This is a genomic window from Candidatus Enterovibrio escicola (assembly GCF_002464935.1).
Lineage (GTDB): Bacteria > Pseudomonadota > Gammaproteobacteria > Enterobacterales > Vibrionaceae > Enterovibrio > Enterovibrio escicola.
On sequence record NZ_NBYY01000025.1, the window covers coordinates 1 to 57,671 of the forward strand.

The 57,671-nt window shown below is 41.3% G+C and carries 56 protein-coding genes and 10 pseudogenes (1 of these 66 running past the window's edge); 12 read left to right on the top strand and 54 right to left on the bottom strand.

Annotated features, from left to right (window positions below):
• Positions 1–234, bottom strand: a 234-nt coding sequence (locus BTN49_RS08360) for a hypothetical protein (RefSeq protein WP_199399503.1), incomplete at its 3' end; no start/stop codon positions are given.
• Positions 235–956: 722 nt separating this feature from the next.
• Here BTN49_RS08360 and folA point away from each other — a divergent pair.
• Positions 957–1,451 (top strand): type 3 dihydrofolate reductase, encoded by a 495-nt coding sequence (gene folA, locus BTN49_RS08365; protein WP_097356804.1) that lies wholly within the window; start codon positions 957–959, stop codon positions 1,449–1,451.
• Here the strand turns inward: folA and BTN49_RS08370 are convergent.
• The 6 genes and pseudogenes from BTN49_RS08370 to lptD form a co-directional block, all read right to left on the bottom strand.
• Entirely contained in the window at positions 1,448–2,284 is an 837-nt protein-coding gene (locus tag BTN49_RS08370; protein ID WP_097356805.1) for a symmetrical bis(5'-nucleosyl)-tetraphosphatase, read from the bottom strand. The two genes, folA and BTN49_RS08370, sit on opposite strands and share 4 nt — an antisense overlap.
• A gap of 713 nt (positions 2,285–2,997) precedes the next feature.
• Positions 2,998–3,300 (bottom strand): annotated as a pseudogene (locus BTN49_RS08375) (transposase); the annotation flags it as partial.
• Positions 3,301–4,175: 875 nt separating this feature from the next.
• Positions 4,176–5,012: a 16S rRNA (adenine(1518)-N(6)/adenine(1519)-N(6))-dimethyltransferase RsmA gene (rsmA, locus tag BTN49_RS08385; RefSeq protein WP_097356808.1), complete on the bottom strand. Its 837-nt coding sequence runs from the start codon at positions 5,010–5,012 to the stop codon at positions 4,176–4,178.
• On the bottom strand, positions 5,009–6,004 hold the full coding sequence (gene pdxA, locus BTN49_RS08390) for a 4-hydroxythreonine-4-phosphate dehydrogenase PdxA (protein ID WP_097356809.1): 996 nt from the start codon (positions 6,002–6,004) through the stop codon (positions 5,009–5,011). The genes rsmA and pdxA overlap by 4 nt, the downstream gene beginning before the upstream one ends.
• The gene (surA, locus tag BTN49_RS08395; protein ID WP_097356863.1) at positions 5,991–7,310 is read right to left on the bottom strand and encodes a peptidylprolyl isomerase SurA; all 1,320 of its coding nucleotides are present in this window, start codon (positions 7,308–7,310) and stop codon (positions 5,991–5,993) included. The genes pdxA and surA overlap by 14 nt, the downstream gene beginning before the upstream one ends.
• Before the next feature lie 2 nt (positions 7,311–7,312).
• The gene (gene lptD / locus BTN49_RS08400) at positions 7,313–9,670 is read right to left on the bottom strand and encodes an LPS assembly protein LptD (protein WP_097356810.1); all 2,358 of its coding nucleotides are present in this window, start codon (positions 9,668–9,670) and stop codon (positions 7,313–7,315) included.
• A 173-nt stretch (positions 9,671–9,843) separates the two neighbouring features.
• Between lptD and djlA the strand changes: the two genes are divergently transcribed.
• Entirely contained in the window at positions 9,844–10,668 is an 825-nt protein-coding gene (gene djlA, locus BTN49_RS08405) for a co-chaperone DjlA (RefSeq protein WP_097356811.1), read from the top strand.
• 727 nt (positions 10,669–11,395) lie between these two features.
• Here the strand turns inward: djlA and BTN49_RS08410 are convergent.
• The gene (locus BTN49_RS08410; protein ID WP_097356812.1) at positions 11,396–11,770 is read right to left on the bottom strand and encodes a transposase; all 375 of its coding nucleotides are present in this window, start codon (positions 11,768–11,770) and stop codon (positions 11,396–11,398) included.
• Positions 11,771–11,934: 164 nt separating this feature from the next.
• Positions 11,935–12,978, bottom strand: a complete 1,044-nt coding sequence (locus BTN49_RS08415) for a phage portal protein (protein WP_097356864.1) — start codon at positions 12,976–12,978, stop codon at positions 11,935–11,937.
• Positions 12,979–13,683: 705 nt separating this feature from the next.
• On the opposite strand from BTN49_RS08415, the pseudogene BTN49_RS22405 reads away from it, so the two are divergent.
• The 6 genes and pseudogenes from BTN49_RS22405 to cysC all read left to right on the top strand — a co-directional run.
• Positions 13,684–13,926: pseudogene (locus BTN49_RS22405) on the top strand (IS982 family transposase); the annotation flags it as partial.
• A gap of 407 nt (positions 13,927–14,333) precedes the next feature.
• Complete coding sequence (gene cysG / locus BTN49_RS08420; RefSeq protein WP_097356813.1) at positions 14,334–15,755, top strand: siroheme synthase CysG; 1,422 nt, start codon at positions 14,334–14,336, stop codon at positions 15,753–15,755.
• 13 nt (positions 15,756–15,768) lie between these two features.
• A complete protein-coding gene (gene cysD, locus BTN49_RS08425) occupies positions 15,769–16,677 on the top strand; it encodes a sulfate adenylyltransferase subunit CysD (RefSeq protein ID WP_097356814.1) in 909 nt (302 codons plus the stop codon).
• Positions 16,678–16,687: 10 nt separating this feature from the next.
• A complete protein-coding gene (gene cysN, locus BTN49_RS08430) occupies positions 16,688–18,121 on the top strand; it encodes a sulfate adenylyltransferase subunit CysN (protein ID WP_097356815.1) in 1,434 nt (477 codons plus the stop codon).
• 6 nt (positions 18,122–18,127) lie between these two features.
• Positions 18,128–19,876, top strand: a complete 1,749-nt coding sequence (locus BTN49_RS08435; protein ID WP_097356816.1) for an SLC13 family permease — start codon at positions 18,128–18,130, stop codon at positions 19,874–19,876.
• Positions 19,873–20,499: an adenylyl-sulfate kinase gene (gene cysC, locus BTN49_RS08440; RefSeq protein ID WP_097356817.1), complete on the top strand. Its 627-nt coding sequence runs from the start codon at positions 19,873–19,875 to the stop codon at positions 20,497–20,499. Before BTN49_RS08435 ends, cysC begins: the two co-directional genes overlap by 4 nt.
• A gap of 578 nt (positions 20,500–21,077) precedes the next feature.
• Here the strand turns inward: cysC and BTN49_RS22410 are convergent.
• From BTN49_RS22410 to BTN49_RS08460, 3 genes and pseudogenes are all read right to left on the bottom strand, one after another.
• A pseudogene (locus BTN49_RS22410) lies at positions 21,078–21,947 on the bottom strand (IS982 family transposase).
• A gap of 112 nt (positions 21,948–22,059) precedes the next feature.
• On the bottom strand, positions 22,060–22,488 hold the full coding sequence (gene ruvX, locus BTN49_RS08455) for a Holliday junction resolvase RuvX (RefSeq protein WP_097356819.1): 429 nt from the start codon (positions 22,486–22,488) through the stop codon (positions 22,060–22,062).
• A gap of 267 nt (positions 22,489–22,755) precedes the next feature.
• Positions 22,756–23,670 (bottom strand): annotated as a pseudogene (locus BTN49_RS08460) (IS5 family transposase).
• A gap of 1,239 nt (positions 23,671–24,909) precedes the next feature.
• Between BTN49_RS08460 and BTN49_RS22415 the strand changes: the two are divergent.
• Positions 24,910–25,749: pseudogene (locus BTN49_RS22415) on the top strand (IS982 family transposase).
• A gap of 196 nt (positions 25,750–25,945) precedes the next feature.
• Here BTN49_RS22415 and rplQ read toward each other — a convergent pair.
• The 30 genes and pseudogenes from rplQ to BTN49_RS21005 form a co-directional block, all read right to left on the bottom strand.
• Positions 25,946–26,329, bottom strand: a complete 384-nt coding sequence (rplQ, locus tag BTN49_RS08475) for a 50S ribosomal protein L17 (RefSeq protein WP_097356820.1) — start codon at positions 26,327–26,329, stop codon at positions 25,946–25,948.
• A gap of 35 nt (positions 26,330–26,364) precedes the next feature.
• Complete coding sequence (locus BTN49_RS08480; RefSeq protein ID WP_097356821.1) at positions 26,365–27,354, bottom strand: DNA-directed RNA polymerase subunit alpha; 990 nt, start codon at positions 27,352–27,354, stop codon at positions 26,365–26,367.
• Between the two features lie 23 nt (positions 27,355–27,377).
• The gene (gene rpsD / locus BTN49_RS08485; RefSeq protein ID WP_097356822.1) at positions 27,378–27,998 is read right to left on the bottom strand and encodes a 30S ribosomal protein S4; all 621 of its coding nucleotides are present in this window, start codon (positions 27,996–27,998) and stop codon (positions 27,378–27,380) included.
• Positions 27,999–28,028: 30 nt separating this feature from the next.
• Entirely contained in the window at positions 28,029–28,427 is a 399-nt protein-coding gene (gene rpsK / locus BTN49_RS08490; protein ID WP_097356823.1) for a 30S ribosomal protein S11, read from the bottom strand.
• Positions 28,428–28,443: 16 nt separating this feature from the next.
• Positions 28,444–28,800, bottom strand: coding sequence for a 30S ribosomal protein S13 (rpsM, locus tag BTN49_RS08495; protein WP_097356824.1), 357 nt, complete (start codon positions 28,798–28,800; stop codon positions 28,444–28,446).
• A 148-nt stretch (positions 28,801–28,948) separates the two neighbouring features.
• Complete coding sequence (rpmJ, locus tag BTN49_RS08500) at positions 28,949–29,062, bottom strand: 50S ribosomal protein L36 (RefSeq protein ID WP_097356825.1); 114 nt, start codon at positions 29,060–29,062, stop codon at positions 28,949–28,951.
• Positions 29,063–29,089: 27 nt separating this feature from the next.
• Complete coding sequence (gene secY, locus BTN49_RS08505; RefSeq protein ID WP_097356826.1) at positions 29,090–30,415, bottom strand: preprotein translocase subunit SecY; 1,326 nt, start codon at positions 30,413–30,415, stop codon at positions 29,090–29,092.
• Positions 30,416–30,437: 22 nt separating this feature from the next.
• On the bottom strand, positions 30,438–30,878 hold the full coding sequence (gene rplO / locus BTN49_RS08510) for a 50S ribosomal protein L15 (RefSeq protein ID WP_097356827.1): 441 nt from the start codon (positions 30,876–30,878) through the stop codon (positions 30,438–30,440).
• Between the two features lie 5 nt (positions 30,879–30,883).
• Entirely contained in the window at positions 30,884–31,063 is a 180-nt protein-coding gene (gene rpmD / locus BTN49_RS08515; protein WP_097356828.1) for a 50S ribosomal protein L30, read from the bottom strand.
• 6 nt (positions 31,064–31,069) lie between these two features.
• Positions 31,070–31,567 carry a 30S ribosomal protein S5 gene (rpsE, locus tag BTN49_RS08520; protein WP_097356829.1) on the bottom strand — a complete coding sequence of 166 codons (498 nt, stop codon included), beginning with the start codon at positions 31,565–31,567 and terminating at the stop codon, positions 31,070–31,072.
• A gap of 14 nt (positions 31,568–31,581) precedes the next feature.
• Positions 31,582–31,935, bottom strand: a complete 354-nt coding sequence (rplR, locus tag BTN49_RS08525) for a 50S ribosomal protein L18 (RefSeq protein ID WP_097356830.1) — start codon at positions 31,933–31,935, stop codon at positions 31,582–31,584.
• Between the two features lie 9 nt (positions 31,936–31,944).
• Positions 31,945–32,478, bottom strand: a complete 534-nt coding sequence (rplF, locus tag BTN49_RS08530) for a 50S ribosomal protein L6 (RefSeq protein WP_097356831.1) — start codon at positions 32,476–32,478, stop codon at positions 31,945–31,947.
• A gap of 15 nt (positions 32,479–32,493) precedes the next feature.
• Positions 32,494–32,886: a 30S ribosomal protein S8 gene (rpsH, locus tag BTN49_RS08535; RefSeq protein ID WP_097356832.1), complete on the bottom strand. Its 393-nt coding sequence runs from the start codon at positions 32,884–32,886 to the stop codon at positions 32,494–32,496.
• A 23-nt stretch (positions 32,887–32,909) separates the two neighbouring features.
• Positions 32,910–33,215: a 30S ribosomal protein S14 gene (gene rpsN / locus BTN49_RS08540; protein WP_097356833.1), complete on the bottom strand. Its 306-nt coding sequence runs from the start codon at positions 33,213–33,215 to the stop codon at positions 32,910–32,912.
• A 17-nt stretch (positions 33,216–33,232) separates the two neighbouring features.
• Positions 33,233–33,772, bottom strand: a complete 540-nt coding sequence (gene rplE / locus BTN49_RS08545; protein WP_097356834.1) for a 50S ribosomal protein L5 — start codon at positions 33,770–33,772, stop codon at positions 33,233–33,235.
• Positions 33,773–33,787: 15 nt separating this feature from the next.
• Positions 33,788–34,102, bottom strand: coding sequence for a 50S ribosomal protein L24 (gene rplX / locus BTN49_RS08550; protein WP_097356835.1), 315 nt, complete (start codon positions 34,100–34,102; stop codon positions 33,788–33,790).
• Between the two features lie 13 nt (positions 34,103–34,115).
• Positions 34,116–34,487, bottom strand: coding sequence for a 50S ribosomal protein L14 (gene rplN / locus BTN49_RS08555; RefSeq protein ID WP_097356836.1), 372 nt, complete (start codon positions 34,485–34,487; stop codon positions 34,116–34,118).
• Between the two features lie 156 nt (positions 34,488–34,643).
• Positions 34,644–34,898 (bottom strand): 30S ribosomal protein S17, encoded by a 255-nt coding sequence (rpsQ, locus tag BTN49_RS08560; RefSeq protein WP_097356837.1) that lies wholly within the window; start codon positions 34,896–34,898, stop codon positions 34,644–34,646.
• Positions 34,898–35,089, bottom strand: coding sequence for a 50S ribosomal protein L29 (gene rpmC, locus BTN49_RS08565; protein ID WP_097356838.1), 192 nt, complete (start codon positions 35,087–35,089; stop codon positions 34,898–34,900). Before rpmC ends, rpsQ begins: the two co-directional genes overlap by 1 nt.
• Entirely contained in the window at positions 35,089–35,499 is a 411-nt protein-coding gene (gene rplP, locus BTN49_RS08570; protein WP_097356839.1) for a 50S ribosomal protein L16, read from the bottom strand. Before rplP ends, rpmC begins: the two co-directional genes overlap by 1 nt.
• 11 nt (positions 35,500–35,510) lie before the next feature.
• Positions 35,511–36,200, bottom strand: coding sequence for a 30S ribosomal protein S3 (gene rpsC, locus BTN49_RS08575; protein ID WP_097356840.1), 690 nt, complete (start codon positions 36,198–36,200; stop codon positions 35,511–35,513).
• A gap of 19 nt (positions 36,201–36,219) precedes the next feature.
• Complete coding sequence (rplV, locus tag BTN49_RS08580) at positions 36,220–36,552, bottom strand: 50S ribosomal protein L22 (protein WP_097356841.1); 333 nt, start codon at positions 36,550–36,552, stop codon at positions 36,220–36,222.
• An 11-nt stretch (positions 36,553–36,563) separates the two neighbouring features.
• On the bottom strand, positions 36,564–36,842 hold the full coding sequence (rpsS, locus tag BTN49_RS08585) for a 30S ribosomal protein S19 (protein WP_097356842.1): 279 nt from the start codon (positions 36,840–36,842) through the stop codon (positions 36,564–36,566).
• 19 nt (positions 36,843–36,861) lie between these two features.
• A complete protein-coding gene (gene rplB / locus BTN49_RS08590) occupies positions 36,862–37,686 on the bottom strand; it encodes a 50S ribosomal protein L2 (protein WP_097356843.1) in 825 nt (274 codons plus the stop codon).
• 19 nt (positions 37,687–37,705) lie between these two features.
• Positions 37,706–38,032 carry a 50S ribosomal protein L23 gene (rplW, locus tag BTN49_RS08595; protein WP_097356844.1) on the bottom strand — a complete coding sequence of 109 codons (327 nt, stop codon included), beginning with the start codon at positions 38,030–38,032 and terminating at the stop codon, positions 37,706–37,708.
• Complete coding sequence (gene rplD / locus BTN49_RS08600) at positions 38,029–38,631, bottom strand: 50S ribosomal protein L4 (RefSeq protein ID WP_097356845.1); 603 nt, start codon at positions 38,629–38,631, stop codon at positions 38,029–38,031. The genes rplW and rplD overlap by 4 nt, the downstream gene beginning before the upstream one ends.
• Positions 38,632–38,647: 16 nt before the next feature.
• Positions 38,648–39,277: a 50S ribosomal protein L3 gene (gene rplC / locus BTN49_RS08605; RefSeq protein ID WP_097356846.1), complete on the bottom strand. Its 630-nt coding sequence runs from the start codon at positions 39,275–39,277 to the stop codon at positions 38,648–38,650.
• A 13-nt stretch (positions 39,278–39,290) separates the two neighbouring features.
• Complete coding sequence (gene rpsJ / locus BTN49_RS08610) at positions 39,291–39,602, bottom strand: 30S ribosomal protein S10 (protein ID WP_005501283.1); 312 nt, start codon at positions 39,600–39,602, stop codon at positions 39,291–39,293.
• Between the two features lie 490 nt (positions 39,603–40,092).
• Positions 40,093–40,974 (bottom strand): annotated as a pseudogene (locus BTN49_RS22420) (IS982 family transposase).
• A gap of 132 nt (positions 40,975–41,106) precedes the next feature.
• Positions 41,107–41,697, bottom strand: a pseudogene (locus BTN49_RS21005) (IS5 family transposase); the annotation flags it as partial.
• 269 nt (positions 41,698–41,966) lie between these two features.
• On the opposite strand from BTN49_RS21005, the gene BTN49_RS08625 reads away from it, so the two are divergent.
• Positions 41,967–42,263 (top strand): DUF406 family protein, encoded by a 297-nt coding sequence (locus tag BTN49_RS08625; protein ID WP_097356848.1) that lies wholly within the window; start codon positions 41,967–41,969, stop codon positions 42,261–42,263.
• A 214-nt stretch (positions 42,264–42,477) separates the two neighbouring features.
• On the opposite strand, the pseudogene BTN49_RS22425 reads toward BTN49_RS08625, so the two are convergent.
• From BTN49_RS22425 to BTN49_RS08690, 12 genes and pseudogenes are all read right to left on the bottom strand, one after another.
• Positions 42,478–43,180 (bottom strand): annotated as a pseudogene (locus BTN49_RS22425) (IS982 family transposase); the annotation flags it as partial.
• Positions 43,181–43,802: 622 nt separating this feature from the next.
• Positions 43,803–44,987 (bottom strand): elongation factor Tu, encoded by a 1,185-nt coding sequence (gene tuf, locus BTN49_RS08640; RefSeq protein WP_097356851.1) that lies wholly within the window; start codon positions 44,985–44,987, stop codon positions 43,803–43,805.
• 100 nt (positions 44,988–45,087) lie between these two features.
• Entirely contained in the window at positions 45,088–47,184 is a 2,097-nt protein-coding gene (fusA, locus tag BTN49_RS08645; RefSeq protein WP_097356852.1) for an elongation factor G, read from the bottom strand.
• A gap of 72 nt (positions 47,185–47,256) precedes the next feature.
• Positions 47,257–47,727, bottom strand: a complete 471-nt coding sequence (gene rpsG, locus BTN49_RS08650; RefSeq protein WP_097356853.1) for a 30S ribosomal protein S7 — start codon at positions 47,725–47,727, stop codon at positions 47,257–47,259.
• A gap of 98 nt (positions 47,728–47,825) precedes the next feature.
• The gene (rpsL, locus tag BTN49_RS08655; RefSeq protein ID WP_097356854.1) at positions 47,826–48,200 is read right to left on the bottom strand and encodes a 30S ribosomal protein S12; all 375 of its coding nucleotides are present in this window, start codon (positions 48,198–48,200) and stop codon (positions 47,826–47,828) included.
• Positions 48,201–48,380: 180 nt separating this feature from the next.
• Positions 48,381–48,671, bottom strand: a complete 291-nt coding sequence (tusB, locus tag BTN49_RS08660; protein WP_097356855.1) for a sulfurtransferase complex subunit TusB — start codon at positions 48,669–48,671, stop codon at positions 48,381–48,383.
• Between the two features lie 9 nt (positions 48,672–48,680).
• Complete coding sequence (tusC, locus tag BTN49_RS08665; RefSeq protein ID WP_097356856.1) at positions 48,681–49,037, bottom strand: sulfurtransferase complex subunit TusC; 357 nt, start codon at positions 49,035–49,037, stop codon at positions 48,681–48,683.
• 7 nt (positions 49,038–49,044) lie between these two features.
• Positions 49,045–49,437 carry a sulfurtransferase complex subunit TusD gene (tusD, locus tag BTN49_RS08670; protein ID WP_097356865.1) on the bottom strand — a complete coding sequence of 131 codons (393 nt, stop codon included), beginning with the start codon at positions 49,435–49,437 and terminating at the stop codon, positions 49,045–49,047.
• 654 nt (positions 49,438–50,091) lie between these two features.
• Positions 50,092–50,883 carry an FKBP-type peptidyl-prolyl cis-trans isomerase gene (fkpA, locus tag BTN49_RS08675; protein WP_097356857.1) on the bottom strand — a complete coding sequence of 264 codons (792 nt, stop codon included), beginning with the start codon at positions 50,881–50,883 and terminating at the stop codon, positions 50,092–50,094.
• 380 nt (positions 50,884–51,263) lie between these two features.
• A pseudogene (locus BTN49_RS08680) lies at positions 51,264–52,173 on the bottom strand (IS5 family transposase).
• A pseudogene (locus BTN49_RS08685) lies at positions 52,145–52,891 on the bottom strand (transposase). The pseudogenes BTN49_RS08680 and BTN49_RS08685 overlap by 29 nt, the downstream one beginning before the upstream one ends.
• 105 nt (positions 52,892–52,996) lie before the next feature.
• On the bottom strand, positions 52,997–55,507 hold the full coding sequence (locus BTN49_RS08690) for a penicillin-binding protein 1A (RefSeq protein ID WP_097356858.1): 2,511 nt from the start codon (positions 55,505–55,507) through the stop codon (positions 52,997–52,999).
• A 1,336-nt stretch (positions 55,508–56,843) separates the two neighbouring features.
• Between BTN49_RS08690 and aroK the strand changes: the two genes are divergently transcribed.
• Positions 56,844–57,362, top strand: coding sequence for a shikimate kinase AroK (aroK, locus tag BTN49_RS08695; RefSeq protein ID WP_097356859.1), 519 nt, complete (start codon positions 56,844–56,846; stop codon positions 57,360–57,362).
• A 33-nt stretch (positions 57,363–57,395) separates the two neighbouring features.
• On the top strand, positions 57,396–57,671 hold the beginning of the coding sequence (gene aroB, locus BTN49_RS08700) for a 3-dehydroquinate synthase (protein WP_097356860.1). It continues 828 nt past the right edge of the window; the window shows 276 of its 1,104 coding nt (coding positions 1–276); its start codon is at positions 57,396–57,398; its stop codon lies off the right edge, out of view.

Here is a 57,671-nt window from a genome sequence, read left to right on the forward strand (position 1 = left end):
GCATTCGTCGTAGTTAAAGCCTTCGGTGTAAGTAATTTTGATACCATCTAAGGTTGAGGTTTTAGAAGCCAAACCAAAAACGTGAGGAATATCGTTCAGATCAAAAGATTCGTTTTCTTCGTTCCACTCTTCAACCTGACGATCAAGACGCTCTAAAACTTCGCAATCTTGTTCTCGCTGCCAGTCGTTGCGAGCTACCAGAGTTTCAAATTCAGCAATAGAGATAGTTTTCATGGTTAAATTCTTGTCTTCTCAGAGTCGCCGCTGAGTTCGGCTGTGAATGTCTCCACGTTCTTAATACAAGTGTATTTGGTTTATTATGTCAATCATTAAATCCGATTTAAACCAATTAATACATCCTGTGAAAATCAATCACTAAATCCGCATACCCAAATAAAGAACCGTGTTATCATTGAAAAAGCTTTCTAATTCTACAAAGTGGGAGTTCAAAAACACCTTTCACCATCAGTGCCGTTTCAATCGAGGTATCCAAAAAGTCACTGAGCCACAGTTTAATAATGCTTGATTATATTGTTTCCAGTTGCTGATCTTGTGCTTGGTCTTTCCCATCATAACCTCCCGCTTGATTCCATGATGATCTGATCGTAGGAATTGCGATTAGTTCAGATATTTAAGAAACACCGGCAGAAAGTATTAATCATCGATCTAAGAAATATTTAGGATTTAAGCAGTTTGCCCTTATTTTTAAAGAAATGGTATTGGCTGCTTAATTGGGAAATGTAGCACTTCCGACTCCATTCAACGGAAATTAATGGTGGATTATAGCACTTATCAGTGTCTAACTATAATAAGCAATGTGATTAAGGCGTTATATCTCACTGTGCATTGGTACTAGCATTGACCCTACTTGCTATGACTGATATTTTACTCAATAGATATAATACTGAAATGTAGGATGGTACTGCATTCGTAACGAAAAAGGAAAAAAGGTGACGATGAAGGTTAGTATGATTGCTGCCATGGCAAAAGGACGAGTGATAGGAAAAGAAGGTGGAATACCTTGGCATCTGCCAGCTGATTTCGGTTGGTTCAGACACAATACGTTAGGAAAGCCTGTGATCATAGGTCGTAAAACTTATGAATCTATCGGTCACCGATTACAGGGAAGACACAATATTGTGATCAGCAGGAATCCACAATGGTCAGCAGAAGGTGTGGATAACGTGACTACCGTTGGGGAAGCGCTAGCATTAGTCCAAGGTGTTCAAGAAGCGGTAGTCATAGGTGGTAGCTCAATTTACGCTTTGTGCCTACCTCTCTCAGATCGTTTATATCTTACCCACATTAATGCCGATATTGACGGGGATACTAGGTTTCCTGAATGGGGAGATGATTGGGTAAATAGCTATTTAGAGTATTATAACGCTGACGAAAAAAATCAATATAGCATGGAGTTTATAGTGCTGGATCGCAGATTTAATACACACTAATTTGCATGGATCTCGCAAGGAAGACTGAAGCTCTTCCCGTCTTCCCATCGAACAATTGTCATTGATCCACCCCATACACATCCGGTATCAAGTCCAAGTAAATTATCGTCTTGGATACCTCCTAATGTCGCCCAATGACCAAACACTAACGTTTCTAACATTGGTTTATTACGTTTAACATAAAACCAAGGGAAAAGATGTTGATTTGTGATCTTTTCTGGTGCTAATTTACACACCATATCTAAGCCACCAGACATATCTAAATAACGCATCCGAGTCAATGCATTGATAATGTAGCGATAACGTTCTATGCTCTGAAGGCTGTCTAGCCAATGAGTGGGATGGTCTGAGTACATGTTTCGTAACAACCACACATAACGATTACTTATCAAGATATCTTCTACTTCACTAGCACATTTCTTAGCGTGGTGTAAATCCCATACGGGTGGGATACCGGCGTGTGTGATGACAAAACCTGGTGCAGTATTATTGCCAATGTTTCGATGGATAAGTAATGGTTGATGACGCAACCAATACAGTAATTCATCACAATCAGGCGCTTCAAGAATAGGTAGAATCTTATCTTTGTCTTTTGCTTTTATGATCCCTTCCGCTACCGCGAGGAGGTGGAGATCATGATTGCCAAGTACAGTATGTGCATGCTCACCAAGATCGCGAACATAACGCAACACTGCTAAAGAATCTGGCCCTCTGGCGATGAGATCACCAACAATGTAAAGGTGATCATGCGAAGATGAAAAGTGAACCGTATCCAGCAAGTGGCGAAGGTCGAGATAGCAGCCTTGAATATCACCTACAAGGTACGTAGCCATTGAGACTCCTTAGTGAAAAACACTGGATAGAGGAAGGGAAAAGGCAAGACCTTAATATAAAATGGAGACACATTATCATATTTCATAGAGTATGAACTCTACATAACGCTAACAGGCGTCTTGATAACTATCCACTAGTGTAGGTATATTGCTTAACGACATCGATGAAGGGCTATTCACCCATACACCCCTAGGAGATATAGTTAAATCTGGTATACAGCCTCCAGAACAGTATCTTGATGATTAACGTTTGTTTTACGAATGCCATCTCTAAATTTCACGCCTTTGATGATATCCGAGAGTAATTTAAAGCCTCGCAGGCTACACCAGTTAACCTAAGGAGTTCGCATCAGTTTCTAGGTCATTGCCAGTGTCGTTTTTTGACTTCTATAATTCTTGATTGTACAGATTTTGTGACTTTGTTTAATATATTGGCCGTTTTTTATACCCTGCAGCACTAATGAGACGTCGTTGGCCAATGCTTTGTAACTGCATTCTAAAAATCGAAAGCACCATTACCAATGGCGAGTTAAGGATCGATACTGATACCTTAATACGTTAGCTGTGACAGAACCTCAAGCTAACTGACCTCTGACTCCCTTGTACCCATCGACAACGGCTAGAACTTCCTTGTGGCCGGCATCATCGACGTTGATGACAACAAGCAGGCAAAGTTTGTCATCCATCCAAACTTTGCAGTAAATACCATCGGCCTAAATGTAGGCATACAACCGTTTATTGAGGTCGCGTTTATGCCACTGGTCGTATTCTGCTTCCCACTTTTGCTTGAGTCGAGAAACACTGTTTGCTGACAACCATTTGTCTTGCTTACCTAAGAGTGATTCCAAGGCTAGTTGCATATCGCCCGTGAAGATCCCACGCAGATAGAGCCAAGGAATAAGCTCTTCTATGTTTTTGGTTCGCTTGAGATAAGGCGGAACCAGTGTGCTGTTGAACTTGATCACGCTCCCTGTTTTATCTCGAACCGTTGGAACTTTGACGGTAATGTCGTCGAACCCAGTTTGTAGATGTCACTCAGGCAAATGGCCATTGCGAACCACTACCTGCTTTCCGTTAGCTTGGAGTGATGTAAAATTATCTGGCAAGGATTGAACATCGTCTTCTATAGCTTGAGCCAACAACTGCTGTGCTTAGCAATTCATTAACCTAGTTTTCTAGTTTATGAAGCTCAGTAATATTATGATTATTGTCCATGCAGTGTATTCCTTGTTAGTTGTTGATCTAGCAAGATTAATCAGTAGGTTACACCACATTATTTCCAACCCATACACCAGAAATAACTATAGATCTTACCCCTAGCATGCAATACAAAACCAGTAAATGATGCTCTCACTAAGTATCACATCGTACTTTAGAGCCTATTCGACGCACATCACATCTCGTGACGTATGCATACTGAGACGCTCATGAATGAATATCTTTGTTCTCTCTGAAATCTTACCACAAGCCAGCCGTTCGTAGCGGGTTTCTTTAGCCTCTGTTGATGTAAGGCAATAACAGTATACACCGAAAAAATCATTTGGAATATGGCGCTTTATTTCTCGACTGATAGTGGAGTTGGCACAGCCAAGTATTCAAAGCAATATGGTTACAGTAATCACCCTCAGCCAATCGTTACTTAATATAAAATCAGTCATTATCATTGAACTGTTTATGAGTCATTTACATCTCTAAGCCAAAAGAGGATGCGAGAGTATACTTTAGTCTGTTTAACTCTCCTCCAGGTTGTGTATTTCATCTGACGGTGAGTGTCACCCTTGTTCTCAATTGTGATCGTGTACAAGAATACATAACGTTCTTTATAGAGTTCAGAGTGCTCTTCAACGTAACTGCTCACAACCTAAATTATAACAGTAGTCAACGACTATCCCTAAATAAGGTCCTTGTTATTATTTTCTAGATTATTAGCATCCATCCAGTTTGCGAGCAAAACAAATTGTGCCAGCGTGAGGTTTTCTGGACGTGCAGTAGGGTCAATCTCCAGCGAAGTGAGTGTCTCTAAATCAATCATTTTTTTAAAACAGTTACGCACAGTTTTACGACGCTGATTGAAACCTTCACGACATACCCGTTCGAGCCATTTTAGGTTAGTTGCTGGATGTGGAAGCTCTAGCTCATTATGTGGAATTAAACGTACAAAAGTTGAGTCCACTTTTGGTGCAGGTGTGAAGGAGCTCGGTGATACTTCTATAACAGGTACCACTTTGCAGTAATACTGTGCCATAACGGTCAAACGACCATAGGCTTTGCTACCAGGATCCGCAGCTAAGCGATTAACCATTTCTTTTTGCATCATAAAGTGCATATCTTTCACCGCACCCGTAAAAGTAAATAGGTGGAACAGCAGCGGTGTAGATATGTTATAAGGAAGATTGCCGAAAATCCGCAACGGATTCTTCAGTGTCGAGAGAGATCTGAAATCGAATTTTATTACATCAGCTTCATAAATAGTAAGTTTACTCGCCATTTCAGGGTAGTTACGCATTCGTTCTGCAAGATCACGATCAAGTTCTACCACGATCAGTTTATCTACTTTATCTAAAATGGGTTTAGTCAAGGCGCCTAAACCTGGGCCAATTTCTACCAGATTCTCGCCAGTTATGGGGTTGATGGTTGATACGATTTCGTCAATGACATATGGGTCGGTAAGAAAGTTTTGCCCAAAGCGTCTACGAACGCGGTGACCTAGGTACACTTTATCGCTCATGCTTGCTGACCGAGTAGCTCAAGGGCATAAGATAGCGCTGTCCGCAAGCTCCCAGTATCCGCACTTCCAGTGCCCGCTAGATCCAATGCGGTACCATGGTCTACAGAAGTTCTAATAAAAGGCAGTCCAAGAGTAATGTTAACTGACCTGCCGAATCCTTTAAACTTTATTACGGGTAAACCCTGATCGTGGTACATCGCCAATACGGCATCAGCATCCTTCAGGTACTTATCTTGGAAAATGGTATCAGCAGGCAGTGGACCTACCAGATTGATTCCCTCTTTACGAAGTCTATTGAGTGTTGGCACAATGACATCGATCTCTTCTCGGCCTAAATAACCGTCTTCACCCGCATGTGGATTTAGGCCACATACATAGATGGTTGGTTCAGGGATATTAAACTTATAAATTAAGTCATCACGTAAGATTCGAATCACTTGGAAGAGACGTTCCTCTGTGATAGCTTGCGATACATGCCTTAGAGGTATATGGGTAGTTACGAGTGCTACGCGTAAACCTTCAGTTGCCAACATCATAACAACTTGATCCACATTAGCCAACTGAGCAAAAAATTCAGTATGGCCACTGAATAAAAACCCTGCACGATTTAACACGCCTTTATGAACAGGACCTGTAACGATAGCGGAAAATTCACCTTGGATATTTCCTTGCGCTGCGCGGATGAGGGTATCCAATACATACTGACCATTTGCTTCATTCAGTTTACCTGGTACGACATCATCATAAAGAGGTATATCACAAACTACTAACATGCCAGGCGTATGGCATTTCAGCGGTGTTCTGCTATTATAATCTTCAAAAAGGATATCAATCCCTAGCTGTTTAGCGCGTTCTGCCAACATATCCTTGTCACCGCAGACCACAAGCTGTTGAGGCCACGGATCATTTGCTATCGCTAGTACAAGATCTGGTCCAATACCAGCGGGTTCTCCAAGCGTAATGGCAACGCGTTTGAGGCTAGTTGTAGTCATTATTATCTTCTACGTGTTTAACATAGGCACCAGCGCGAAGTTCTTTAAGCCAAGTTTGGGCTTCTTCATTGAACTTACGATCGAGTAACATGCGGTAAGCACGATTTTTAATTTCTGCATCAGAATAGTCGGCTTGGCGACGTCCAAGTACTTCAGCAATGTGCCAACCGTGAATAGTTTTAAACGGCTCACTAATTTGAGCTTCCTGCAAGGAATCAATTTTATTTCTGAACTCTGTGGCATATATTGCAGAAGATTGCCAACCTAAGGAGCCTCCATTTACTGCGGATAGTGAGTCCATACTGTATTGTTGTGCTAGTTCTTCAAATGTCTTTTTACCCTCTTGAATTTGTTGGATCATTAGCGTTAGTTGGCGTTTCGCGCCTTCATCACTCAATATGATCGAAGGCTTTATCAGAATATGGCGAGTATTAACTTCCGTTGCTGCGACCGATTTAAGACCTCTCAAATCAGTGATCTTGATGATGTGATAACCCACCCCACTACGAAACGGACCAATGATTGATCCTTTACTGTTGTTACCGATGTGGTCAGCAAAGATAGTGGGCATTTCTTCTAGGCGCATCCATCCCCAATCACCTCCATCTAACGCTTTTGGTCCTTTCGAATTAGCAAGTGCCAGTTCGGTGAAATCTTGTTTTGCATTAAGATAGGAAACTAGTTCATTAGCGTGAGTCACTACAGAATCATACTCTGATTTATCAGCATTTTCATCTAATCGCAACTGAATGTGGCTAATACGATATTCCACTTCAGCATAGTTTTTTTCATTCAATTGAGCGGCCAATGATTCAATTTCTTGCGGTAAAATATTTATACGACTTCGTACTTGCAAATTTCGGACTTCGCTAATAGTGATCTCTCGGCGAATTCGTTCCCGGTATTGTGACCAAGATATTCCATTAGATTTTAACTCACTATGTAGTAGTTTAATGGAAGGTTTGTTATCCCTATGCATTTCTTCGATAGCTTGATCTAAACGTAAATCATCAATACGAATATTGAGACGCGTAGCTTCTTGCAACTGCAGTTCTTCCAATATCAATTGGTCGAGAATTTGCTGTTGCAAAATATCGTCAGGTGGCATGCTTTTCGCCTGTACATTCAGAGACACTGTTCTCTTCAATGCGTCAATTTCACTAGAAAGAATGACACTCTCATTAACCACGGTAATAACCCGATCTAGTTCCTTAGTAGAGGCAGACACAGATAATGAAGCGGCTAAGAAAACAATAGTTAATATAGCATTTATACATTTATTCATCTGCTTCTCAAAAAGTTGCATCATTAATTATTAAGTCCAAATGGGTTCCGATATCCGAGCATATTACGATTTGGGGCACGAAAGCGAAACTTAGTGTTAGCGCCAGCACCTAGACCAAATAAACTAAAGGACAATGTAATATTGTTGGCGTATTTCGTCGGATCATTGATATTGATACGTGCACGTTGGTATTCGTTGTAGCTAAGACCAATCGTCCAGCAAGATGCTGTATACGTAATACCAAACTGGTTTTCTAGCATCTTGTCTTGCGTAAGGTCATGGAAGTATTGTCCTTGGAGACTGGTTCCTTTTCCTAATGGAAAACCGGTGATAAACCCCGCTTGGGAAATACCCTCCTTAGTGATCAATTTAATGTTGTCCGGCATAATAGTACTTGCAATGTAACGCTTTGCGACGTAGCGATAACTAGTTTGGGCAAAGAAGTGGCCATTACGATATTCTAATGTAGCATTACCAAATTGTACTTTATTTAGATAGCTATTATATTCTACAGATCCACGGATAAATAGCTTGTCATTTAAGTTTGATTCACTTTCAACGGCCCATGCAGAATAAGCAATTGAAGTGTTATTTTGATTATTGTATCGAGCGAGGTAATAAATCTGGCCAAAGGCAATATTAAAACGTTCTTTATAGGCGTCATCAAAAAAGCGCGATGTCGCTCCAAGCGTGAACTGATTTGCAGGATTGATGTAATCAACACTGCTGAACTGATTGCTACGAAAGAGTCCATAGTAATCAGTTTGTAATCTAGCGGTATCGTAACCGCCAACTGTGTAGTCAACAGGGTTATAGATGCTACTTTGATTAACCTTTTTAAGGAATAAATATTGCATTTGAGGTTCAAAGGTCTGGGTGTAAGTGCTATCCCAGATCCTTGTATCTTTCTCAAGGGTAACCCCTGCATGTAATCGTGTCATTGGTACGACACGTGACACGGTGGCTTCAAGTTTGGTACCGTTGATACTTTCAATACTTTTAATATTTCTTTGAGCGTAATATGTGTAAAGGACTTTTCCCTCAGCCGTTGCATTTAACCAAGGCAAATTATAAGGCAAGGTGAATGTTGGTTCCAAGTGAATACGTGTGGAGTCCGGTTTACTGTCATCATCCGTCGTGAAGTTACTAATTTGACTGGGTATGGTAAAATCAAATCCGTCTTCTGTGATCGGTGGGTAGTAGTTAAACGATATTTGAGGCAAGATACGATACACTGACGCAGTGTTACTGAGAGCTTGAAAATTCCTTACACTCAGAGTACCGTCCCAATGGTTGTCGCGATAGGAAACTTCACCAGTTTGCAGCAAAGTGTTATCTTCACGCTTGCCGACACGTGAGTCATTATGGCGACTAAAATAGCCTATCTCACTAACTTTACTGTAGTTGCTGTCATACTTCCAGTGTTCTTTTAATCCTGAATGTTTCCAGTTCACTCCCCAACTTCTATCAAGATCCGAAAAAAAATTATCTTTTCCAATGTATTCGAATACCATAGAACCTTTGCCAACATCGGTTAAGTAGCGAGGTTCAACTCTCGTAAACAAACCACGTTTCGACATGTATTTCGGAGTGATCAACATGTCATGCTTAGGATCAATACTCCAATAAAACGGGGTGATTAACGTGAAACCGTCTTTGTTATTCAAGTGCACTGATGGGTAAAGAAAACCCGTTAAACGGCCACTTTCAACTGGTACCCGTAGATAAGGTAAATAGAATATTGGTGTGTCAAGAATCTCAAACTTAGCATGATAAAGAGTGGCGAAAATTTCGTTTGCTTTTTTTTCTATTTTCCCAGCACTTAACCGCCAACTGTTATCGTTGTTCGGACAGGTCGTATAATTACCAGCCTCAAGTTCATAGGAGATTGTTCCTTTTTTAAGCAATCGCTTAGCTTTCCCTCGGCCTTGCATACACATCATACTATACTCGGCATCGAGCACTGTGGTTTCTTTAGTATCAAGGTTACTTTCTAATGATTTGCCATACACGGATATTTCACCGTCGTAAAAATAGACATTCTCTTCTGCCGTGATGATATTTTCTGGCTGACGTAGAGTAGCAACGTCAGCTTTTATGGTGCGATGGCCTTGTGTCACCACTACATCACCTCGATAAATTGCTTTTACGTTCGCCTTAGCTTCCGCGTGATCAGAGACTATGATCACAGGCGTATTATGAACATCATCCACTTGCTCTTTTTTATCTAGATAGCAATATTCTGAAGTCAGACATACTCCAGTTGGGATCACCAGTGATTTTTGGCTGTACTGTGCCACAGTATTTCTTTCCGCAAATGCTTCAGCGTGTAGGGCAAGATAAATCATGGAGGATAAAAAACTTCTGGCAGTCAGTGACATTAAAAACTCAATCCTGTTGTTGACGTACAGCACTGGTATACTCTGTACTGCATCCTAGAAAATACTGCTGTATAAAATGTGGTTTATAATAATGCAAATTGATTTTGACGGCACCAGCTAGGTTCCAGTTGTCTAGCGTAAGTTAAGATAATTCAACTAATAGAGAATAATTAATGATGGTTTTAGGAAAAGTACTTGGCGCATTTTTTGGCTACCTGCTGGGGAATATTCCGGGATTGCTGTTAGGCATTTTTTTAGGCCATAAGTTCGACAAGGCTAAGCAAAGTGTCATTTTTAGTGGCGGTTCTCGTAGTGATGATCAACAGCAGCGTCAGCAGGCGTATTTTCGCTCAGCATTTTCTGTCATGGGTCATGTGGCCAAGGCCAAGGGACAAGTTACGAAGAATGAAATTCGATTAGCCTCAGACATCATGGACAGGATGGACTTGCATGGTGAGTCACGCCGTCAGGCCCAAGACGCCTTTCGTGAAGGTAAAGAAAGTGACTTTCCACTGGATGACGTGCTAAATGATGTACGTTGTAATTGTAGTGAACGGTTTGATTTGCTGCAGTTTTTCTTAGAGCTACAAATACAGGCCGCTTATGCCGATGGATATGTTCATCCGAGTGAACGCCACATCCTATATACCGTTGCTGGTGTGCTGGGTTTTTCTCCTCATCAATTGGAACAACGTTTAACAATGCAAGAAGCTGCGTTCCACTTTTACCAACAGCAAAGCCATGGTGGTAATCAACAGCCTTGGCATCCTGATTACTCGGATAAGCGACTTCAAAATGCTTACACAATTTTAGGTATCGACGCAAGTAAAAGTGGGAAAGATATCAAACATGCGTATCGTAAACTGATGAATGAACACCATCCTGATAAATTGGTCGCAAAAGGTTTGCCTCCAGAAATGATGGAACTAGCGAAACAAAAAACCCAAGAAATACAAGCGGCATATGATTTAATTAAAAAAGAAAAAGGCTTTAAGTAACTCCTCTTGCATGATTCTTTAAGCGGTAATATTGTTATCATCTCGAATTCAGTGTGAGTAACTTAGTTATCCTAGCTTGAGTTACCAGCGATGTAGAAATGACAAACCTGAGGTAAAATATTCGTTTATTTAACAGATAAACGGCGTATTACCAAAGAGCTTGGCATATCAAGAAAGACGGTGGAATATTATCTACGAACTCAAGTATCGACACTTACCTATTCCAAGCGATAGCAACACCCACCAAAACCGACTCCATATAAGGCATATTTATTCGAACTGAGCTAGGCCCAAATTCAGATAAAAACTTCGATACTTATAGTCAAACGTGGAAGAGGAAATAAACTACCGTAAGTTTATGGCTAAGCAACTCTTTATAGCGAAATATTGCTGTCTCTGCTAATAAGAGTTTGTGATAACCACGGTCCTTTTCCACACCGCCTGTTTATTCTCTTTTAATGCTTTTACAGCTTCATTTTTAGGATGCCCTTCCTCCCAATACCCCGTGTTTCTTCGAGCAACGAATCCTAGGTGTTATTCCTTTGTTCTTCAATACATGGTGACATATTCGTGTGTCATCGGCTCCATTAGCACCGATTTACTGTATCTTTCGTCGTAATGGGTTAAGCAATATAGGTAAAACCTCATTGTCACCCACAGAAACTAGGCTAACTTTTGCAGCAATAACCTCATAAGTAGACACATCAACGGCAAAATGCAGTTTACGCTAGATACGCCACTTTTCCTTACCGTGTTTACGCCTTTTCCATTCACTTTCAATGTATACTTTTGGGCCTGTGACATCAATAACGACGTAGACGACAGCCCCTAGACTCTGAAAACAGTACTTAACTTTTACGGTCTTCGAACGCTTACTCATGCAGGTGTATGTACAAGTGTATATCAGGGATTTCAGCGGGATATTCATCAACGTAAAAACTAAATTGAAAAAACCTTCTAATCCACAAAGTGGGCGCTTGAAAATACATTTCACCATCAGTGCCGTGTCAATTCCAGTATCCGAAAATACAAACCCAAGGTTTACTAATGCTTGATTATATTCTTTCCAGTTGCTGATCTTGTGCTTGGCCTTTCCCATCATCACCTTCCGCTTAACTCCATGATGATCTGATCGTCGGAATTGAGATTAGTTCAGATATTTGGAAAACAACGCCCCTATTTTAAAAATATGTCATTATCAGCTTAATTTGAAAGTGTCGCACTTCAAACCTGAATTCAGTGTAACGAATAAAAAAGACTAAATATTTAGTCCTGCACCGGCAGTGTCACATCAAATTCCACCCGTAAGTCTTTTCGATTGACTATTTCTGGGTCGCTATTTATTTCATCCATGATGATTTTGCACACAGGAATGGTCTCATCCCGTAAATATTCTCGACCTACCTTTTCAGGATCACTAAAACCTGACGTGTTGGTTGGTACAATTCCCAATTTACTCGGTGGAAATCGGTGGCTGATAAAAATGTCTTGTGCGGTAATACTTTTTATTCGGCTAAAGTCATCTTTTGTTACAATGTCTCCAGCTGGATTTAACTGAATGCCTTGTACATGATCGTCATGGATATTAATAAACATACTACGGAAACTTCCGAGTCCTTTTGAACTAGCTATCATTTCAATGATTTTCTTTTCATCGGCACCACTTAATTTCGGATCTGTTGAATATAAGATATAACCCATGTGTGCGCCATTTTTGTAATAGCGACGGCGAAACAAGGTTTTATTTTTATTAAGCAAAGTACTTTGCAACACGCCAACATAATCCGGTAAACCATACACCTGTTGTTTGGGATCGTACTGCGGCAACCAAATCACGTCTTTAGCTTTATACTTCCGCTTATTATCATCAAGTTCTAATAGCCAGAAATCACCATTCCGACGTTTACGCAGATACATCGCTGGCAAGGGGTAAAGCCCCATAACACGTCCAACGCGATCACGTAATTTTAGCAGAGCACCATGTCCAAATTGGATGTAGTCACGAGTAAACTGTTGAAGATGACGGCGCCGAATATTGCCGCCTCCTTTAAATCGTCCCGCTACATAATTAGCCCGCGCGGTCAGCACGCTACCATGGTAGGCATTGGCGTGTGCCAATTGTGATAGACTTTCTGGATTTATCGGTGGCTCCCAATAATCTGCCTTATCATTGTAATATAAATCACAATAGTCAAGCATCCAACTGCTAATATCTATCGTTTCAAAACCTAGGTTGGGTCTATACACACTGGTAAAATTTTCTTCTTGGTTCTCGTCGCTATCCTTAGGTGTAATCAAATATTCAATCATGCTTAAGTGCCCAAATGCGAAAGTTGATTTGCGTTGGTTTGCGGCGGTGTTGAGCGACTTATTTATCAGTGCATGTGCAATGCCAAAGAACGCGTCAGTTGTGCTGCGTTCCGCTCTAGCTTTGAGGATTATCCTGTTGCCACTGGCCATTCGTTTTATGGTCATAAGTGCCATGGCTATGTCTTTATGCTCAGCATCAAAATACAGACAGCTAGAGTCTATCACATCAATCATTTTCGGTACTAGATGTTCTTTTGTTTTGTTGTAAAGGGCAACTGTTTCACGAAAGTAGTTCGTATACAGAAAATTTAAGAACCCTAAGCCAACACCCGTGCTATCAGTGCCGATGTAGATCACCTTGTAACATTTAAATACGTCACCAATATGGCTAAATTAAGACTGGAAGTTGAGTTTTCACCCGTTGTGTTTATCAAAAACGCGAAAATAAACTGGCACTGACAAGATGGCATGATAACTACAAGACCTGCATCCTCACGGATATAAATGGTATAAGAACAAAACCATACTTCACGATAAAAGACACTTAAATTGAAATCGGTATATAATATAGCTAAATAATTATTTTCTGGCACAATGCGCGAATGGCTTATAGTTTAACCTGAGTTACGCATAAAAAATGAACTAAATGCCAAAGTCGCGATCTGATCGTTTGGAATAAACTATTGACTGCACAAATCCTTGTGCATTAATAAGTTATACGCCATTTCCGTCGATGTCGACGACTTCTGCCAGACTTTCCTTCCTGCATAGGAAAAATACCTAATTTCTTCCGGTATCAAACAAAGAAACAAGCTTTCTTGCCTCTCCATTAGCGAAGTGATGACGATAGTGATAGCTTTTCATTAATTGGGGTATCGAGACCTCAAAACCTATTACATCTACTTTATTTGCCGCTACCTCACCAACGAATTCCCTGATTTAGTTAACCTCAGATCTGCATAAGCGCCTGCTTATCAATGCAACAACTATTGATTTATGGATGCCATACAAAAAGAATAACGCCCTCTATCATCTGAAATACACAGGTATTTTATCTTGGCAATTTCCTCAATACACGTGGTGGAGCCACTCTTGGCTATCATTTGCCTAACGATGTTTTTTAGAATATTTGAGTTGAGAGCAGCTTAAGATATAACACCGCTGCATTTTACCTCCCAGAGGTACATTTTCTAGACGGAAACCTACTTATTGAATACATGACTAAAAAAATGGTATAGAAAACAAGATAAATATTCGATAGTGCATGAAAGGTTATAAAAGATGAGATTTTATAATTTCAGGTAATATCGACATAGCTTTATAGTGGTACAGAAAGTATTTAAAAGGTTCTCACTATGGATTATTTACCTATTTTTGTAAAACTAAAGGGTCGACCCTGTTTGGTGGTTGGTGGTGGTGAAGTCGCTTGGCGAAAAACTCGGATGCTGATGAAGGCAGGTGCAGAAGTGACGGTGGTTGCTCCTGATGCTGACGATGACGTGGTCGACGCAGCCGATCGCTGTGAATTAGTGTGGCAGAAAGAAGTTTTCACCAAACGGCACCTTAATACCATGTTTTTAGTGATTGCCGCGACAAATAATCCATTAGTGAACCAACTGATATTCCAAGCCGCTGACGCTCGTCATATATTAGTAAATGTGGTCGATGATACGCCAAAGTGTAGCTTTATTCTACCCTCTATTATTGATCGCTGCCCTGTTGTGATTGCACTTTCTTCCTCAGGGAAAGCCCCTGTATTGACACGCTTATTGCGCGAAAAACTTGAAACTCTTATCCCTTCACATATTGGTCGAATGGCAGTACTTGCAGGCGAGTTCCGCAATACTTTAAGAAAGAAACTGACGACCCTAATCAGACGCAGAAAGTTCTGGGAAATGGCTTTCAATGGACGTTTTAACTCGCTAGTTGCCGCAGGTAATGAGCAAGGAGCAAAAGACGAGTTAGAGAAACTGACTTCGAGTGTACCGTCAGAAGGCGAGGTGGCTTTAATTGGTGCTGGTCCAGGCGCTCCAAGTCTTTTGACACTTCGTGCATTGCAATTGATGCAACAAGCTGATGTGGTACTTTACGACTATCTGGTCTCTGATGAAATCATAGAATTATGCCGCCGTGATGCACGGTTAATTTGTGTCGGTAAACGCGCATACTGTCACAGTATTTCACAAAAAAAAACTAATGCCTTGTTAGTTAAATATGCACAGGAGGGAAAGCGCGTAGTACGCCTCAAAGGCGGTGACCCGTTTATGTTTGGCCGTGGTGGCGAAGAGTTACAAGTGTTGAAAGAAGCAGGTGTGTCGTTTCAAGTGGTACCCGGCATTACCGCAGCCGCAGGTTCAACCGCCTATGCCGGTATCCCTCTAACGCATCGAGAACACGCCCAAACGGCAATGTTCATTACAGGTCATCTGAGAAAGGAAAACGACAATTTTCGCTGGGCAACAATGGCGCGCTGTAGACAGACCTTGGTTATCTACATGGGTCTAATGAAAAGTGGTTACATTCAACAAAAATTAATACATCACGGACGTGACCCTCTAACCCCAATTGCGATTATAGAGAATGGTACCCGTACCAATCAGAAAATATTTAAAGGCATACTAAGCGATCTGGAGTCACTGGCAGGAGGTGTTAGTTCACCTGCTCTCATCATCGTTGGTGAAGTCGTTCAACTTGCGGATCAGCTTAGCTGGTTTGGACAACGTGCACTCAATACGGCCAGTGACCTTTATGCTCCTTCCGTGGTTAATTTAGGTTAAGGAAAATAAAAGAATGGAGGTTAAGACCATGACTCACCTCAAACAACTTGAGGCTGAAAGTATCTATATTATTCGTGAAGTAATGGCTGAATTCTACGATCCTGTAATGCTATATTCCATTGGAAAAGACAGTTCCGTCATGCTTCATATCGGGCGTAAAGCCTTTTACCCAGGAAAAATTCCCTTTCCATTACTTCATGTCGATACCAATTGGAAATTCAAAGAGATGATTGAGTTTCGTGATCATACGGCAGAAAAATATGGCTTTGAACTTCTCATCCACAAAAACCCTGAAGGGGTAGCGATGGGCTGTAGTCCCTTTGTTCACGGTCCTTCAAAACACACCGACATTATGAAAACGCAAGGCCTGAAACAGGCACTGAACAAGTATGGTTTTGATGCAGCCTTTGGAGGTGCACGCAGAGACGAAGAAAAAAGCCGAGCCAAAGAGCGTGTTTATAGTTTCCGTGACAAAAATCACCGTTGGGATCCAAAGAACCAACGTCCGGAGCTTTGGCACACTTATAACGGTCAAGTGAACAAGGGAGAAAGCATCCGTGTGTTCCCTCTGTCAAATTGGACAGAATTAGATATATGGCAATACATCTACCTCGAAGAGATCGATATGGTGTCATTATATTTGGCAAAGGAACGTCCTGTAGTTAAACGTAACGGTCTGTTGATTATGGTTGATGATAACCGTATGGAGCTGCAAGAAAATGAAAAGAGTGTATACAAGAGCATTCGTTTTCGTACTCTTGGTTGTTATCCACTGACGGGTGCAATTGAATCAACAGCAAATACTTTGCCAAAAATCATCGAAGAAATGTTGATAACAACGTCTAGTGAACGTCAAGGACGTACCATTGACCACGACCAGTTCAACTCTATGGAAATGAAGAAACGTCAGGGATATTTCTAAGGAATTAAGCATGAACAGCGTAATTGAACAGCAAGTAACAGAACTTGGTATTGAGGCCTATCTTGAGCAACACCAAAATAAATCTCTGTTACGATTTATGACTTGTGGTTCAGTCGATGACGGTAAAAGTTCCCTAATCGGTCGCCTTCTTTACGATACACACCAAATTTATAAAGATCAGTTAGACACCCTACAGATCGATAGCCAGAAGATTGGAAAGACAGGTGACAAACATAACCTTGCATTACTGGTTGACGGCCTGCAGGCTGAGCGCGAGCAAGGCATCACCATTGATGTGGCATATCGTTACTTTTCTACGCAGATACGTAAGTTCATTATTGCCGATACACCAGGACACAAGCAGTACACTCGCAATATGGCCTCAGGTGCATCGACCTGTGATCTGGCAGTGATCTTGATTGATGCCTGTAAAGGTGTTCTGGATCAAACTCGTCGTCACTCCTACATAGCCAGTATTTTAGGTATTCGTCATTTTATTGTGGCTGTAAACAAGATGGATCTTGTCGATTTCGAACAATCACGTTTTTACGATATCAAAACAGAGTATTTAAAATTTTCTGACAAGTTAAACCAGAAACTTGACATTCATTTCGTACCGTTGTCAGCACTTAACGGTGATAACGTAGTTGAATGCAGTATACACACCCCATGGTATGAAGGAGCAACCCTATTGAACATGTTGGAATTTATAGATGTTAGTGCCCAACAAAACATTGCTGAGTTCCGTTTTCCTATACAATATGTCAATCGTCCAAACCCTAATTTTCGTGGTTTTTCCGGCACGATTGCGATTGGTAAAATTTGTCTTGGCGATGAAGTAAAGGTGTTACCCTCAGGTAAAATATCAACTGTTTCCCGTATAGTCACCTTTGATGGTGATTTAAAATATGCACATGCTGGTCAAACCGTAACCCTGACGTTAGCGGATGAAATTGATATCAGCCGAGGTGATTTGATAGTGCTGGTGGATGATAAGCATACCTCTACCAACAAGTTTTCTGCAAGTATTGTTTGGATGTCAGAGGCTCCGCTAAAAATTGGTCACCAATACAACATCAAAGTTGCAGGTAAAAAGACTATGGGTTCAGTAAGTAAAATTCATTACCAAGTAGACACAAACTCACTGGATCCGTTTGATACAGATAGCTTGAATCTCAATGGTATTGCCGAGTGCGAATTGAGCTTAATAGAATCTGTACCACTCGATCTATATCAAGATTGCGTAGATACTGGTGGCTTTATTTTGATCGATCGTTTGACAAATGTCACTGTGGGTGGAGGTATGATCACTGAACTGCTTGATAATCAAATATCCAAATCTCATGAAACTGATATTTCAAACTTTGAGATAGAATTCAATGCACTGATCCTTAAATATTTTCCTGACTGGAATACACGCGATATCAGTAAGTTTCTTGGGTGATTCCTTATGAGTTGGGTGCAGTATATGATATTGGGATTGTTGCTGGTGATCGCGACAGGGTTAATATTTACCAAGGTTAAACCGTCCATTCTATTTGCGGCAGCTATATTTGTGGCTTTCCAATTTGGACAAGTGACGATAGAAGAATTAGCAAGAAACTTTACTAATAGTTCCCTACTAACACTAGTGCTCCTTGTTCTTGCCTCTACAGCACTTGAAAGAACGAGGATGGTTAGTTGGGTCAGTGGTCTACTCTCCAGTAGACGGTTAAGTACAGTAATAGTAAAATTGAGTCTTTCTACAGCCTTTTTAAGTTCGTTTACTAATAATACTGCGGTAGTAGTTTCCTTAATCAACGCGGTAAAACGTAACCGATATCATGCACCATCACGCTTACTTATTCCGCTGTCATATGCTGCCATCCTTGGTGGTACGCTGACACTGATAGGCACCTCAACCAACCTGATTATCAACAGCTTGGTTGAAAACATGGGTATGCCAAGCCTCGGATTCTTTGCTCCGTCACTCATTGGTTTGGCGGTATTAACCGGTGGCTTACTAGTGTTGATCTCATTTTGTTATTTTCTTCCTAATTATGATGTTCATAATGAAGAGGATTTACCCTATATACTAGAAGCAATGATAGAAGCCGGATCACCATTAGCTAATACAACTTTATCAGACAGTGGATTATGCTCACTTCGGCGTTTGTACTTGATGAAAATTGTGCGTGATGGTCATCTTATTGTATCTGTATATCCAAATACAACGCTCAAAGAAGGTGATAAGTTACAATTTTATGGTGATGTGGAAAGTATAGCGGCCTTACAGGAAATTCAGGGCTTAATGCTATTTGGTCAAAACCATATTAATGGCCAGAATTTACTTGAAGTCGTAGTCAGTAATAATTCGTCAATACTTGGAAAAACCCTGAAAGAAGCCAGATTTCATGAAAATTTCGATGCGGTAGTGGTAGCCATGCGCCACGGCCATAAAAAACATGAAAGGGGATTATGCGACATCACGCTGTCGGCAGGCGATACCTTAGTACTAGTACCAGGTAAAGCTTTTAAGGTAGAAAACAAACTGATCTACCGTAACTTTATATTAATCAACGGGTTAGATTCGAGTCTTCACTTTGATAGTGAGTTGAGCACCAGAGTGTTAGTCGGGTTTATGGCTGTATTAATACTGACGTTGCTTGAATGGGTACCACTTCTTAATGCTCTCGCAATCTACCTAATGGTGTTACTGTTAACAGGGGTAGTAAATCTCGGTGAATTGAAACGACGTTTCCCAATCGAGATTGTAGTGATCGTTGGTAGCTCACTAAGCTTAACTCAATTAATGGTTGAATCAGGTACGTCTGCACAGATGAGCGATTTATTTATTAATATGTTCAATGAGTTAGGTGTTTATGGGGCTTTAATAGCGACGTATTTTCTTACTTTAGTATTAACCGAGCTGGTCACCAACAATGTGGCAGCCGCCTTGGCTTTTCCGATAGCTTACAGTCTTACCCTAGGCTATAATGTTGATCCCATGCCATTTATAATGGCGGTACTCTTTGGCGCCAGTGCAAGCTTTATTTCACCTTATGGATACCAAACTAATCTTCTGGTTTATAGTGTTGGTAATTACCAGTTAATCGATTATTTGCGTATTGGATTGCCAATATCAATCGTGTATTCAGTACTGGTATTGGGTTTGATCCCTATCTTTTTTCCATTCCAGACAATAAGGATAACGTTATGAGTACCTCGCATACATCACATGCGCATGAAACCGTAGTTTGGCATCAATATTCGATCGATAAAAAGTATCGCGCAAAACAGAAAAAACAGCATCCTGCCTTAATTTGGTTTACAGGTTTATCTGGATCAGGCAAGTCGACTATCGCGGGTGCCCTTGAAATCAAACTCGCACAACTTGGCCATCACACCTACTTACTTGATGGTGATAATGTGCGTCTTGGTCTTTGTCGAGATCTTGGCTTTTCCTATCATGATCGTTGTGAGAACATACGTCGTGTAGGTGAAGTTGCTAAACTAATGATGGATTCTGGACTAATCGTTCTTTCTGCCTTTGTTTCTCCGTTTTACGATGAACGACAATTGGTGCGGGAATCTATGGCTGACGGTGAGTTTCTTGAAATATTTGTTGATACACCACTTGAAGTGTGTGAAGCACGTGACCCGAAAGGGCTTTATAAAAAGGTAAGATCCGGTGAGATTAAAGCATTTACTGGCATTAGTTCTGTCTATGAAGCACCGAAACAACCGGATATTCATCTACATACTGATCAACCTGTAGATATGTTGGTTGAACAATGTCTTGCGCAGTTACGCCAAGCAGGTTTCATTACCTTATCACATTAAATGTTGACGATGTAACATCGTCAACCGTTAACAATGGATACGAAAGAGTAGTTCTATCAAAGTATTCTTTAGGGCTCTTTTTGAACACCAACTTTGCGAGCTAATTTCCCGTTGGGTTTATGTATTCAATAAGTTGTTTTATGTCTAAAAATAACTTTCCTAGGCTTACTCCTTAATTCAAGTTGGGAATTCGCTACTCTCAAACAAAGCTTCTAATGCCCTTTCTTTCATAATAACGGCAGGCTATTCAAACCCTAAACATTCCTTAGGCCGATAACTGATCATTGCTTCAGCGAAATTAATATCTTCATTAGTGACTCTTATTAAGTCAGTCCATTTCTTTACGTACTGACTAAAAAGCCAATTAGGATTATCCTGTTCCCTTCTTTCCCCATGAAGAGTAAGGATGGGCAAAGTAAATCTTAACATCCAAAGTCTTTGCTATCTTTCATCATGAGTAAACTATCAATCATTATCATCCATAATCGTATAGACAGGTTTTTTGTATACCATAAGTAACTCAATTGTCGCTGCAGTAACATCCACTACCGATTTAGATGCTATAATTTTAATTAACCTCAGATCTGCATAAACACTTGCTTATCAAGCCAAATCATCTTGATAATCGGCTTCTTTAGTTGAAGTGAATACGCGATAAGCCCCGCCAGCAATTTGCTCATAAAGCTGATACAACTATGGTGCCGAGAATGCTCGATTTGGGATATGTTTTTTAGTTGATCAAAAACGGTTTCAACAATAAATCGTTTCCGGAGCATCAAGTGATCCCAAAGTTTTTCACTTTAGGTTTCATATTCTTTTTCATACCCGTTATCAGTGTCACTCCCTTGTCTGTAAGTTTCCGCTCCAATGGACCAGAGATATAACCTTTATCTCCGAATAAACACCCCAAATCTCGTCAGTCCTTTCCGAAACAGGCTTTTTATCATCCACGTTAGCCGTCGTTACTTTGACTAAGATAATGCCACCTTGATCATTGATCATAGGGTATAATTTGAAGTTATAAAACCACCTCATCGTTCCTTTTCCTCACTTCTAGGTACCTTTAAAAACCTAATGTCTGAGAATGCGTAAGTTGTAACAAACCTGTAGCTTGGACGAATCAACGAAGACAATCCCTGTAGGTGAGTGAAATAAGATCAAAGTAGAACCAGAACACCTTGTGTGAGTTTGAGCATTCGCATGTAGATGACTAATTTAGGAAATTCGTTGGTGAGGTAGCGGAAAATAAAGTGGATGAAATAGGTTTTGAAATCTCGATATCCAGATTGATAGAAAGCTATCACTATCGTCATCATTTTGCTAACTGAGAGAGGAGAAGGGTTATTGCTTTGTTTGATACCGGAAGAAATGAGGTGTTTTTTACATGCAGGGAGAAAAGTCTGGCAGAAGTCGTCGACATCGCCGAAGACATCGTCTAAATTATTCATGCTCAAGTCCTTATGCAGTCAATAGTTTTTTCAAACGATCAGATCTTGACTTGGACATTTAGTTCATTTCTTGAGCGTAGCTCAGATTAGAGATAAGTGAGGGTAAGAAAGACTAGCTGCATTGGTTCCCCAACCAACTTTCAACGATGATAACAGCAGATTGACTGTCAATTTTACTTTTTCTTAACGCGCGGTAGCCACCTGATTCAAACAGGGATGAGCGCGCACTGACTGTCGTAAATCGCTCATCGTGCAACTCGACATTGATACCAAATCGGCCTTCTAGGCGATGGGCAAACTTGCGTACACGGAGTGTAATTATCGTTAGTTCTTGACCTTGAAGATCGAGCGGTAAACCCACGACGATCAGATCTGGTTCCCATTCTCTCAGTACGGCTTCAATAGTATCCCAACTAGGAATACCGTCCTTAGCTTTTAAGGCTTTTAATGAATGTGCTGTACAAGTAATCACTTGTCCAATAGCGACACCAATACTTTTAGTGCCATAGTCAAAACCCATAACACTTTGAATATTATTCATTATTTTTGTCTCAAGCATATCCGATATCGGACGAAAGGTTTAAAGTATTAGTATCAGGTTAATTCAATAATTTTACCAACGTTCACTGATTAGTGTAGATAAGGTACGTCTGAATACAATTTAATTGTAAACCAACTATCCTCCATCAATTCTAAATTTAATTATCGTGCTTCCCAAGCATGTATTCAACAAGTTTATTATAACTTAAATCGACATTATTGATTAAATTAGGCCTATAACGCGCTGATCCAAATCTCCTTTACAGTCTTAATTTGTCTGCTGACAAACAGGCATACCAAGTCTTAGAACTTTGTTCATCGCTTTCATATTTGCCATCGCTTCACTTAAGCATTGTAATTACGAAGCGTAAGTTTAGGGCTGAACAACTCTTTATAACGAAACATTGCTGTCTCTACTAATGAGCGTTTATTATAACCCCTATCCTTTTTTAACTTCGACTGTTTGTACTCTTTTAAAGCCTTTACAGCTTCATTTCTAGGATGCCCTCCATCCCAGTACCCCGCGTTGCTTCGAAGTGGAATACTTAGCGTTATTCCTTTATTCTTTAGTACCTAGTGACACGCTCTTGTATCATAGGCTCCATCAACACTGACTTGCTGCATCTTTCGTCGTAATGGGCTAAGTAATATAGGTAAAACCTCATTATCACCCACATAAACTAGGCTAACTTCTGCAGCAATAATCTCATGAGATGACACATCAACGGTAAAATGCCGTTTGCGCCAGATACATCGCTTATCTTTACCGTGTTTACGCGTTTTTTAGTCACCTTCGTCGTATACTTTTAGGTCTTTGACATCAATAACGACATGGGCGAGCGCTCCTCAACTCGGTAAATGGGACTTAACTTTTACGGTCTTCAAACGCATTACTAATGCAGGTGTATGTAGGGGATTTCAGCGGGACATTCATCAATATAAAAAACCGAATTGAGAAAACCTTCTAATCCACGAAGAGGAAATTTAAAAATACCTTCACCATCAGTGCCGTTTCAATTTCGGTATCCTAAAATATAAACTTACGTCCACGATGACCCTGATGCTTTCAACAATACCATTCCTTAATAGCAGCGACGTCTATCTAAAAAATCACTGAACCACGGCTTACTAATGCTTGATTATATTGTTTTCAGTTGCTGATCTTGTGCTTATTCTTTCCCATCATCACCTCTCGCTTAACTCCATGATAATCTAATCGTAGGAATTGCGATTAGTTCAGATCTTCGGAAAACAATGCCTTATGGAATATATAACCCGTTTTCCGATTAAGTCGTTTCAAGCGTATACAGAGGATAAAATTTTTCATTTCATATAGAAATTGCCAATAATGTGTTCATTCTCTAGAATGAAATTCCGTACATATTGGAACCTGCCGTATCCTAAAATGGGACATTGAATATGTATAACCGATTAAAAAATGGATTGAATGTCTTTCTTCCACGACAACCGAATGCGTGATCAATTATTTCCTTCAATTGAGGTTCCCAAGTAGACCCAAGATGGCGCATGTTATCTTTGTTACCAACGAAAAAACTTTACGCATCTACTTCGCAGATAAACACTTCTTCCTGTATATCAATAGGGATTGTGGTTACACAGCAAGAGATTATTTTTCTAAAATCAGAACAATCGCATTAATACTGATGTGTCACACTAGAGAGAAGTCACGGATATACGCATTATGCATAGAAAGTTCAACAATTTATTTCTTTATTCCTACCTAACAAGCTGTGTATGTATATTTAAGTTAGAAACTTTAGCAAAAGTAACATTGGTGTCCACCTCGATTAATACCCTGCTTTTTAACCATTTTTATGTGCTAAAAAAGATGACATTTCACATAAACGGTAGTTATATAGCTCGATCAAAATCAATTGGCATAATCCACATGCTAATAAAATAGCTCGTCAATAGAACAGCTTTTTTCCTTTTTATAGACTTCACCTCTGCCCATTTATGTTCGATTTGGTTAAGATCTGGACTATAAAGGAGGAAGCCTCTCTAAGTACAACCACAAGCTTTAATTGCTTCCCGTATGTCAATACGCTTATGAAAACTCGCATTATCCATAACAATCACAGCTTACTCTGTAACTTTCGGAAGTAAATCTTGTTCGATCCCTACATAAAATACCTCCGCATTAACTATTACAATTACTAAACTTATTGTTAGAAAATTATGATTGATGATAACACCAATACCGTTAACTCTTCCTTTCAAATGTCAATTATGAACTCCATAGCATCAACGTCCTTTTTCAGGGTAACCCTGCATTCGAGCATACTCTGGGCAAACGAACTTTCATTTAAGTAACCTGAGCCTACACATAAAAAATGAACTAAATTCCTAAGTCAAGATCTAATCGTTTGAAATAAACTATTGACTAAATAAAGAGTTAGGCATGAATGATTTAAATGCTGTCTTCAGCCATATCGACGACTTCTGCCAGACTTTCCTCCCTCCATGGGAGGGACACCTAATTTCTTCCAGTATCAAACAAAGCAATAAACCTTCTCCTCTCTCAGTTAGCTAAATGATGACGATAGTGATAACCTTCTATCAATCTGGATATAGAGATTTAAAAACCTATTACATCCACTTTATTTGCCACTACCTCACCAACGAATTTTCTGAATTAGTCAGCTACATGCGAATGCTCAAACTCATACAAGGTATTCTGGTTCCACTTTACTCTTACCTCACTCACCGACAGGGATTATCTTCGTTGATTCATCTAAGCTACAGGTTTATTACAACTTACGTATTCTCAGATATTAGGTTTTTAAAGGTACCTCGAAGCGAGGAAAAGGAACGACGAGGTGGTTCTACAATTTCAAATTACACCTTATTATCAATGATCAAGGTAGCATTACCTTAGTCAAAGTGACGACGGCTAACGTGGATGATAAAAAACCTATTTCGAAAATAACTGACAAGATTTGGGGTGTTTATTCGGAGACAAAGGTTATATCAATGGTTCATTGGAGTGGGAACTTACAGACAAGGGAGTGACACTGATAACGGGTATGAAAAAGAATATGAAACCTAAAGTGAAAAACTATGAGATCGCTTGATGCTCCGGAAACGATTTATTATTGAAACCGTTTTTGACCAACTAACAAACATATACAAAATCGAGCATTCTCGGCACCATAGTTATATCAGCGTTATGGTCAACTTGCTGGCAGGGCTCATCGCGTATTCATTTCAATCACAGAAGCCAAATATCAGGATGGCTTAGCTTGATAAGCACGCGTTTATGCAGATCTGAGGTTAATCAATCCACCTCTGGCAAACTCTTCTGATAAAAGGAGTAAGCATAGGTATAGGTATATCAGATGACAATTACACAGAATCATTCGCACTCTTATATTCTCATGGCACATATAAAAAGCCAAGAAGAACTTGGCTTTTTACCAGAAGATTCACTTGCTTATTCAGTGACTCCCCCCAACATTTGGCTCCTGACGGTCTACAAACTCGATATAAGCCATAGAGGCTTTATCACCAGTACGTACACCACATTTAAGAATGCGAGTGTAACCTCCAGCACGGGAGACAAAATGTGGACCCAATTCATTAAATAGCTTCGCTACTACTTCGTAGTTACGAGTACGTGCATATGCAAGACGACGGTTTGCAACACTGTCGTTCTTTGCTAGGGTAATCAATGGTTCAATTACGCGACGCAGCTCTTTTGCTTTAGGCAAAGTAGTTTTGATAACTTCGTGAGTTACCAGCGAGCTGGCCATATTGCTGAACATCGCTTTACGATGACTGCAGTTACGATTGAGTTGACGACCACTTTTACGATGTCGCATGACCTAATCCTTCTAACTAATTAATCAAAATCTGGTTAATCTTCAGCGATTGATGTTGGCGGCCAATTTTCTAGGCGCATGCCAAGAGAAAGACCGCGTGAAGCCAGTACGTCTTTAATTTCAGTCAAAGACTTTTTCCCAAGGTTAGGTGTTTTTAGCAGCTCAACCTCAGTGCGTTGTACTAGATCACCGATATAGTGGATTGCCTCCGCTTTCAAACAGTTAGCAGAGCGAACAGTTAGTTCAAGATCATCTACAGGACGAAGTAGGATCGGATCAAATTCTGGCTTTTCTTCTTTCTCTTCAGGAACTCGCACATCACGTAGATCTACGAATGCATCCAGTTGCTCAGCTAAAATGGTTGCTGCACGACGGATAGCTTCCTCAGGATCTAACGTACCATTAGTTTCCATATCAATAATCAATTTATCAAGATCAGTCCGCTGCTCAACACGCGCTGCTTCAACATTATAGGCAATACGATCTACTGGACTGAACGTAGCATCAACAAGCAAACGGCCAATTGGACGTTCGTCTTCCTCAGTATGAATACGAGCAGATGCCGGTATATAGCCACGTCCAAGCTCTACCTTGATACGCATGCTGATTTCAGCATTTGAGTCAGTCAAGTGGCAGATTATGTGTTCTGGATTCGCAATTTCAACACTACTATCGTGGGTGATGTCGCCTGCAACAACAGGGCCTGCACCAGATTTATTGAGAGAAAGAATAACCTCATCCTTACACTCGACCTTAATAGCAAGGCCTTTAAGATTAAGCAGGATTTCCAAGATATCTTCCTGCACACCCTCTTTAGTGCTGTACTCGTGCAACACTCCATCGATCTCAACTTCTGTTACTGCATAACCAGGCATAGATGATAGCAATATACGGCGTAGAGCATTACCTAGGGTGTGACCAAAGCCACGCTCAAGCGGCTCAAGAGTTACTTTTGCGTGCGTGGAGCTAACTTGTTCGATATCAACTAAACGCGGCTTAAGAAATTCTGTTACAGAACCCTGCATTGTGTCCTCTCTTTAGTTTAACCTTACTTAGAGTAAAGCTCGACGATCAGGTGTTCGTTGATGTCAGCAGATAAATCTGAACGCTCTGGTTTACGCTTAAAAGTGCCTTCCATTTCGTTACTGTCTACTTCTATCCAAGTTGGTTGCTCTCGCTGAGCAGCAATTCCAAAAGCTGCTTTAATACGTAGTTGGTTTTTAGCTTTCTCACGAATGCTAACAACGTCATTAGCAGTGACCTTAAAAGAAGGCACATTCACCAGCCTGCGGTTAACCAAAATAGCTTTGTGGCTTACCAACTGCCGTGCTTCAGAACGAGTTGAACCAAAACCCATGCGATAAACTACATTATCCAGACGACCTTCCAGAAGTTGTAGTAGATTTTCACCTGTGTTACCTTTCAGACGAGCTGCTTCATTATAATAGTTACGGAATTGTTTTTCCAAGACCCCATAAGTACGACGTACTTTTTGCTTTTCACGAAGCTGAACGCCATATTCTGACAAACGACCACGACGCGCTCCGTGTACGCCTGGGATGTTATCAATTTTACACTTGGTATCAATCGATCGTACGCCTGACTTTAGGAATAAATCACTACCTTCACGACGGCTAAGTTTAAGCTTAGGACCTAAATATCTTGCCATGATCTTTCTCCAGAGTTCTAAAAAACAGCACTATACGCGACGTTTTTTAGGTGGACGACAACCGTTATGTGGGATCGGTGTTGCATCTACAATATTAGTAATACGGTAACCTGCCGCGTTCAGAGCACGAATAGTAGATTCACGGCCTGGACCAGGGCCCTTAACCATAACTTCCAGATTCTTCAGGCCATATTCTTTAGCCATTTCACCACAACGCTCAGCAGCAACCTGTGCAGCGAACGGGGTTGATTTACGAGAACCACGGAAACCAGAACCACCTGCGGTTGCCCAAGCAAGAGCGTTACCTTGACGGTCAGTAATGGTTACGATTGTGTTGTTAAAAGATGCATGGATGTACGCTACGCCATCTGCAACTTGCTTGCGTACGCGTCGTTTACGGGCGCGATTTGGATTTGGTTGTTTAGTCATTTTTAGTCTACCCCGATTATTTCTTGACCGCTCTACGTGGACCCTTGCGAGTACGAGCGTTGGTTTTCGTACGTTGTCCACGTAATGGCAGACCACGACGATGACGTAAACCACGATAACAACCAAGATCCATCAGACGCTTGATGTTCATTGAAACTTCACGACGTAGATCACCCTCTATGGTGTATCGAGCAACTCCATCGCGTAATAAATCGATCTGCTCTTCAGTTAGTTCACTGATCTTAATGCTTTCAGCAATACCAGTCTCAGCTAAGATAGCTTTTGAGCGGGTTTTACCTATACCGTAAATCGCAGCCAATGCAATTACAGCATGCTTTCGATCAGGAATGTTAATGCCTGCTATACGAGCCACTATTCACTCCTAGTACTTTTTTAAGAAGAACCGCTGCAGAGCCCGTCGAGGATACGCAGCGGAAAACCACTTCTTTTGCTGCACAGCCAAAAGTAAGGCGGGTAATGTAGCCAGCCTGCTTAAATTTTGCAAGAAAAAAATTCTGCTATTAGCCTTGGCGCTGTTTATGCTTTGGTTCACTGCAAATAACACGAACGACACCGTTACGCTTGATCACTTTACAATTACGGCACATTCTCTTAACAGAAGCACGTACTTTCATTACTAAACTCCGTAGAATAATAATCTTTTATCGGCTGTAGCCTTTCAGATTAGCTTTTTTTAACACAGACTCATATTGTTGAGACATCAAATGTGTTTGTACTTGAGCCATAAAGTCCATGATGACAACAACTACGATCAGTAACGAAGTTCCGCCAAAATAGAAGCGAACATTCCATGTAATCATCATGAATTCAGGGATTAAACAAATAAATGTGATATAAAGGGCCCCTGCTAATGTCAATCGAGTCATCACTTTATCAATGTACCTTGCAGTCTGCTCCCCAGGACGAATACCAGGTACGAATGCACCAGACTTCTTCAGATTGTCAGCAGTCTCCCGCGGGTTAAACACCAACGCAGTATAGAAGAAACAGAAGAAGATAATCGCTACTGCATAAATGATTACATACAGTGGCTGACCAGGGCTAAGTGCCAAAGACACATCTGCTAACCAATTAAACTGCTCACCTTGAGCAAACCATTGCGCTAAAGTACCTGGAAATAAAATAATACTTGATGCAAAGATCGCCGGAATTACACCTGCCATATTAATCTTCAATGGTAAATGAGTACTTTGAGCAGCGAAGACACGGCGGCCTTGTTGACGTTTAGCATAGTTAACTATGATACGCCGCTGACCACGCTCCATAAACACTACAAACGCAACGACAGAGAATGCGATTGCTATGATCAACAGAAGTAGAAGGACATGCAATTCTCCTTGGCGTACTTGCTCCACTGTTTGACCAATAGCAGGAGGTAATCCCGCAACAATACCCGTAAAAATAATCAAGGAAATACCATTACCAATACCACGCTCAGTAATCTGTTCACCTAACCACATTAAAAACATGGTACCAGTGACCAAACTCACCACAGCAGTAGAATAGAAGCCAATACTTGGATTAACAACCAAACCTGGAATCATACTAGGTAACCCCGTCGCAATTCCTATACCTTGTAAGGTTGCTAATACAAGCGTACCGCACCTAGTGTACTGATTAATTTTACGACGACCAGATTCCCCTTCTTTCTTCAATTCAGCTAAGGGTGGATGGACAACCGTTAGTAACTGAACAACAATCGACGCCGAAATATACGGCATGATACCCAACGCTAAGATAGACGCTCTCTCAAGAGCACCACCAGAGAACATGTTAAACAATTCAATGATAGTGCCTTTTTGCTGTTCAAACAAATCGGCTAGTACAACAGCGTCAATACCTGGAATTGGCACAAAAGAACCAGCACGAAATACTAATAACGCGACGATAACAAAGAGTAGACGGGTTTTGAGTTCCGATAGCCCACTTTTTGCACTGCTAAAATTTTGTCCTGGTTGTTTTGCCATCTGTTCCTCATCTTCGAACTAATTATTCCACGACTTTACCACCCGCAGCTTCAATTGCGGTTCTAGCACCTTTAGTAACTCGTAAACCTTTAGCAATCACTGAAACTGAACGTGTAACTTCACCGGACAATACAATTTTCACTGTACGGATGTCTTTTGTGATAATATTAGCCACTTTCAACGTATCTAGGCTCACTACATCACCTTCCACTTTAGCTAACTCACCCAAGCGAACTTCTGCAGAAGTCAGGCTCTTGCGTGAAGCAAACCCGAATTTAGGTAGACGTTGTTTCAAAGGCATTTGACCTCCTTCAAAACCTAGACGCACAGAACCCCCTGAGCGTGATTTTTGACCTTTGTGTCCACGGCCACAAGTTTTACCCAAACCTGAACCTACACCACGACCTAAACGTTTCTTAGAAGGCTTAGAACCAGCAGCGGGGGATAACGTATTCAAATACATGATGATTACTCCTCCACTTTAACCATGTAGTAAACTTTATTGATCATACCACGTATACACGCGGTATCTTCAAGTTCAACAGTATGGTTGATACGCCGCAGACCTAAACCACGCAGTGTAGCTTTGTGTTTCGGCAAACGTCCGATTGAACTACGAGTCTGAGTTACTTTAAGAGTTTTAACCATGTTAGATTACCCCAGAATATCTTTTACAAGCATGTTACGTTTAGCTGCTACCCTTTCTGGAGGCTTTATACCTGCTAGGCCATCTATCGTTGCACGAACAACATTAATCGGGTTAGTAGAACCGTACGTCTTTGCTAGAACGTTACGAACACCGATAACTTCTAGAACAGCACGCATAGCACCTCCAGCAATGATACCTGTACCTTCAGATGCAGGTTGCATATACACCTTAGAACCTGTATGTCGACCTTTAACCGCGTGATACAAAGTGCCTTCGCTCAGCGCAACGCGAACCATGTTACGGCGTGCTTTTTCCATTGATTTTTGGATAGCGGCAGGGACTTCACGGGCTTTACCATAACCGAAACCTACGCGACCGTTGCCATCTCCAACTACAGTAAGAGCCGTAAAGCTAAAGATACGACCGCCTTTCACCGTCTTAGAAACACGGTTAACAGCAATTAGCTTTTCTTGCAAATCACTTTGTTGTTTTTCATTAGCCATCTTCACTGCCTACCTTAGAATTTCAGACCAGCTTCACGGGCAGCATTTGCCAGTGCAGCCACACGGCCGTGATATTGAAAACCGGAGCGGTCAAAAGCAACAGTTACGATACCTTTTTCCAGTGCACGCTCGGCAATAGCCTTACCTACAACAATTGCCGCGTCTTTGTTACCAGTCCATTTCAGTTGCTCACGAATCGATTTTTCTACGGTAGACGCAGCTGCGATAACCTCAGCACCGTTTGATGCAATAACCTGTGCATATACATGACGTGGAGTTCGGTGTACTACAAGGCGAATCGCACCCAGTTCAGCAATCTTACGACGTGCTCGGGTCGCACGACGGATACGAGATATTTTCTTATCCATAGTGTTACCTTACTTCTTCTTAGCTTCTTTCATACGCACGATTTCGTCGGCGTAACGGACACCTTTACCTTTGTAAGGTTCAGGACGACGGTAACCACGTATATCCGCGGCTACTTGACCCACAACTTGCTTATCAATACCAATGATAGTGATTTCGGTTGGGTTAGGACATTCTGCATTGATGCCTGCAGGTAAAGCATGTTCTACTGGATGCGAGAAGCCCAGTGTAAGATTCACATGGTTACCTTGCACATTTGCACGGTAACCAACACCTTTCAGAGTCAGCTTCTTAGTAAAGCCTTTAGTAACGCCAACAACCATGTTGTTTACCAAAGCTCTTGCCGTACCAGCTTGGGCGTTAGCTTTGAAGATACCTGCACGAGGAAAAAATTTGACAACGTTGTCTTCTTGGCTCAGTTCTACCGCACTATTAATAACGAGGTTCAATTCACCCTTGATCCCTTTGATAGTGATTTCCTGACCATTCAGCCTCACCTCTACGCCAACAGGAATTACTACTGGAGCTTTTGCAACACGAGACATTTTTTACTCCTTAAGTTAGGCTACGTAGCAGACAATCTCACCACCCAAGCCTGCTTTGCGGGCTGAGCGATCGGTCATCAAACCTTTAGAAGTTGAGACTACAGCAATACCAAGCCCACCCATCACAGAAGGCAGTGCATCCTTTTTCTTGTAGATACGCAGACTCGGACGGCTGACACGTTGTATTTGCTCAATAACTGCTTTATCTTCAAAATATTTCAAAGTTATAACCAACTCTATTTTGATATCACCTCTAACTGAGAAATCAATTACATAACCCTCGGCTTTTAGTAGCTTAGCAATTGCTACTTTCTGTTTTGACGAGGGCATTTTAACAGCAACTTTATTTGCTGTTTGACCGTTACGAATGCGGGTCAGCATGTCCGAAATCGGGTCTTGCATGCTCATAAGTGTTTACTCCCGTGATTCAATTACCAGCTTGCCTTACACAGACCTGGAATTTCGCCTTTCATACAAGCTTCACGAACCTTGATCCGACTTAGGCCGAATTTACGTAGGTAGCCATGTGGACGACCAGTCTGGTTACAGCGATTACGCTGTCGAGACTTAGCAGAATCACGTGGTAGAGACTGAAGCTTCAGGACTGCATCCCATCGCTCTTCTTCAGACACGTTAATATTTTTGATAGTAGCTTTAAGTGAGGCACGCTTTTCAGCGAACTTGACTACCAGTTTGGCACGTTTTGCTTCACGCACTTTCATTGATTGCTTAGCCATTACAGTAACCCTTCACCTTACTTACGGAATGGGAAGTTAAAAGCAGTCAGTAGAGCTTGACCTTCCTCATCAGTCACCGCGGAAGTCGTTATAGAAACATCAAGACCTCGGATACGATCGACTTTATCGTATTCGATTTCTGGGAAAATAATTTGCTCACGAACGCCCATGCTATAGTTACCTCGACCATCGAATGATTTCGTATTCAAACCACGAAAATCACGCACACGTGGAAGAGCAATTGAAATTAGACGCTCTAAGAAATCCCACATACGTTCGCCCCGCAGGGTTACTTTACAGCCAATCGGATAGTCCTCACGGATCTTGAAGCCAGCAATAGATTTACGTGCTTTAGTGATCAACGGTTTCTGAGCAGTAATAGTACTCATATCTGAGGCTGCATTATCAAGCACTTTCTTATCGTTGATTGCTCCACCAACACCCATGTTCAGGGTGATTTTTTCTACCCTTGGGACTTGCATGATACTCTTGTATTCGAACTTTTCAGTTAACTCTTTTACAACAGTCTCTTTGTAGTAATCATGCAGTTTCGCCATCGTACTACTCCAACATTATTTAATAGTTTCGCCATTCGACTTGAAGAAGCGTACTTTTTTACCATCTTCTATTCGAAAGCCCACACGTTCTGCTTTACCCGTTGCTCCGTTATAGATAGCCACGTTAGAAACATCCATTGCCATTTCTTTTTCCAAGATGCCTCCTTGAATACCCGTAGTCGGCACGGGTTTTCGGTGTTTCTTAGCTAGGTTGATACCGTTAACTATAATTTTACCACGAGTCAAAACCTTCAATACTTTGCCTTTCTTGCCTTTGTCTTTACCAACAAGAACGATGACCTCGTCATCACGACAGATTTTAGCTGCCATTTTTAACCGCTCCCTACAGAACTTCAGGCGCCAAAGAAACAATTTTCATGAACTTGTCGCCACGAAGTTCGCGTGTTACAGGACCAAAGATACGCGTGCCGATCGGTTGCTCCGTAGTATCGTTCAGCAATACACAAGCGTTACCGTCAAAGCGAATGACAGAACCGTCTGGACGGCGAACGCCTTTACGGGTGCGAACTACAACTGCCTTCAGAACATCACCTTTTTTAACTTTACCTCGTGGAATTGCATCCTTGACGGCAATTTTGATGATATCACCAATATGGGCATACCTACGGTGTGAACCACCTAACACCTTAACACACATTACACTGCGAGCACCTGAGTTATCGGCTGCATCCAGCATACTTTGCATTTGGATCATGGTTAATACTCCGTTATTTTTACATATAGACCCATCTTAGGTCAGACTTCCTCATTACAACGGCGCAGAATATTAACATTAAAATCTTAATATGGATAGATAAAAATAAACGGCTCACAACGGGAGCCGTTCCTATTTATCAGTGGGAAGGTTGGTTTAGAGACGCGCTTTCTCAACTACTCGTACCAGAGTCCAAGACTTAGTCTTAGACAGAGGACGGCATTCACGAACTTCAACGATATCACCTTGGACACATTCGTTATTTTTGTCATGAACGTGCAACTTCGTCGTCCGCTTAATAAACTTACTATAGATCGGGTGTTTAACTAAACGTTCGATGGAAACAACCATAGACTTATCCCCTTTATCGCTTACTACACAGCCTTCTTGCGTACGGATTTTGTCGTTCATTATTCGTTGCCCTTCTGGTTAAGAACGGTTTTAATACGTGCAATATCGCGTCGAACAGCCTTGATTGTGTGAGTTTGCTTCAGCTGACCTGTAGCCGCCTGCATACGTAGGGTAAATTGTTCCCGCAGAAGACCTAAGAGTTCTTCATTCAACTGTTCAATGCTCTTTTCACGAAGTTCATGTGCTTTCATCACATTACTACCTTGGTTACGAAAGTGGTTTTAATCGGTAGTTTACGAGAAGCCAGCTCGAATGCCTCTCGAGCAAGGCTTTCTGAAACACCATCCATTTCGTACAGTAGTTTACCAGGTTGAATTTGTGCAACCCAGTAGCTTACAGAGCCTTTACCTTTGCCTTGACGAACTTCCAGAGGTTTTGTCGTAATAGGTTTATCTGGAAATATACGGATCCAGATCTGACCCTGACGTTTAATGTGACGAGTCATAGCACGACGTGCCGCTTCTATCTGACGTGCAGTTAGACGTCCACGACCGACAGCCTTAAGACCGTAGATGCCGAAGCTTACGTCAGTACCTGAGGCAAGACCTCGGTTACGACCAGTAAAAGTCTTACGGAACTTAGTACGTTTTGGTTGAAGCATCGATACACTCCCTACTTACGGCCTTTACGCTGCTTCTTAGGCTTGTCAGCCGGTGGCTCCGCAAGTGGTATCCCGCCTAGAACTTCACCTTTGAAGATCCAAACTTTAACACCAACTACACCGTAAGTGGTGTGAGCCGAAGAAGTTGCGTAGTCAATGTCAGCACGAAGGGTGTGTAGTGGCACACGGCCTTCACGGTACCACTCAGTACGAGCTATTTCAGCACCACCAAGACGGCCACTTACTTCTACTCGGATACCCTTGGCACCTAGACGCATAGCGTTCTGTACTGCACGCTTCATAGCACGACGAAACATCACACGACGCTCTAGTTGAGAAGCAATGCTATCACCCACCAGTTGAGCATCTAATTCTGGCTTACGAACTTCTGCAATGTTGATTTGCGCGGGTACACCCGTAAGTTGAGCTACTCGAGCGCGCAATTTTTCTACGTCTTCGCCTTTTTTACCGATAACAACACCTGGACGAGCCGTGTGAATGGTCACACGGATGCTCTTGGCAGGGCGTTCGATGACAATACGCGAAACAGACGCTTTTTTCAGTTCGTTAATCAAGAACTGACGGACCTTGAAGTCGCCATCTAGGTTAGCGGCGAAATCTTGGCTGTTAGCAAACCAAGTGGAGTTCCAAGTCTTACTGATGCCAAGACGAATACCATTAGGATGTACTTTTTGACCCATTGCTTTATCTCCTAGTCTCTTAGCAGTCTGCTACAACAACAGTGATGTGGCTAGAACGCTTCAAGATGCGATCGGCACGCCCTTTTGCACGAGGCATAATACGCTTCATTACAGGGCCTTCGTCAACAAAGATTTTAGCGACGTTAAGATTGTCGATGTCAAGACCCTCGTTGTGCTCAGCGTTTGCAATAGCAGATTCTAAGACCTTTTTAATCAATTCAGCAGCTTTTTTATTGCTAAAATTCAGGAGTTCAAGAGCATGTGCAACGTGTTTACCGCGCACTTGGTCTACAACCAGACGGGTTTTCTGAGGCGAGATACGAGCAAAGCGATGTTTAGCAATAGCTTCCATTTCTTAACCCCTTAACGCTTTTTAGCTTTCTTATCTGCAGCATGACCACGATAAGTGCGTGTTGGTGCAAATTCGCCCAGCTTGTGACCGATCATTTCATCAGTGATGAAAATAGGTACGTGCTGACGACCATTATGGACAGCGATGGTCAAACTGATCATCTGAGGGATGATCATTGAACGACGGGACCAAGTCTTAACAGGCTTTTTGTCTCCACTTCCCAACGCTTTCTCTACCTTCTTCAGCAAGTGCAGGTCAATAAAAGGACCTTTCTTGAGAGAACGTGGCATGGCGTATCCTCTTTAATAATTATTTGTTACGACGACGTACGATATATTTGTCAGTACGTTTATTCTTCCGAGTCTTAAAGCCTTTAGTAGGTATACCCCAAGGTGAAACAGGATGACGCCCTCCCGAAGTGCGACCCTCCCCACCACCGTGTGGGTGGTCTACTGGGTTCATTGCGACACCCCGTACAGTAGGACGAACACCCCTACGACGAGCTGCACCCGCTTTACCAAGTTCACATAACATATGTTCCGAGTTACCTACCTCACCGAGGGTGGCACGACCCTCAGAAAGAACCTTACGCATTTCGCCAGAACGCAAACGAATAGTCACATATGCTCCATCACGAGCAACGATTTGCGCGTATGCGCCAGCTGAACGCGCCAATTGTGCACCTTTACTAGGTTTTAGTTCAACACAGTGAACTATTGAACCTACTGGGATGTTGCGCATTGGCAAGGTGTTCCCAAGTTTGATTACAGTATCAATGCCAGATTGGATCTCGTCTCCAATTTTTATACCTTTAGGTGCAATGATATAACGACGCTCACCGTCTGCATATAGCACCAATGCAATGTTAGCGCTACGATTTGGATCGTACTCTAAACGCTCAACTTTAGCTGGGATACCGTCTTTTGTGCGTTTAAAATCAATTATTCGGTAGTGTCGCTTATGACCACCACCAATATGACGTACTGTGATACGACCGTTGTTATTACGACCACCACTTTTCTGGTTATTATCCAAAAGTGGGGAATATGGCTTTCCTTTGTACAGGTCAGCATCAACAATCTTAACACAGTGGCGACGACCTGGTGAAGTCGGCTTACATTTTACAATAGCCATTTCTCAATGCTCCTCCGTCTTACTCAGTACCACCAGCGAAGTCGATGCCTTGACCTCCTTTCAGGAAAACGTACGCTTTTTTGCTGTCGTTACGACGGCCTTGACCACGGCCTTGGCCACGCCTTTGTTGGCTACCTGAACGTTTAATTTTACCCTTAGAGATAAGGGTATTTACAGACTTAACTTCAACTTCAAATAGTGTTTCAACTGCCATTTTAATCTCTTTTTTAGTTGCAGTCATCGCTACCTTAAAAACAATGGCATTGTATTTTTCAGTAACCATAGTTGCTTTTTCAGAGATATGTGGAGCACGCAGAACTTGTAGAATACGCTCTTCGGTGATCATCCTAACATCTCCTCAACTTTTATGACTGCACCTACAGTCATAATGACTTTGTCAAAAGAGATCAGACTAACTGGATCAATGCCTGTTACATCACGTACTTCAACCTTATACAGGTTACGTGCGGCGAGGAACAAGTTCTCACTAACTTCTGCAGTTACTATCAGGGCTTCAGTAAGTTCCAATTCCTTCAGCTTGACGATTAACTCTTTGGTCTTTGGAACGTTTACTGAGAAGTTATCAACAACGATTAACCGCCCTTGTCGAACCAATTCGGACAGAATGCTCCTAAGAGCACCTCGGTACATTTTCTTGTTAACTTTTTGGTTGTGGTTTTGAGGGCGAGCGGCGAAAGTTACACCACCAGAGCGCCAAATTGGGCTCCGGATAGTACCTGCACGAGCACGACCAGTACCCTTTTGACGCCATGGTTTAGCACCTCCACCGCGTACATCTGAACGGCTTTTCTGAGCACGAGTCCCTTGACGAGCACCAGCTGCATATGCAACGATTACCTGATGAACCAGAGCTTCATTGAATACACGCCCAAAGGTAGTCTCGGAAACAGTCAGTGCATCAGTACCTTTTACTACCAATTCCATTACCATATCCTCGACATTACGCTTTTATAGCTGGTTTAACGATCACTGTTCCACCTGTTGCACCAGGTACTGCACCCTTAATCAGTAACAGTTTGCGATCAGCATCAACACGTATGATCTCTAGATTTTGCGTAGTTACACGTTTAACACCCATATGACCAGCCATTTTTTTACCTTTGAATACACGACCTGGTGTTTGACATTGACCAATTGAACCGGGAGCACGGTGAGATAAGGAGTTACCATGAGTCGCATCTTGAGTGCGAAAATTCCAACGCTTAACAGCTCCTTGGAAACCTTTTCCTTTAGATGTACCAGTAACATCAACTTTTTTAAATTCTTCAAATAGTTCTACGTTCATCTCGGCACCAACCTCGAACTCTTCACTATTATCTAGACGGAATTCCCACAAACCACCACCTGCTTCGACACCTGCTTTCGCAAAATGACCGGCTTCTGGCTTAGTTATTCTGCTTGCTTTCTTCGTACCTGCCGTTACTTGGATGGCACAGTAACCATCTACTTCAAGGGTACGTACTTGGGTTACACGGTTAGTTTCTACTTCAATAACGGTTACTGGGATAGAAACACCATCTTCAGTGAAGATGCGAGTCATGCCTACTTTTCGACCGACTAGACCAATCATTTCCAATACCCTCTTAGCCTAGGCTGATTTGAACATCAACACCCGCAGCAAGGTCAAGACGCATCAGAGCATCAACAGTTTTATCTGTTGGTTCAACGATGTCGATTAGACGCTTGTGAGTACGAATCTCATACTGATCACGGGCATCTTTGTTGACGTGCGGCGAGATAAGAACGGTGAAGCGCTCTTTACGGGTTGGCAGTGGAATTGGACCACGAACCTGCGCGCCTGTGCGCTTTGCGGTTTCAACGATTTCTGCCGTAGACTGATCGATCAAACGATGATCGAAAGCCTTCAGGCGAATGCGGATACGCTGGTTCTGCATTAGACAGAGCTCCAAATAAAAAATTACACGAAAAAAACGCCACTTTTCCTTCTCTAAGAGAAGGAGTGCCGGTCAATCTATGTAAAACCGTAGTGTCTAATTCCGACACATTGTTAGCCACCTAAACAGGTCTGCAAACATAAGCTAAGTATGCATTACATATTAATCAGATTCACCTAAAACAACTGACCTTCGTCCATGCTTATTGATTAACAACCACACTTACAAAAGCTATTTATCCTAGGCAAGGCCGACATTATACAGATCATTATTACCTTTACAAGGTGTATGCAGGAAATAATCCCAATAGGTATTAAATAACAGTAGAATGCTTAAACCCTAAATATTTCTCAGGCCGATAATCAATCCTTACTTGAGCAAAGATTATATTTTCATCCTTGATGCCCTCCATTAGGTGAAATACACAACCTAGCGGAGGACCAACCAGACTAGAGTACACTCTCCGCAGGAGTTGTTGATTAAATCAACCTCAGGTCTGCATAAGCGCTTTCTTATCAAACCTAGTCATCTTGATGCTCGGCTTCTTTATGTTGAAATGAATACACGATAAGCCCAGCCAGCACATTGCCCATAAAGCTGATATAACTACGGTGCCGAGAATACTCGATTTGCGATATGTTTTTTAATTGGTCAAAAACGGTTTTAATAATAAATCGTTTCCGGAACATCAGGCTATCCCAAAGTTTCATTACTTTTAGTTTTATGTTTTTTCATACCCGTTATCAGTATCACTCCCTTGTCTGCAAGTTCTCGCTCCAATGGACCATTGATATAGCCTTTCTCTCCGTATAAACACCCCAAAGCTCGTCAGTCCTTTCCAATACAGGCTTTTTATCATCCCCACGTTAGCCATCGTCACTTTGACTCAGATAATACCACCTTTATCATTGATAATGAGGTGTAATTTTAAGCCGTAGAACCACCCTATCATCCCTTTTCCTCGCTTCGAGGTACCTTTAGAAAACTGATGTCTGAGAATGCGTAGGTTATGACAAACCTGTAGCTTGGACGAATCAACGAAAGCAATCCCTGTCGGCCTTGCCTGACGGAGTGTGAGGTAAGAGCAAAACGGAACCAGAACACCTTGCATGAGCCTGAGCATTCGTGTGTATACTGACTAATTTAGAGATTTTGTTGGTGAAGTAACGGTAAATAAAGTGGATGTAATAAGTTTTAAGGTCTCGATATCCAGATTGATAGAAAGCTATCACTATCATCATTACTTCACAAATTGAGAGGTGAGAAGGTTTGTTTCTTTGACACCGGAAGAAATGAGGTGTTTTTCCCACGCAGGGAGGGAAATATGGCAGAAGTCGTCGACATCGATGAAAACAGCGTCTAAGTTATTCATACTCAAGTTCTTATGCAGTCGATGGTTTTTCTTAAACGATCAAATTGCAACTTTAGCATTTAATTCATTTCTTATGCACAGTGCAGGTTAAATTAGGCTTATAACACACTGATCCCAATCTTTTTTACAGTTTTAATTTGTCTGTTGGTAAACAGGCATACCGCGTTTTATAACTTTGTTAATCGCTTTCACATTTACCAGTGCTTCACTAACTTGAGCATTGTAATTACGAAGAGTAAGTTTAGGGCTGAGCAACTATTTATAGCGAAACATTCGCTCTCTCTACTAATGAGCGTTTGTTATAACCCCTGTCCTTTTTTACTCCACCAGTTTATCCTCTTTTAAAGCTTTTACAACTTCATTTATAGGATTTTCTTCCTCCCAGGATCCCGCATTGCTTCGAGGTAGAATACTGGGCGTTATTCCTTTGTTTTTCAGTACGTTGTGACATACTATTGTATCATAGGTAATATCAGCACTGACTTGCTATATCTTTCGTCGTAATGGATTAAAGAATATAGGTAAAACCTCATTATCACCCACAGAAACTAGGCTACTTTCTGCAAAAATAACCTCATGAGGAAACACATCAACAGCAAGATGCAGTTTTCGCCAGATACGCCACTTCTCCTTACCGTATTTACACGGTTTCCATTCACCTTTGTCGTATACTTTTAAGGCTGTGGCATCAATAACGACGTGGGCGACAGCTCCTCGATTTGGCAAAATAAACTTAATCCTAAGCTGAGCTTAATAAATGAACCTACTATTAACAAAAATAAATGTAATAATATTACGAGAAAGTTAACAGGCAATCTCAACCTTAGATTGCCTAAAACCATTGAGTTTGTAGATATATGATCAATAAACGAGAGAGCATGTGCATAGACAGTTCATGTGGTAGATTAGGAGTATTCTCCAGCATATCACTCAATCTCCAAGGTAATAAATTTGAATAATTAGGCGAATACTCATCAGCGAGAGAGTTAATAATGAACCAGAAAACAAATCAAATCGATGACGGATGTGATGTAACCACACAAATGGGTTATCTCATCCGTGAAGGCAATGATACTATTGAAGTGAACATCATTGAAAAAGACAAGAAAGTGGCAATGGCCAAATTTCGGAGTTACCTGACTATGGCAAGAGAAGTTAATGCTAACGTTGACTATATCCTTGATAAAGACGTTAAACATTTAGAGAATAAGTTGACCCTCAGACTGAAATTTGAGTGCAGTGTAGAGAAGTTAATTTTTGAGTTACTTACCCGTTCACAGCTAAAATAGGCATATCACGTATCTGGCAATACCCGACCATTAATTAAGCAATATTTACTCAACTAAACAAGGTCTATTAAGATAAGAATACCGTTATACTACTTCTTATCAGTAAATGGTTCTGTGAAATATTCATCCGTTATACGTGGTTTTTAGGCTAACCTAAGATCTGCATAAGCGCTTGCTTATCAAACCGAGTCATCTTGATGCTTGGCTTCTTTTGTTAAAATGAATATACGATAAGCCCAACCAGTAAATTGACCATAAAGCTGATACAACTACGGTGCCGAGAATACTCGATTTGCGATATGTTTTTTAGTTGGTAAAAAACGATTTTAATAATAAATCGTTTCCGGATCATCCGACTATCCCAAAGTTTCATCACTTTGGGTTTAATTTTTTTACACCCGTTGTTAGTATCACTCCCTTGTCTGCAAGTTCCCACTTCAATGGACCAGAGATATAGCCTTTCTCTCCGTATAAACACCCCCAAAGCTCGTTAACTATTTCTGATACAGGCTTTCTATCATCCACGTTAATCGTCGTCACTTTAACTGAGATAATGCCACCTTAATCATTGATTATAAGGTGTAATTTAAAACCACAGCACCACCCCATCGTTCCTTTTCTTCTTCTTCGCTCGAGGTACCTTTAAAAACCTGATGTCTGAGAATGCGGAGGTTGTAATAAACCTATAGCTTGAACGAATCAACGAAGGCAATCACCTGGCGGTGAGTAAGGTAAGAGCAAAGCGGAACCAAAACACCTCGCATGATCTTAAGCATCCTCTTGTAGCTAACTAATTTAAGAAATTCGTTGGTGAAGTAGCGACAAACAAAGTGGATGTGATAGGTTTTGAAGTCTCGATACCCAGATTGATAGAAAGCTATCACTATCGTCACCTCTTCGCTAACTGAGAGGTGAGACTAACTCTAGCACGGGTCTTAAGTATATATTCTATCTAGGCAATTCCCTTATTTTCGTGTCGTTAACGCGGACTTATTTTGCCCGTCTTGATGCAAGATAATGACAGTACCCTCCGTGAGAATTGTCTGGGATATAGCATTTTATTTACAGGTTGATAGTGAAATGAGTACAGCCAAGTGTTCTAAATACCTAGCTAAAGAAATCACTCTCAGCCAATCGTTGTTCAATATAAAACCGATTTTTGTCATTTAATTGTTTATGAGCCATATACATCTCCATATCAAAAGAGAATGCAGAGAGTGTACTTCAATTTGGCTGGCTCCCCGCTAGATTGTGCAATTTCACCTAACGGAGAGCGTCACGGATGAGAATATCTCCTTTGCTCAAGTAAAGATCAATTATCGGACTAATAAATATTTAGTGTTTGAGCATTTTACCGTTATTGTTAAAGATATTGATTAGCTGTTGATTGAAAATACCGCATTTTAGACTTGAATCCAAGCCAGTAGGAATGTGAGGTTAATCAAGATAAAACCGATATTTACTTATTTTAAAGTGCAGCCAATAAAAAGGATGCCGAAGCGTCCTTTTACCTAATATAGCAATATAAATGCTTAAAAATCAAGCTAAGATCTTAGCAACCACACCTGCACCAACGGTTCGACCACCTTCGCGGATTGCGAAACGCAAACCTTCATCCATCGCGATTGGCGCAATCAAAGTCACAGTCATTGAAATATTATCACCAGGCATAACCATTTCAACACCTTCTGGCAGTTCTATAGTACCGGTTACATCAGTTGTACGGAAGTAAAACTGTGGACGGTATCCCTTGAAGAACGGAGTATGACGACCGCCCTCCTCTTTTGACAGAACGTAAATTTCTGACGTGAAAGTAGTATGTGGAGTGATTGAACCTGGCTTAGCTAGCACTTGTCCACGTTCAACTTCATCACGCTTAGTACCCCGAAGTAGAACACCAACGTTCTCACCAGCTCGACCTTCGTCAAGAAGTTTACGGAACATTTCAACACCCGTGCATGTAGTAGTAATGGTGTTTTTAATACCAATAACTGAAACTTCTTCACCCACACGAATAATACCTTGCTCAACACGGCCAGTAACAACTGTACCACGGCCTTGAATTGAGAATACATCTTCGATAGGAAGGATAAAGGGTTTATCAATAGCACGCTCTGGCTCTGGGATATAAGTATCCAATGCATCAGCTAACTCAAGGATCTTCGCTTCCCACATTTCTTCTCCGTTTAATGCTCCCAACGCAGAACCTTGAATCACTGGACAATCGTCACCTGGAAAATCGTACTCAGAAAGAAGTTCACGAACTTCCATTTCAACTAGTTCCAGCAACTCCTCATCATCAACCATATCACACTTGTTCATAAAAACAAGGATGTATGGAATACCAACTTGGCGACCCAGCAGGATGTGTTCACGCGTTTGTGGCATTGGTCCATCAGTTGCTGCAACAACTAAGATACCACCATCCATTTGTGCAGCACCTGTGATCATGTTTTTAATATAATCAGCGTGTCCGGGGCAGTCTACATGTGCGTAGTGGCGGGCAGGAGTATCATACTCTACGTGTGAAGTAGAGATAGTGATTCCACGAGCACGTTCTTCAGGTGCATTATCGATTGATGCAAAGTCACGTGCTGCACCTCCATATACTTTAGACAGTACAGTACAGATAGCAGCAGTTAGAGTAGTTTTACCATGGTCAACGTGGCCGATAGTACCAACGTTAACGTGCGGTTTTAAACGTTCAAATTTTTCTTTAGACACGATCGTATTCCTTCCTAGTGATGAGCCGCACACACCGTCGTGAGTGCGATCAGAAGTTTTTATCGATGCGAGGCAAGAATACCCACATCAGAATCACCTATCAACAACGCTCAGCAATGATTGAATCAGCGACATTTTTCGGGACTTCAGCATAAGAGCTGAATTCCATAGAGTAAGATGCGCGACCCTGAGTAGCGGAACGCAAGTCAGTTGCGTATCCGAACATTTGAGCTAGCGGTACCTGTGCGTGAATGGTCCTCAGACCTGAAGAACCTTCATCCATACCAGAAATCATACCACGACGACGATTCAGGTCACCAACTACGTCACCCATCCAGTTTTCTGGAGTGGTTATCTCCACTTTCATCATGGGCTCAAGAATAACAGGTTGTGCATCAAGTATACCTTTCTTAAAAGCCATCGATGCAGCGATCTTAAACGCCATTTCATTTGAGTCACTATCATGGTAGGATCCATCAAATAACGTTGCTTTAACATCAAGCACAGGGTAGCCCGCGAGTACACCACTACTCAATTGCTCTTCAATACCCTCACTAATAGCACCTATATATTCAACAGGCACCGAGCCACCAACAATCTCATCAACAAATACATAGCCTTCTCCTTGTTCAGATGGTTCCAGTTTCAGCCAAACATGACCGTACTGCCCTCGGCCACCGTACTGCCTGATGAACTTACTTTCGACTTCGCTCTTACCACGGATGGTTTCTCGGTACGCCACCTGTGGCTTACCTACGTTACATTCAACACCAAACTCGCGGCGCATACGATCCACAATGATATCTAGATGTAATTCACCCATGCCAGAGAGCAAGGTTTGACCTGATTCCTTGTCTGTTACAACACGAAATGAAGGATCTTCTGCTGCCAATTTACTTAGCGCAATGTCCATTTTGTCTTGATCTATTTGTGAACGGGGTTCAACAGCGATCTGAATAACGGGTTCTGGGAACTCGATACGTTCAAGAATCACTATATCTTCTTGTGCACATAAAGTGTCACCTGTTGTCACATCTTTCAGACCTATGGCCGCCGCAATGTCACCTGCACGAATTTCTTTAATTTCTTCACGCTTATTCGAATGCATCTGTACGATACGACCAAACCGTTCGCGTTTTTTCTTCACCGAATTATAAACGGTGTCTCCAGAGTTAACCATACCTGAGTAAACCCGTAGGAAGGTTAAAGTACCTACATATGGATCTGTTGCTATTTTAAATGCCAGAGCTGAAAAGGGTTCGTTGTCATCAGAATGACGCTCTATATTATTACCATCTGCATCTTCACCTTTGATTGCTTTAATGTCTACGGGTGAAGGAAGGAACTCTACAATAGCATCTAGCACCGCCTGTACACCTTTGTTCTTGAATGCAGAACCACAAGTTGCCAGTACAATTTCATTGTTCAACGTACGTTCACGTAAAGCCTGTTTAATTTCGGCTTCTGTTAATTTTTCATCTTCGAGGTACTTATTCATGAGCTCTTCGCTCGATTCAGCAGCCGCTTCTACCAGATTTAACCGCCACTTTTCTGCGAGCTCTTGCATATCTGCTGGGATATCTTCATACGTGAAGGTCATCCCCTGATCAGCTTCATTCCAGTTAATCGCCTTCATCTTGATAAGGTCAATTACACCTAAAAACTCTTCTTCTACACCAATATTTAAATGAATGGGTACAAGTGTTGCTGAAAGTCGTTCTTTAATCTGATTGACTACACACAGAAAATTTGCACCAGTACGATCCATTTTGTTAACAAAAACAATACGTGGAACTTGATATTTGACAGCCTGACGCCATACAGTTTCAGACTGAGGTTCTACACCTGAAGCAGCACAGAATACCACTACCGCACCATCCAACACACGCAGAGAACGCTCTACTTCAATGGTAAAATCAACATGTCCTGGGGTATCAATTATATTGATTCGATGATCAGGAAATTGAGAATCCATACCACACCAAAATGTCGTCGTTGCAGCGGAGGTAATAGTGATACCACGCTCCTGTTCCTGCTCCATCCAGTCCATGGTTGCAGCACCATCGTGCACTTCACCAATTTTATGGGAAAGACCTGTATAAAATAGGATACGTTCTGTAATTGTAGTTTTACCTGCGTCTACATGCGCACAAATACCGATATTACGGTAGCACTCAATAGGGGTTTTACGAGCCACAGTAGTATCCTCTTACTAAGATCAAGTTTAGAGTGTTGTTTAGGTGTGGCACAAACCGCGCTTAAAAAGACATTACCATCGGTAATGCGCGAACGCTTTGTTCGCGTCTGCCATACGGTGAACGTCTTCGCGTTTCTTAACTGCAGTCCCTTTGTTTTCAGACGCATCTAACATCTCATGAGCCATACGCTGAGCCATCGATTTTTCACCGCGCTTGCGCGCAGCTTCAACTAGCCAGCGCATAGCAAGGGCATTACGGCGAACCGGACGTACTTCTACTGGTACTTGGTAGGTTGAACCACCTACACGGCGAGATTTAACTTCTACCGAGGGGCGAACATTATCCAGCGCTAGTTCAAACAAAGCCAAGTGATCTTTACTAGAACGCTCAGCCATGATGTCTAATGCACCATAAACAATTCTTTCAGCGGTCGATTTTTTACCGTCAACCATTACAATGTTTACAAATTTTGCTAGTAACTCTGATCCAAATTTAGGATCTGGCAGGATTTTACGTTGCCCAATTACGCGACGACGTGGCATATGTGTTCTCCGTTATTTACTTCAGGATTTTATCCAAAACTTTTCAGTTTTCTGAAATTAAAAATTAGTTAGTGTTTGGCCTTACTTAACGGATTCCATTAAGACTTATGGCGTTTTACACCGTATTTAGAGCGACCTTGTTTACGATTGTTTACCCCTGCACAGTCAAGTGCACCACGAACAGTATGATAACGTACACCAGGAAGGTCTTTAACACGACCACCTCGTATAAGAACAACACTGTGCTCCTGCAGATTGTGACCTTCACCACCAATGTATGAAGTGACTTCAAAACCATTGGTCAGGCGGACACGACAAACTTTACGGAGTGCGGAGTTGGGTTTTTTTGGAGTAGTGGTATACACACGAGTGCAAACTCCACGTTTTTGCGGACACGCCTCCAGTGCAGGCACGTTGCTTTTTACAACTTGCTTGTCGCGAGGTTTATGTACCAACTGATTAATAGTTACCATTAAATAGTTCCTGATATTGTTTACGTCTAAGTATGGAGTATCTCTGCCCACAAAAGGTAGGAACTCAGAATCTTATGCGTCGTCTATATATGTGTCAAGATCTATACACCGATCGTTACTCAGTACACTTTATTAAAGACTGACTTCCTCAGTCTTGACGCTAAATGAGTGCTGATAGCCTCACCATTTCATTTGCGTAACATGCCGTTCTGTTAGATCAATAAAGCCATTAATATCAATTAATGCGAATTCACTAGCGATTTCATTGTTTAACCCTCTGGCCTTTACATCCTCAATTAAAACATAAACTCTATATCCAGATGTGATAAGATACGAACACCAATACCCTGATTCGACTGCTGCAATAACGGCGTCTTCTACCAACAAAATCTCACTTGTCTTTTGTGCATAACGAAAGCACTGAGAGAGTGAGGTTGTCGTATAAGGAGAGGTATATATCGTATGTAACATTGACCTTCCCTAGAATTGGAGCACTTTCCGACACTCAACCAACCTTGATGAGATATCATCGGGTGGGATGATATCGGCATCTACAATCAATAACAAGTTACTTAACCCTCGTTCTGCCAATGACAGCTCACATACGTAAATATTGTCTACATCACAAAGTGTTAATATTTTGAAAGTAGAAATATAATCTCGGCAAAGCACAGCATAAGGTTGCTGACCAGAGATGAGTTGCATTACGCCATCACCTATGAAAAATACTGCAATGTCCTCGCTGAAATTTGACATCGCAAGAACCGCGTCAAGCCCTTCTCGTCCGCTCGCTGTTCCGTGAGGCCCAGTAGAAAACACAAATCCCAGTTTATTCATCGATCACCTAAAACTGAACAACACGATCAGCGGTTAACATTGATACTGATAATACACCTAATCCCGCCTGAGAAAACCCCACCGCCATATTTGATGCAATTCGTTGATACTGTTTCGCTTCTTCCTCACCAATTTGGCCTCGACGTAACGCAGCGGAAATGCAGGTCTCTAATCGCACACCATGTGAACTAGCAAGTTTCTGCCACGCGGCAATAAGATCAAATTCATCATTAGCTGGAACTGTCAGTGATGAAGCATTAGACACTCCATCCTGGTAAAAAAACACGCTCATTAACGTGTGTCCTTTTTTTATCAGTGCTTGTGCAAAGCGATACGCAGTTAATGACGCTTGGCGACCATAAGCGGGTGCGCTCACAACAAGGACATAGTTGAGAGTTATTTTCCCACAATTCCTCCTATCATTCGATATTAACCTCTCTGCGTTAATTCTTTCACTGGTACACTCAATTATCTGGTCAATTAACGCATCAACATAACTGGCAGAATTTGCTGTTAACACCGACTATTGTTCTTCACCAGTTTACATGAAAGATAACAGTGGTAGAAAAAACAGTACGTGGCGGCTGATTTTAATCAACAATGAATCAGCCACACCGACATTACTACGACATCACCAACTACCCTCGCGATGGACATGATTAAGGCATATTTTTTAGCGAGGGTGACATAATCGTATAACAAATCACACTCTCTGACTTCAATACCAAACGAGATCTGTATCGAGAAATCGGTGATGAACGAAAAAACATTAAGCTTGGTATTTTCACCGTTAGCAATTTTGATGTCCGAACTATTCGAATTCCTCCATAGGGATAGCAAAACTCAACGGTACTGACCAGATAGCTCCGACAAGCTATCCATCCCAGCCCCATTTTCTTTACTTTAGTACTCACTATATCTATATGTGAAGCATAAATAAGAGTCATAATCTTTAAAATTTAGCGATAAGTTTAACAGCCTTGATGCATAAAAATAAAAAATGATGCGGATCATGATCCTTCAATATTTCAAATATATACAATCTTGCCGGTTGTTAACCATGTGTCTGTTCGTCTTTTTCTGGTTTAACTTTGATTTCTAGCAATTCAATATCGAATAGCAGTGTTGAATTCACTGGAATTACTGGTGTCTTTTCCGAACCATAAGCTAACTCAGGCGGAATCACAAATTTAAATTTAGAACCCACAGGCATCAGTTGTATACCTTCAGTCCACCCCTTAATCACGCGATTGAGTTCAAAACTCATAGGTTGTCCACGGTCGTATGAACTATCAAACTGCGTCCCATTTATCAGCGTACCTTTATAGTGAACTACCACCATGTCTTCAGCGGACGGTTTGCTCCCTTCACCTAACATTTCGACTTGATACATTAAACCAGAATCGGTAATCGTCACACCCTCCCTTTTCGCAAATTCTACGCGGAAGTCTTCACCAGCTTTAACAGTAACAACGCTATTCTCCTGTGCTTTTTTCTGCGCCATGGCTATTACACGTTGATCTAACGCTTGTATCGATGCTTGTGCTTCTTCTTCACTGAGTTTTGATGTATTCGCAAAGAAATCTTGCACTCCTTGTAGTACAAAATCTGAGTTTAACGCGAAACCCGTTTGTTCTTGTTTTTCCAAGTTGATTTTCAGATACCGTCCCATTGATCTGCCAACAGCATACGCTGCTTTGTCGGCTTCGGTCGCAAATGTAATGGTTTCTTCAACTACTGATGCTTCCATATTTTCGGTCTTTGTTTCTTGAGCCTCTTCCTGCTGACAACCCAGAGCCAGCGCAACAGTCACTGCAAGTAGTGACACTTTAAAAACTAACTTCATTAGTTACTCCGTTGGTCTACACCACACTTCATCTTAGTATTCACTTACGCTACAACAACGCGAAAGATCAAAAGGATTTAATATACACGACGTTATAGGGATACAAAATTAGGAACGCAAGCGTGATCCGATAAATTGTCGGCTAAATTTACTTAATTCTGACATTGCTAGCACTTTCTGGATCTTTTAATCCCACCCGAGAAGCACAACAAGGAAAATTACAGAACGATTACCTTACCAGTTCCAATTTTGGTAATGAGCTACACTCCATACTTATTGCAACTTATTGCATATACGAAATAAGTTATTATGCTTTAAAATAGGCGTTATTGGTCAATATAAGCATTAATAATGCACTGATCCCAATTCTATTTACAGTCTTAATTTATCTGATGGCAAACAAGCGTACCGAGTCTTATAACTTTGTTCATCGCTTTCACATTTACCAGAACTTCACTAACTTGAACTTCGTAAGTACGAAGAGTAAGTTTAGGACTGAGCAACTGTTTACTAGCGTAGCATGTCTGTCTCTGCTGATGAGCGTTTGTGATAATCCCTATCCTTTTCTTATTCCGTGGTTTGTCCTCTATTAAAGCCTTTACAGCTTCCTTTTTAGGATATCCTTCTTCCCAATACCCCGCGTTGCTTCGAAGTGGAATACTGGGCGTTATTCCTTTGTTCTTCAGTACGTGGTGACATGCTTTTATGTCATAGACTCCATCCGCACTGACTTGCTGTATCTTTCGTCATAATGATTTAAGCAATATAGGTAAAATCTCATTAATCACCCACAGAAAATAGGCTAACTTTTGCAACAATAACCTCATAAGTAAACACATCAACGACAAGATAAAGTTTGCGCCAGATATGCCTCTATTCCTTACCATGTTTACGTGTTTTTCAGTCACCTTCGTCGTATACTTTTAGGCCTATGGCATCAATAACGATGTGGGCGACAGCCCCTCGATTCGGTAAATGGTACTTAACTTTTACGGGCTTCAAACGCTTACTAATGCAGGTGTATGTAGGAGATTTCAGCGGAACATTCATCAACGTGAAAACCAAATTGAGAAAGCTTTCTAATCCACGAAGTGGGAGTTTAAAAATACCTTTCACCATAAGTGCCGTTTTAATCTCGGTATCTGACAATATAAACCCACAGCTACGATGACAGTAATGCTTTAGACAATGCCATGCCTTAAGAGCAGTGACATCTATCCAAAAAGTTATGGAGCCACGGTTTATTAGTACTTGATTAACCTCAGACCTGCATAAGCGCTTGCTTATCAAACTGAGTCATCTTTATGCTCGGCTTTTTTGGTTGAAATGAATACGCGATCAGCCCCATCAGCAAGTTACCCATAAATCCGATACAACTACGGTGCCTAAAATGCTTGATTTAGGATATGTTTTAGTTGGTTAAAAACGGTTTCAATACTAAATTGTTTCCGGAGTATCAGGCGGTTCTAAAGTTTCATCACTTTAGGTTTCATTTTTATACCCGTTATCAGTGTCACTCCCTTGTCTACAAGTTTCCACTCCAATGGACCAGAGATATAACCTTTATCTCCGTAGAACCACCCCCTCGTTTCTTTTCCTCGCTTCGAGGTACCTTTAAAAACCTGATGTCTGAGAATGCGGTTGTGACAAACCTGTAGCTTGGATGAATCAACAAAGGCAATCCCTGTCGGACTCACCGTGAGGTGAGTGAGGTAAGAGCAAAGCGGAACTAGGACACCTTGCATGAGCTTGAGCATCCTCGTGTAACTAATTAATTCAGGAAATTCATTGGTGAGGTAGCGACAAATAAAGTGGATGTAATAAATTTTGAAATCTCACTACCCAGATTGATGGAAAGCTATCACTATCGTCATCACTTCGCTAATTGAGAGGAGAGAAAGCTTGTTTTTTGTTTGATACTAGAAGAAATTAGGTATTTTTTCCATGCAGGAAGGAAAGTTTGGTAGAAGTCGTCGATACTGACGAAAATGGCGTCTAAGTTATTCATGTCCAAGTCCTTGTGCAGTCAATAGTTTATTTCAAACGATCAGATCCCAATTTTGTCATTTAATTAATTTCTTATGCGCAGTCCAGGGTATTCTAGAGAGAATTGTCAGAACAACTCTTCTCCTTCACTTTCGTATATATTCCCGTTGACGGATCCAGTTGGGATATACTTTGTCGGTTCTGTTCCTTTTTGGAAATATTGGAACATTGAGTTGCTGTCGGTTCTACGAGTGAGTAAACCTGTATCTCGGTCGATACGTACTTTTATGATATCAGAAGGAATTACTTTATCTTGTTCAGGGACGTTGGATATTGTATCCACCATAAGATTTATCCAAGCGGGTTGTGATGTTTTTGCCCCTGATTCTACGCCAGAAACCTGATTATTTCCGAAGTTAGCATTACGGGATGTTCTACCCAAAGTACGAGAATGATCATCGAAACCGACCCAGACCGTGGCAACTAAACCCGGTGAAAATCCCGTATACCAGGCGTCCTTCAAATCATTCGTGGTTCCTGTTTTACCACCAATATCATGACGATTCAGCGGTTTTTTAGCACGCCAACCTGTACCATTCCATCCAGTACCGTCACGCCAGTTACCACCCCCCCAGATGTTAGCCTCCAAAGCTTCCCGAATGAGGAACGCATTCTGTTCGGTGATCACTTGTGGTGCATACGTTACGGTATTTTCCATGCTTGAGGGTTGTGTAAGAATATTTGCTTCTTCTTTCAGATTGAAAGCATCATGCTTATTGGTTAGATCCTTGCAATAACCATTGCAAATTAGCTGAGGATGAGCCGTGTAAATCAACCTCTTAAATGGGTCTTCTACCTTGTGGATATAAAAAGGCATGAGGTAGTAACCACCATTAGTGAACACACTGAATCCTTGTGCGATTTCCATCGGAGTAAAACTGCCCGCACCCAAGGCTAATGCCTCTGTGCGAGGAAGATCATCGCGTTTAAAGCCAAAACGTGTTAGATAGTCTACGGTTTCATTTAAACCCACATGGCGAAGCGTCCGTATGGCCATGACATTTTTAGATTGGGCCAATCCTCGAAGAATGGTGGTAGGCCCACCATAAGTGGGCGGGGAGTTCTTTGGCCGCCATGCGATGCCTTGATTTTCATCCCAGTGGTTAATTGGAGCATCGTTAATTAAAGTCGCTAATGTCATGCCTTGTTCGAGTGCAGCCGAATAGATAAACGGTTTAATACCAGATCCAACCTGACGTACAGACTGAGTAACACGATTAAATTTACTGTGAATAAAGTTGAATCCTCCCACCAGTGCTTTCACGGCACCATTTTCTGGTGACAGCACCACCATGGCAGTATTAGCGTTTGGCACTTGGCTTAGATACAAAACACCCCCGATGTTTTGTACCCAAATTTGATCCCCAATACTTAATACTTCACCGGCTTGTTTTGGTGCGCTGCCTTGACGGATATCGCTAATATAGCGCCGTGCCCATTTTATGCCCTCCCATGGCAGGGTAGCTCTTTCATCTTGTTTCAGTGTTAGCATTGCACTCTTTTTGTTAACTTTAATTACAACAGCCGGTTTTAATTCCCCGTAACTCGGTTGTTTTGAGAGATAATGTTGTATTTTTATTGTATTCCATGCTGGGCTATTTACACCCCATAGTGTTGTTACCGCACCACGATAACCGTGACGTTGGTCATATGCCAAGAGGTTAGAGATTGCTGCGTGTTGTGTTGAATATTGCAAGTGTGAATCAATGGTGGTATATACTTTCATTCCTGATTCATACACTTTATCATCATATCTTTCCACCATCCATGCACGTGCTAATTCGGCCACGTAAGGGGCATTCAATTCAATTTCGGCACTATGATAACTGGAAATTATTGGTTCGCTCTTTGCCTGCTCGTATTCTGAATGAGTGATGTAACCTTCACCAAACATACGGCTAAGAACTACATTTCTGCGGTTTGTAGCGCGTTCAACCGAATAAATCGGATTCATGGTAGAGGGCGATTTTGGCAGTCCAGCCAGTGTTGATATCTCACTTAGTGAGAGATCTTTAAGATCTTTCCCAAAGTAAACACGTGCTGCAGCACCAAAACCATAAGAACGGTAACCCAAAAAAATCTTATTGACGTATAGTGCCAGAATTTCCTGTTTGGAAAGAAGTTGTTCAATGTGAATAGCAATAAATATTTCTTTAATCTTACGCATGATCTTCTTCTCGTTAGAAAGAAAAAAGTTACGCGCAAGTTGCTGGGTGATAGTACTAGCACCTTGCTTGGTAAAACCTGACATAGCTACTACAAGTGCTGCACGAGTTATACCGATGGGATCAATACCCAGATGCTCATAAAATCGGCTATCTTCGGTAGAGATTAATGCATTGATTAGATCTTGTGGAATTTCATGGTAGGTGACAGGAATTCGCCGTTTCTCTCCAAACTGAGAAATAAGCTTCCCATCAACACTATAGACTTGCATAGGGGTTTGTAGCTCAACATCCTTCAAGGTTGCCACATTTGGTAGCTCTGGCCTAACGTAGAGGTAGAACCCAAAGATTGTACTAACCCCAAGAAATATGCAGATTAATGTAAAAACAAGCAGTCGCTTAATGAACTTCACTAGATATTTCCCGTTATGTTTTTGTCGAAGCCATTCATAATGGATCACTGTTTACTAGTATAAAGAGAACTGAACAAAAAATAACAAATCTACGGAGAGAACTTATCAAAATAATTAATAGATGATGATCTTTAACAAGTTACATTTAACATGTTTGTTCCATTAAAAGTTCCAAGAGGTGCCCTCCATCAGGTGAAATATACAGGTGTTATATCTTAAGCTGCCATAAAATACTCTAAAAAACATCGTTAGGAGAACGACACCCAAGACTCGCTCTACCATGTGTGTTGATGATATGTTCTATCTTGGCAATTTCCTCATTACTAAGCTCATTAAAGTCAGTTTATTTGGGTAAAAATTTTCTTATCAAACTATTTGATATGGTAATTCAACCCCTGATTAGTTGACCAACAAAGTCTGGCAAAATAGAATTCAGCGTCTGTCATTTCAGTAACCTACTCATGCCAGACGAACTATCTACATCAAGAAGGCATGTGGTTATACAGAAAGGTGTAAGTTTTTTAAGATCATTATAATCACAGTAAGGTTGATGTGGAACACTCGACAGGAGTCGTAAGTATCCACATTTCTAATAGTAGATTCAACTAGTTACTCTCTTATCCCTGCCTGACAAACCGTGTTTGTATATTCAAGCTGTAAGGTTATAATCTGATAGATCGCGATAAATTTTAGCGCAATTAAGCACCGTTATTATAGTAGCTTTTCAGCTCTCGATAAATCGAGGTTGTGTATTCAATAAGTGGATTTATATCTTGAGAAAAAATGCTTCCTAACAACAAATTCTTTTAGGGTAGATGATATCTACAATAGTAGACAAGCTGGATTGTAAGTCATACTGACGAACCATTCAACTTACTTGAACGAATGACAATACAGAGGAACAATGGAACTTCATTACTCTCTGTGACATAGGAAATTAAAATTCCTCATTTAAAAAAGTTGCAATTCAGTATTTTCTCTCTCGGTTAACTACTAGCTAATCTAGCGTAGTACTGCTTATTTTTTTGGCTAGAAGAGCGTACCCATTTTGGTAGTTGGCTTCCTCTTCTTACGCTAAACCATATGTGTCGAAGTTATTATCTGAATTCAGATGTGCCTAAACGGCTATTTTAGCCATTTTTTCATAAGAAAATACACTTTCATAAAATTTAAACTGATTCAAATTCGTATTTTAAGTTGCCAAAGGGCTAGGTGACCTGAGATAATTTCAGATCTGATCACGAAATCTCCGTGAGGGATTTGGCGCCGCGGGCTTTCGATTAACGAATCTGCAGGTGGAGTTGTTTTCATTTAACCACGCGTAAATTGCTTAATAATGGCTGAAAAACGAAATATTTTTCTTGTAGGTCCTATGGGGGCTGGCAAAAGTACAATCGGACGATACCTTGCACAACAAATGCATATGGAGTTTTTTGACTCAGATACCGTGATTGAAGAGCGAACGGGTGCTGATATCGCATGGGTCTTTGATGTTGAAGGTGAAGAGGGATTTCGTGAACGCGAAAAGTGCGTTATCGACGATTTAACTCAAAAGCAAGGCATCGTTCTAGCTACTGGTGGTGGATCCATCAAGAGCAAAGAGAGCAGGAATCACCTGTCTGCACGTGGTATCGTGGTTTATTTAGAAACTACTATTGAGAAACAATTGGCACGTACTCAGCGTGATAAAAAGCGACCTCTGCTTCAAACAGAAAAACCACGACGGGTTCTCGAAGAGCTGGCAGATGAGCGCAACCATTTATACGAAGAGATTGCCGACTATATAGTACACACAGATGATCAAAGCGCAAAAGTAGTGGCTAATCAGATCATCGAGTTGCTGGAAAGTCACTAAGCATCAATTCATGAAGTAATAAATAGGTATTCCATGGAACGTGTCGATGTGTACTTAGGCGAAAGAAGCTACCCGATCTTTATTGGAGTAGGATTGTTATCTGATCCTTCTTTTTTTACTGATGTACAAGGCCGTCAGGTTGTGGTGGTAACTAATGAAAGCATTGCACCTCTGTATGGCGATCGTCTTATGGATACCCTGAATAAAGCTGGTGCTATTCCAGCTTTATTTTTCTTCTCCGATGGTGAACAATATAAAACACTAGAAACGTTCAATATCATCAATACCTTCTTGCTTAATGGAAACTAC

What these genes read in the sequence shown, in the direction of transcription:
- folA (WP_097356804.1), top strand. Translation starts at nt 957, where the DNA reads ATGAAGGTTAGTATGATTGCTGCCATGGCAAAAGGACGAGTGATAGGA.
- BTN49_RS08370 (WP_097356805.1), bottom strand. Translation starts at nt 2,284, where the DNA reads ATGGCTACGTACCTTGTAGGTGATATTCAAGGCTGCTATCTCGACCTT.
- rsmA (WP_097356808.1), bottom strand. Translation starts at nt 5,012, where the DNA reads ATGAGCGATAAAGTGTACCTAGGTCACCGCGTTCGTAGACGCTTTGGG.
- pdxA (WP_097356809.1), bottom strand. Translation starts at nt 6,004, where the DNA reads ATGACTACAACTAGCCTCAAACGCGTTGCCATTACGCTTGGAGAACCC.
- surA (WP_097356863.1), bottom strand. Translation starts at nt 7,310, where the DNA reads ATGCAACTTTTTGAGAAGCAGATGAATAAATGTATAAATGCTATATTA.
- lptD (WP_097356810.1), bottom strand. Translation starts at nt 9,670, where the DNA reads ATGTCACTGACTGCCAGAAGTTTTTTATCCTCCATGATTTATCTTGCC.
- djlA (WP_097356811.1), top strand. Translation starts at nt 9,844, where the DNA reads ATGATGGTTTTAGGAAAAGTACTTGGCGCATTTTTTGGCTACCTGCTG.
- BTN49_RS08410 (WP_097356812.1), bottom strand. Translation starts at nt 11,770, where the DNA reads ATGATGGGAAAGGCCAAGCACAAGATCAGCAACTGGAAAGAATATAAT.
- BTN49_RS08415 (WP_097356864.1), bottom strand. Translation starts at nt 12,978, where the DNA reads ATGATTGAATATTTGATTACACCTAAGGATAGCGACGAGAACCAAGAA.
- cysG (WP_097356813.1), top strand. Translation starts at nt 14,334, where the DNA reads ATGGATTATTTACCTATTTTTGTAAAACTAAAGGGTCGACCCTGTTTG.
- cysD (WP_097356814.1), top strand. Translation starts at nt 15,769, where the DNA reads ATGGAGGTTAAGACCATGACTCACCTCAAACAACTTGAGGCTGAAAGT.
- cysN (WP_097356815.1), top strand. Translation starts at nt 16,688, where the DNA reads ATGAACAGCGTAATTGAACAGCAAGTAACAGAACTTGGTATTGAGGCC.
- BTN49_RS08435 (WP_097356816.1), top strand. Translation starts at nt 18,128, where the DNA reads ATGAGTTGGGTGCAGTATATGATATTGGGATTGTTGCTGGTGATCGCG.
- cysC (WP_097356817.1), top strand. Translation starts at nt 19,873, where the DNA reads ATGAGTACCTCGCATACATCACATGCGCATGAAACCGTAGTTTGGCAT.
- ruvX (WP_097356819.1), bottom strand. Translation starts at nt 22,488, where the DNA reads ATGAATAATATTCAAAGTGTTATGGGTTTTGACTATGGCACTAAAAGT.
- rplQ (WP_097356820.1), bottom strand. Translation starts at nt 26,329, where the DNA reads ATGCGACATCGTAAAAGTGGTCGTCAACTCAATCGTAACTGCAGTCAT.
- BTN49_RS08480 (WP_097356821.1), bottom strand. Translation starts at nt 27,354, where the DNA reads ATGCAGGGTTCTGTAACAGAATTTCTTAAGCCGCGTTTAGTTGATATC.
- rpsD (WP_097356822.1), bottom strand. Translation starts at nt 27,998, where the DNA reads ATGGCAAGATATTTAGGTCCTAAGCTTAAACTTAGCCGTCGTGAAGGT.
- rpsK (WP_097356823.1), bottom strand. Translation starts at nt 28,427, where the DNA reads ATGACTAAACAACCAAATCCAAATCGCGCCCGTAAACGACGCGTACGC.
- rpmJ (WP_097356825.1), bottom strand. Translation starts at nt 29,062, where the DNA reads ATGAAAGTACGTGCTTCTGTTAAGAGAATGTGCCGTAATTGTAAAGTG.
- secY (WP_097356826.1), bottom strand. Translation starts at nt 30,415, where the DNA reads ATGGCAAAACAACCAGGACAAAATTTTAGCAGTGCAAAAAGTGGGCTA.
- rplO (WP_097356827.1), bottom strand. Translation starts at nt 30,878, where the DNA reads ATGTATTTGAATACGTTATCCCCCGCTGCTGGTTCTAAGCCTTCTAAG.
- rpmD (WP_097356828.1), bottom strand. Translation starts at nt 31,063, where the DNA reads ATGGTTAAAACTCTTAAAGTAACTCAGACTCGTAGTTCAATCGGACGT.
- rpsE (WP_097356829.1), bottom strand. Translation starts at nt 31,567, where the DNA reads ATGGCTAATGAAAAACAACAAAGTGATTTGCAAGAAAAGCTAATTGCT.
- rplR (WP_097356830.1), bottom strand. Translation starts at nt 31,935, where the DNA reads ATGGATAAGAAAATATCTCGTATCCGTCGTGCGACCCGAGCACGTCGT.
- rplF (WP_097356831.1), bottom strand. Translation starts at nt 32,478, where the DNA reads ATGTCTCGTGTTGCAAAAGCTCCAGTAGTAATTCCTGTTGGCGTAGAG.
- rpsH (WP_097356832.1), bottom strand. Translation starts at nt 32,886, where the DNA reads ATGAGCATGCAAGACCCGATTTCGGACATGCTGACCCGCATTCGTAAC.
- rpsN (WP_097356833.1), bottom strand. Translation starts at nt 33,215, where the DNA reads ATGGCTAAGCAATCAATGAAAGTGCGTGAAGCAAAACGTGCCAAACTG.
- rplE (WP_097356834.1), bottom strand. Translation starts at nt 33,772, where the DNA reads ATGGCGAAACTGCATGATTACTACAAAGAGACTGTTGTAAAAGAGTTA.
- rplX (WP_097356835.1), bottom strand. Translation starts at nt 34,102, where the DNA reads ATGGCAGCTAAAATCTGTCGTGATGACGAGGTCATCGTTCTTGTTGGT.
- rplN (WP_097356836.1), bottom strand. Translation starts at nt 34,487, where the DNA reads ATGATCCAAATGCAAAGTATGCTGGATGCAGCCGATAACTCAGGTGCT.
- rpsQ (WP_097356837.1), bottom strand. Translation starts at nt 34,898, where the DNA reads ATGAACGACAAAATCCGTACGCAAGAAGGCTGTGTAGTAAGCGATAAA.
- rpmC (WP_097356838.1), bottom strand. Translation starts at nt 35,089, where the DNA reads ATGAAAGCACATGAACTTCGTGAAAAGAGCATTGAACAGTTGAATGAA.
- rplP (WP_097356839.1), bottom strand. Translation starts at nt 35,499, where the DNA reads ATGCTTCAACCAAAACGTACTAAGTTCCGTAAGACTTTTACTGGTCGT.
- rpsC (WP_097356840.1), bottom strand. Translation starts at nt 36,200, where the DNA reads ATGGGTCAAAAAGTACATCCTAATGGTATTCGTCTTGGCATCAGTAAG.
- rplV (WP_097356841.1), bottom strand. Translation starts at nt 36,552, where the DNA reads ATGGAAGCTATTGCTAAACATCGCTTTGCTCGTATCTCGCCTCAGAAA.
- rpsS (WP_097356842.1), bottom strand. Translation starts at nt 36,842, where the DNA reads ATGCCACGTTCTCTCAAGAAAGGTCCTTTTATTGACCTGCACTTGCTG.
- rplB (WP_097356843.1), bottom strand. Translation starts at nt 37,686, where the DNA reads ATGGCTATTGTAAAATGTAAGCCGACTTCACCAGGTCGTCGCCACTGT.
- rplW (WP_097356844.1), bottom strand. Translation starts at nt 38,032, where the DNA reads ATGATCACCGAAGAGCGTATTCTACAAGTTCTGCGTGCTCCACATATC.
- rplD (WP_097356845.1), bottom strand. Translation starts at nt 38,631, where the DNA reads ATGGAATTGGTAGTAAAAGGTACTGATGCACTGACTGTTTCCGAGACT.
- rplC (WP_097356846.1), bottom strand. Translation starts at nt 39,277, where the DNA reads ATGATTGGTCTAGTCGGTCGAAAAGTAGGCATGACTCGCATCTTCACT.
- rpsJ (WP_005501283.1), bottom strand. Translation starts at nt 39,602, where the DNA reads ATGCAGAACCAGCGTATCCGCATTCGCCTGAAGGCTTTCGATCATCGT.
- BTN49_RS08625 (WP_097356848.1), top strand. Translation starts at nt 41,967, where the DNA reads ATGAACCAGAAAACAAATCAAATCGATGACGGATGTGATGTAACCACA.
- rpsG (WP_097356853.1), bottom strand. Translation starts at nt 47,727, where the DNA reads ATGCCACGTCGTCGCGTAATTGGGCAACGTAAAATCCTGCCAGATCCT.
- rpsL (WP_097356854.1), bottom strand. Translation starts at nt 48,200, where the DNA reads ATGGTAACTATTAATCAGTTGGTACATAAACCTCGCGACAAGCAAGTT.
- tusB (WP_097356855.1), bottom strand. Translation starts at nt 48,671, where the DNA reads ATGTTACATACGATATATACCTCTCCTTATACGACAACCTCACTCTCT.
- tusC (WP_097356856.1), bottom strand. Translation starts at nt 49,037, where the DNA reads ATGAATAAACTGGGATTTGTGTTTTCTACTGGGCCTCACGGAACAGCG.
- fkpA (WP_097356857.1), bottom strand. Translation starts at nt 50,883, where the DNA reads ATGAAGTTAGTTTTTAAAGTGTCACTACTTGCAGTGACTGTTGCGCTG.
- aroK (WP_097356859.1), top strand. Translation starts at nt 56,844, where the DNA reads ATGGCTGAAAAACGAAATATTTTTCTTGTAGGTCCTATGGGGGCTGGC.